The 57,671-nt window shown below is 72.8% G+C and carries 42 protein-coding genes and 1 pseudogene (2 of these 43 running past the window's edge); 23 read left to right on the top strand and 20 right to left on the bottom strand.

Annotated elements, in window-relative coordinates:
* The 4 genes from WMF44_RS18880 to WMF44_RS18865 all read right to left on the bottom strand — a co-directional run.
* A protein-coding gene (locus tag WMF44_RS18880) for a glycoside hydrolase family 31 protein (RefSeq protein WP_437300510.1) crosses the window boundary here: on the bottom strand, positions 1-1,382 show its 5' portion. It extends 1,027 nt beyond the left edge of the window; only the first 1,382 of its 2,409 coding nucleotides appear in the window; its start codon is at positions 1,380-1,382; the stop codon falls past the left edge of the window.
* Entirely contained in the window at positions 1,379-3,541 is a 2,163-nt protein-coding gene (locus WMF44_RS18875; RefSeq protein ID WP_437300509.1) for a peptide ABC transporter substrate-binding protein, read from the bottom strand. Before WMF44_RS18875 ends, WMF44_RS18880 begins: the two co-directional genes overlap by 4 nt.
* A 178-nt stretch (positions 3,542-3,719) precedes the next feature.
* Positions 3,720-4,736, bottom strand: coding sequence for a UDP-glucose 4-epimerase GalE (gene galE / locus WMF44_RS18870; protein WP_012236077.1), 1,017 nt, complete (start codon positions 4,734-4,736; stop codon positions 3,720-3,722).
* 118 nt (positions 4,737-4,854) lie between these two features.
* The gene (locus WMF44_RS18865) at positions 4,855-7,344 is read right to left on the bottom strand and encodes an ABC transporter substrate-binding protein (RefSeq protein WP_437300508.1); all 2,490 of its coding nucleotides are present in this window, start codon (positions 7,342-7,344) and stop codon (positions 4,855-4,857) included.
* 230 nt (positions 7,345-7,574) lie between these two features.
* Between WMF44_RS18865 and WMF44_RS18860 the strand changes: the two genes are divergently transcribed.
* From WMF44_RS18860 to WMF44_RS18850, 3 genes are all read left to right on the top strand, one after another.
* Positions 7,575-8,630, top strand: coding sequence for an ATP-binding protein (locus WMF44_RS18860; RefSeq protein ID WP_437300507.1), 1,056 nt, complete (start codon positions 7,575-7,577; stop codon positions 8,628-8,630).
* 185 nt (positions 8,631-8,815) lie between these two features.
* Positions 8,816-9,385, top strand: a complete 570-nt coding sequence (locus tag WMF44_RS18855) for a hypothetical protein (protein WP_437300506.1) — start codon at positions 8,816-8,818, stop codon at positions 9,383-9,385.
* Positions 9,382-13,818 carry a hypothetical protein gene (locus WMF44_RS18850; RefSeq protein WP_437300505.1) on the top strand — a complete coding sequence of 1,479 codons (4,437 nt, stop codon included), beginning with the start codon at positions 9,382-9,384 and terminating at the stop codon, positions 13,816-13,818. The genes WMF44_RS18855 and WMF44_RS18850 overlap by 4 nt, the downstream gene beginning before the upstream one ends.
* A 27-nt stretch (positions 13,819-13,845) precedes the next feature.
* On the opposite strand, the gene WMF44_RS18845 is transcribed toward WMF44_RS18850, so the two are convergent.
* Positions 13,846-14,877: an OmpA family protein gene (locus WMF44_RS18845; RefSeq protein WP_437300504.1), complete on the bottom strand. Its 1,032-nt coding sequence runs from the start codon at positions 14,875-14,877 to the stop codon at positions 13,846-13,848.
* A 228-nt stretch (positions 14,878-15,105) separates the two neighbouring features.
* Entirely contained in the window at positions 15,106-16,197 is a 1,092-nt protein-coding gene (locus WMF44_RS18840; protein WP_437300503.1) for an RNA polymerase sigma factor, read from the bottom strand.
* A 117-nt stretch (positions 16,198-16,314) separates the two neighbouring features.
* On the opposite strand from WMF44_RS18840, the gene WMF44_RS18835 reads away from it, so the two are divergent.
* From WMF44_RS18835 to WMF44_RS18820, 4 genes are all read left to right on the top strand, one after another.
* Positions 16,315-16,851 carry a L,D-transpeptidase family protein gene (locus WMF44_RS18835; protein ID WP_437300502.1) on the top strand — a complete coding sequence of 179 codons (537 nt, stop codon included), beginning with the start codon at positions 16,315-16,317 and terminating at the stop codon, positions 16,849-16,851.
* A 105-nt stretch (positions 16,852-16,956) separates the two neighbouring features.
* On the top strand, positions 16,957-17,382 hold the full coding sequence (locus WMF44_RS18830) for an EVE domain-containing protein (RefSeq protein WP_197539384.1): 426 nt from the start codon (positions 16,957-16,959) through the stop codon (positions 17,380-17,382).
* Positions 17,383-17,414: 32 nt separating this feature from the next.
* Complete coding sequence (locus WMF44_RS18825; protein WP_437300501.1) at positions 17,415-18,140, top strand: hypothetical protein; 726 nt, start codon at positions 17,415-17,417, stop codon at positions 18,138-18,140.
* An 854-nt stretch (positions 18,141-18,994) separates the two neighbouring features.
* Positions 18,995-21,484 (top strand): efflux RND transporter permease subunit, encoded by a 2,490-nt coding sequence (locus tag WMF44_RS18820; protein WP_437300500.1) that lies wholly within the window; start codon positions 18,995-18,997, stop codon positions 21,482-21,484.
* A gap of 70 nt (positions 21,485-21,554) precedes the next feature.
* Here the strand turns inward: WMF44_RS18820 and WMF44_RS18815 are convergent, their stop codons facing one another.
* A complete protein-coding gene (locus tag WMF44_RS18815; protein WP_437300499.1) occupies positions 21,555-22,028 on the bottom strand; it encodes an SRPBCC family protein in 474 nt (157 codons plus the stop codon).
* Positions 22,029-22,697: 669 nt separating this feature from the next.
* A complete protein-coding gene (locus tag WMF44_RS18810; protein WP_437300498.1) occupies positions 22,698-23,174 on the bottom strand; it encodes an SRPBCC family protein in 477 nt (158 codons plus the stop codon).
* 452 nt (positions 23,175-23,626) lie between these two features.
* Between WMF44_RS18810 and WMF44_RS18805 the strand changes: the two genes are divergently transcribed.
* Together WMF44_RS18805 and WMF44_RS18800 are read left to right on the top strand one after the other, a co-directional pair.
* Positions 23,627-24,904, top strand: a complete 1,278-nt coding sequence (locus WMF44_RS18805; RefSeq protein WP_437300497.1) for an AAA family ATPase — start codon at positions 23,627-23,629, stop codon at positions 24,902-24,904.
* Positions 24,901-25,479, top strand: coding sequence for a hypothetical protein (locus WMF44_RS18800; RefSeq protein WP_437300496.1), 579 nt, complete (start codon positions 24,901-24,903; stop codon positions 25,477-25,479). The genes WMF44_RS18805 and WMF44_RS18800 overlap by 4 nt, the downstream gene beginning before the upstream one ends.
* Positions 25,480-25,600: 121 nt before the next feature.
* Here WMF44_RS18800 and WMF44_RS18795 read toward each other — a convergent pair whose 3' ends face one another.
* Both WMF44_RS18795 and WMF44_RS18790 read right to left on the bottom strand, forming a co-directional pair.
* Complete coding sequence (locus tag WMF44_RS18795; protein ID WP_437300495.1) at positions 25,601-26,632, bottom strand: hypothetical protein; 1,032 nt, start codon at positions 26,630-26,632, stop codon at positions 25,601-25,603.
* A 4-nt stretch (positions 26,633-26,636) separates the two neighbouring features.
* Positions 26,637-27,638, bottom strand: a complete 1,002-nt coding sequence (locus tag WMF44_RS18790) for a hypothetical protein (protein WP_437300494.1) — start codon at positions 27,636-27,638, stop codon at positions 26,637-26,639.
* A 376-nt stretch (positions 27,639-28,014) separates the two neighbouring features.
* On the opposite strand from WMF44_RS18790, the gene WMF44_RS18785 reads away from it, so the two are divergent.
* The 5 genes from WMF44_RS18785 to WMF44_RS18765 all read left to right on the top strand — a co-directional run bounded on the left by WMF44_RS18785 (position 28,015) and on the right by WMF44_RS18765 (position 31,602).
* Positions 28,015-28,332, top strand: coding sequence for a hypothetical protein (locus WMF44_RS18785; protein ID WP_437300493.1), 318 nt, complete (start codon positions 28,015-28,017; stop codon positions 28,330-28,332).
* A gap of 155 nt (positions 28,333-28,487) precedes the next feature.
* On the top strand, positions 28,488-29,345 hold the full coding sequence (gene bufB, locus WMF44_RS18780; RefSeq protein WP_437300492.1) for an MNIO family bufferin maturase: 858 nt from the start codon (positions 28,488-28,490) through the stop codon (positions 29,343-29,345).
* On the top strand, positions 29,329-30,234 hold the full coding sequence (locus tag WMF44_RS18775) for an HvfC/BufC family peptide modification chaperone (RefSeq protein WP_437300491.1): 906 nt from the start codon (positions 29,329-29,331) through the stop codon (positions 30,232-30,234). The genes bufB and WMF44_RS18775 overlap by 17 nt, the downstream gene beginning before the upstream one ends.
* A gap of 9 nt (positions 30,235-30,243) precedes the next feature.
* Positions 30,244-30,675: a secondary thiamine-phosphate synthase enzyme YjbQ gene (locus tag WMF44_RS18770; protein ID WP_437300490.1), complete on the top strand. Its 432-nt coding sequence runs from the start codon at positions 30,244-30,246 to the stop codon at positions 30,673-30,675.
* 177 nt (positions 30,676-30,852) lie between these two features.
* On the top strand, positions 30,853-31,602 hold the full coding sequence (locus WMF44_RS18765; RefSeq protein ID WP_437300489.1) for a lysophospholipid acyltransferase family protein: 750 nt from the start codon (positions 30,853-30,855) through the stop codon (positions 31,600-31,602).
* 23 nt (positions 31,603-31,625) lie between these two features.
* Here WMF44_RS18765 and WMF44_RS18760 read toward each other — a convergent pair whose 3' ends face one another.
* Complete coding sequence (locus WMF44_RS18760) at positions 31,626-32,477, bottom strand: SGNH/GDSL hydrolase family protein (RefSeq protein WP_437300488.1); 852 nt, start codon at positions 32,475-32,477, stop codon at positions 31,626-31,628.
* A gap of 119 nt (positions 32,478-32,596) precedes the next feature.
* On the opposite strand from WMF44_RS18760, the gene WMF44_RS18755 reads away from it, so the two are divergent.
* Both WMF44_RS18755 and dut read left to right on the top strand, forming a co-directional pair.
* Positions 32,597-33,976, top strand: coding sequence for a M50 family metallopeptidase (locus WMF44_RS18755; RefSeq protein WP_437300487.1), 1,380 nt, complete (start codon positions 32,597-32,599; stop codon positions 33,974-33,976).
* 18 nt (positions 33,977-33,994) lie between these two features.
* Positions 33,995-34,453 (top strand): dUTP diphosphatase, encoded by a 459-nt coding sequence (gene dut / locus WMF44_RS18750; RefSeq protein ID WP_437300486.1) that lies wholly within the window; start codon positions 33,995-33,997, stop codon positions 34,451-34,453.
* Between the two features lie 815 nt (positions 34,454-35,268).
* On the opposite strand, the pseudogene WMF44_RS18745 reads toward dut, so the two are convergent.
* A pseudogene (locus tag WMF44_RS18745) lies at positions 35,269-36,150 on the bottom strand (serine/threonine-protein kinase); the annotation flags it as partial.
* 233 nt (positions 36,151-36,383) lie between these two features.
* On the opposite strand from WMF44_RS18745, the gene WMF44_RS18740 reads away from it, so the two are divergent.
* Entirely contained in the window at positions 36,384-39,125 is a 2,742-nt protein-coding gene (locus tag WMF44_RS18740; protein WP_437300485.1) for a phosphoenolpyruvate carboxylase, read from the top strand.
* Between the two features lie 161 nt (positions 39,126-39,286).
* Positions 39,287-40,486 (top strand): 6-phosphofructokinase, encoded by a 1,200-nt coding sequence (locus WMF44_RS18735; RefSeq protein ID WP_437300484.1) that lies wholly within the window; start codon positions 39,287-39,289, stop codon positions 40,484-40,486.
* A 91-nt stretch (positions 40,487-40,577) separates the two neighbouring features.
* On the opposite strand, the gene WMF44_RS18730 is transcribed toward WMF44_RS18735, so the two are convergent.
* The 3 genes from WMF44_RS18730 to WMF44_RS18720 form a co-directional block, all read right to left on the bottom strand.
* Entirely contained in the window at positions 40,578-41,456 is an 879-nt protein-coding gene (locus tag WMF44_RS18730; RefSeq protein ID WP_437300483.1) for an NmrA family NAD(P)-binding protein, read from the bottom strand.
* 127 nt (positions 41,457-41,583) lie between these two features.
* Positions 41,584-42,591 carry an anion permease gene (locus WMF44_RS18725; protein WP_437300482.1) on the bottom strand — a complete coding sequence of 336 codons (1,008 nt, stop codon included), beginning with the start codon at positions 42,589-42,591 and terminating at the stop codon, positions 41,584-41,586.
* A complete protein-coding gene (locus tag WMF44_RS18720; protein ID WP_437300481.1) occupies positions 42,588-43,205 on the bottom strand; it encodes a DUF47 domain-containing protein in 618 nt (205 codons plus the stop codon). Before WMF44_RS18720 ends, WMF44_RS18725 begins: the two co-directional genes overlap by 4 nt.
* A 123-nt stretch (positions 43,206-43,328) precedes the next feature.
* On the opposite strand from WMF44_RS18720, the gene WMF44_RS18715 reads away from it, so the two are divergent.
* Positions 43,329-45,122: an ATP-binding protein gene (locus tag WMF44_RS18715; protein ID WP_437300480.1), complete on the top strand. Its 1,794-nt coding sequence runs from the start codon at positions 43,329-43,331 to the stop codon at positions 45,120-45,122.
* Between the two features lie 42 nt (positions 45,123-45,164).
* On the opposite strand, the gene WMF44_RS18710 is transcribed toward WMF44_RS18715, so the two are convergent.
* Both WMF44_RS18710 and WMF44_RS18705 read right to left on the bottom strand, forming a co-directional pair.
* On the bottom strand, positions 45,165-45,647 hold the full coding sequence (locus tag WMF44_RS18710; protein WP_437300479.1) for a hypothetical protein: 483 nt from the start codon (positions 45,645-45,647) through the stop codon (positions 45,165-45,167).
* A gap of 149 nt (positions 45,648-45,796) precedes the next feature.
* A complete protein-coding gene (locus WMF44_RS18705) occupies positions 45,797-46,315 on the bottom strand; it encodes a peptidylprolyl isomerase (protein WP_437300478.1) in 519 nt (172 codons plus the stop codon).
* Positions 46,316-46,550: 235 nt separating this feature from the next.
* Between WMF44_RS18705 and WMF44_RS18700 the strand changes: the two genes are divergently transcribed.
* Positions 46,551-47,201, top strand: coding sequence for a hypothetical protein (locus WMF44_RS18700; RefSeq protein ID WP_437300477.1), 651 nt, complete (start codon positions 46,551-46,553; stop codon positions 47,199-47,201).
* A gap of 312 nt (positions 47,202-47,513) precedes the next feature.
* On the opposite strand, the gene WMF44_RS18695 is transcribed toward WMF44_RS18700, so the two are convergent.
* Positions 47,514-49,427 carry an OmpA family protein gene (locus WMF44_RS18695; protein ID WP_437300476.1) on the bottom strand — a complete coding sequence of 638 codons (1,914 nt, stop codon included), beginning with the start codon at positions 49,425-49,427 and terminating at the stop codon, positions 47,514-47,516.
* Complete coding sequence (traA, locus tag WMF44_RS18690; RefSeq protein ID WP_437300475.1) at positions 49,424-51,556, bottom strand: outer membrane exchange protein TraA family protein; 2,133 nt, start codon at positions 51,554-51,556, stop codon at positions 49,424-49,426. Before traA ends, WMF44_RS18695 begins: the two co-directional genes overlap by 4 nt.
* 439 nt (positions 51,557-51,995) lie before the next feature.
* Between traA and WMF44_RS18685 the strand changes: the two genes are divergently transcribed.
* The 3 genes from WMF44_RS18685 (at position 51,996) to WMF44_RS18675 (ending at position 54,931) form a co-directional block, all read left to right on the top strand.
* Positions 51,996-52,814 carry an SDR family NAD(P)-dependent oxidoreductase gene (locus WMF44_RS18685; RefSeq protein WP_437300474.1) on the top strand — a complete coding sequence of 273 codons (819 nt, stop codon included), beginning with the start codon at positions 51,996-51,998 and terminating at the stop codon, positions 52,812-52,814.
* Between the two features lie 440 nt (positions 52,815-53,254).
* On the top strand, positions 53,255-54,586 hold the full coding sequence (locus tag WMF44_RS18680) for an SBBP repeat-containing protein (RefSeq protein ID WP_437300473.1): 1,332 nt from the start codon (positions 53,255-53,257) through the stop codon (positions 54,584-54,586).
* A 216-nt stretch (positions 54,587-54,802) separates the two neighbouring features.
* Positions 54,803-54,931 carry a hypothetical protein gene (locus WMF44_RS18675; protein WP_044965146.1) on the top strand — a complete coding sequence of 43 codons (129 nt, stop codon included), beginning with the start codon at positions 54,803-54,805 and terminating at the stop codon, positions 54,929-54,931.
* A gap of 18 nt (positions 54,932-54,949) precedes the next feature.
* Here WMF44_RS18675 and WMF44_RS18670 read toward each other — a convergent pair whose 3' ends face one another.
* Positions 54,950-57,671, bottom strand: the 3' portion of a protein-coding gene (locus WMF44_RS18670) for a DNA topoisomerase 3 (protein ID WP_437300472.1). 1,631 nt of this gene lie beyond the right edge of the window; 2,722 of the gene's 4,353 nt are visible here — the last part of the coding sequence; its start codon lies beyond the right edge, outside the window — the gene reads right to left on this strand; its stop codon occupies positions 54,950-54,952.

The following is a 57,671-nucleotide window of genomic DNA, read 5'->3' as shown; positions in this document are numbered from 1 at the left end:
TCGTGGGCGGCCCGCGACATGCCGAGTCCGTAGACGTTGTGGACCTCGAGGTGGCGCCGGGCGCCGTGGCGCGCGTCGTCGGGGAGCGTGCTGCCCTCGATGGCGCCGAGGCCCGCGGTGCGCCCGCCGCTCGGCGCCGGCAGGCCCCTGTCGGGGCGGACGGAGAAGCACGCCGGCTCGTTCATGTCGTTCCAGATGCCGGCGATGCCCGCGTCGACGAACGGCTTTTGCAGATCACCCCACCAGCGCTGCACCTCCTCGCGCGTGAGATCGGGAAAGACCGCCGGGTCGGGCCAAACCTCTCCCACGAGGGGGCCGCCGCGAGGCAGCCGGACGAGGTAGTCTCGCGCTCTCGCCTCGTCGTAGACGGCATACCCCTCGTCGGCCTTGATCCCCGGATCGACGATCGTCACCAGCCTGACGCCCTCGGCCGCGAGCTCGCGCGCGAGCCGCGCCGGGTCGGGGAAGCGCGAGCGGTCCCAGGTCCAGACCCGATAAGCATCCATGTAATCGATATCGAGGTGGACAACGTCGAGCGGGAGGCCGCGCGATCGGTAGCCGCGGACGACGCCGCGCACGTCGTCCTCGGTCTCGTAGCCCCAGCGCGACTGGTGCGCCCCGAGGCTCCAGAGGGGCGGCATCGCCGGGCGCCCGGTGAGCGCGGCGTAGCGCCGGAGGACGTCGGCCGGGTGCGGGCCGGCCAGGAGGTAGACGTCGAGCTCGGGGCCCCGCGACTCCCATTCGATGCGGTTCGGGTCGTTCAGGGCGATATCGACCTCCGAGCGCCACGGCTCGTCGAGGAAGAGGCCCCAGGCCACCCCGCCGCGGAGGGCGATGAAGAAAGGGATCGAGGCGTAGAGCGGGTCGGACTCCACGTGCGGCGGGAAAGCGTCGGTGTTCCAGAAGGTGAACCGCAGGCCGCGCTTGTCGAGCGGGCCGACCTTCTCGCCGAACCCGAGGTAGGCCTCGCCCGGCGGCGCCGCGAGCGAGAGCCGGGAGCGGAGCTCGTCCACGGGGAACGCCGGCCGGACCTGCCCCGAGAAGGCCTCGCTGCGCGCGAGGGGGCGGCCTTCTGCGTCGCTGAAGATCCATGTGCCCGCGGCGAGCGAGATCTCGAGAGAGGCGCCCTCGGCGCTCACGTGGAGCGTGTCCCCCTCGCGGCGCGCCGAGAGCGGCAGCGCGCCGTCTGCCACCACGGCGAAGGAGCGTTTGGGGGGCAGATCGGGGTGCGTGAAGCTGGTCACCGCGGACGAGGGGGCGTGGCGCACGCGCAGCGCGCCGGGGCCTGGACAGCGGATCTCGACCGCGGCGCGGGCGCCCCAGAGGAGCACGTGCGTCGCGCCGATCGAGGCGTCGGTGAGCAGGCCGTGCGCGCCCGTCATGGCCCCCCGAGCCGCCCCGGCGGCGGCAGCTCCAGCACGGGCGGCGGCTCTCCGGCCGGCCCCTCCTTCTGCTTCTGCCAGTCCGGGTCGATCCAGAGCCATTTGATGAGCTGCGTGTTCCGCGCGTTGGGGATGAACCCCCTCACCCACGGCTTCACCAGGGTGGGCTTCTCCTCGAAGTAGAGCGGTATCCTGCTCATTCCGTCGAGCGCCCGCCGCTCGGCCGCGCGGAAGCGCCGGATGCTGTCCCTGGGATCGGCCGTCGCGGCGGCCTCGCCGACCGCCTTGTCGAACTCCGCGTCTGCCCAGCCGGTCCGGTTCTGGGGGCTCTGCGACAGGAACGTCCCGAGCCACGTCTGCGGATGGTTGTAGTCGGCCAGCCAGCCCAGCCGGATCACCTGGAAGTTGCCGTCGCGGAGATCCTTGAGCATCACCCGCCACTCCTCGCTCCGCAGCGTCGCGGAGACCCCGAGGTGGCGCTTCCACATGTCCTGGATGGCCACGGCGACCTGCGCGTGCCCCTCCCCCGTGTTGTAGAGGATCTCGAGCGGCGGAAACCCCTTCGCCCGCAGCTCGTCTCCCTCGCGGGCGACCTCGTACCCGGCCTCGGCGAGCAGCGCGCGGGCGCGCGCCGGGTCGTGGCCGACCTCGGGGCTCGAGAACGGATCCACGCCGCGCGCCCTGTCCTCCGCCGCCTGCTCGGCGTAGCCGGATCCGGTGATGTCGGGCACGTAGTGGGTCGCCGGCTTCCCGACCCGCGTGATCTTCTCGACGAGCTCCCGCTTGTCGATCGCGAGGTTCAGCGCCCACCGGACGCGCGGATCGTCGACCGGCGGCTTCCTCGTGTTGAGCTCGTAATACACCGTGGAGAGGAACTCGCTGCGCCGGAGATCCTTCTTCCCGGACAGCCAGCTGCGGTGGTCGTACGGGAGCTCGCAGTTGTCTCCCAGGTAGTCGATGTCCCCCGCCTTGTAGAGCTGCAGGGTGGCGTTGTACTGGGCGATCTCCATCCAGACGATCCGGTGGATCCTGAGCGCGTCATGGCCCCAGTACGCCGGGTTCCGGTTCATCGTGATCTCGTACCGGAACTTCCACTCATCGAGCCGATACGGCCCGTTGACCACCATGTTCTCGGGGCGAAACCAGAGCTCCGGCTCGCCGCGCGCCTCGAACGGCTCGACGACGTCGCGGCGCACCGGGAACAGGGTGACGAAGCTCGTGAGATCGGTGAAGTACGGCGCCGGCTGCTCGAGCTCGACGTCGAGGGTCAGGTCGTCGCGGGCCCGCACGCCCACGGCGGTGTCGTCCTCCGCGAGCGACGACGTGGCGACGAACCCGGTCGCCCCTCCGGCGCCGGAAGGCAGGGAAGGCAGCGCGGCGCGAGCGCCCGTGGCCGCGGCGGGGTCGTACGTCGGGAGGCTCGCGTGGGGCGCGACAAGCGCGTACGCGGCGGCCTCCGCGGGCGCGAGCAGGCAGCCCGGGAGGAAGCCGCGGCCGGCTGGCCCCTCGATCTCGAACCAGCGGTCGGCCGCGCCATTGCAGGCGACCGGCGGCCCGGCCGCGAGGAGCGCGACCTCGGCGCCCCGCCACCCGCCGCCCGGGGTGGCGTCGCGCGGCGCGGGCGGCGGGGTCGCGCCGGCCGCGTCGAACGAGAGCCGCTCGCCGGCGCCTGTCGCCTCGTCGGGCTCGGCGTACGTCACCGAGGTCACCCCGGTGGGCGGCGCCGGCAGGGGCGCCACCGCCGACGTCACCCGGGCGGGCGACTGGCCGAGCACGACGACGAACGCCCCCTTGGGCAGATCGAGCGCGGGCGGCGCGTCGGGACGAGGCGCGCGGCGCAGCGTCGCGCCCTCGCGCAGCGCCTTGAGCTTGCCCAGGTTGAAGAGCTCGCCGTTCTTGAGGACGTGCAGGTTCGTCGCGGCGAGCGAGGCCGTCGACGGGCGCAGCACGCGCTTCCACGCGTACTCGAAGTCGTGCGCCGTGACCGGCTTGCCGTCGGACCAGCGCGCCTCCGGCCGCAGGTGGAACCGGAAGAACCGGTTGTCGTCGCTCCGCTCCCAGCGCGCCGCGACCCCCTGCGCCGCGTGGAGATCGCCGGGCGCGTAGCTGGTCAGCCCCTCGAACAGCTGGTGGAGCAGCGTGATGCTCACGGAGTCCACGGCCTTGCCTGGATCGAGGTACTCCGGCTCGTCGCCGTTGTTGACGTAGAACGTCGTGACGTCCTTGCCGACGCGCGACGTCGTCCCGACGTAGCCCTCGGTCTCGCCCGCGCAGGCCGCGAGCGGGCACGAGAGGGCCGCGAGCAGGAGCGCCCTACCGCGCCTCGGATCCGCGGCCCTAATCGGCGAACCCCTTCGGGTTCTGCTCTTGCCAGCGCCAGCTGTCGCGGCACATGGTCTCGAGATCGCGCTCCGCGCGCCAGCCGAGCAGCTCGATCGCGCGCGCGGGATCCGCGTACACCGAGGCGACGTCCCCGGGGCGGCGCGGCACGATCTCGTGGGCGACGCGCCTCCCGCTGACCTTCTCGAACGCGGCCACCATCTCCAGCACCGAGTGTCCCCGCCCGGTGCCGAGGTTCACGGTGAAGCTGTCGCCGACGGTGAAGATGCGGTTCAGCGCGGCGAGGTGCCCGAGCGCGAGGTCGACCACGTGGATGTAGTCGCGCACGCCGGTGCCGTCCGGCGTCGGCCAGTCGCCCCCGAACACCCGGAGCTTGTCGCGCCGCCCCACGAGGACCTGCGTGATGAACGGCGTCAGGTTGTTCGGGATCCCGTTCGGATCCTCCCCGATGAGCCCGCTCTCGTGGGCGCCCACGGGGTTGAAGTAGCGCAGCGACCCGAGCGACCAGCCCCCGGTGGCCGCCACGTCGCGCAGGATCTGCTCCACCATGAACTTGGACTGCCCGTAGGGGTTGGTCGGCCCGAGCCGGCTCCCCTCGTCGAGCGGCACGCGCTCGGGATCGCCGTACACGGTGGCGGACGAGCTGAACACGAGCTTCCGCGCGCCCCGCGCGTCGAGCGCCTTGAGCAGGCACACGGTCCCCGCGACGTTGTTCTCGTAGTACGAGAGCGGCTTCTCGACCGACTCGCCGACGGCCTTCAGCCCCGCGAAGTGGATGGTCGCGTCGATCGGGTGCTCGGCGAGCAGCCGATCCAGGAGCGCCGCGTCGCGGATGTCGCCCTGGATGAACGTCACCTGCTTCCCGGCGATCCGCTCCACCCGCTCCACCGCCGCCTTGCGGCTGTTGCAGAGGTTGTCGAGGATCACCACCCGGTAGCCCGCGTGGAGGAGCTCCACGCAGGTGTGCGAGCCGATGTAGCCCGCGCCTCCGGTGACCAGGATCGTCTTGCTCATGTCGTTCTCCCGAGAGGGTCTATGCCGCGCTCTCGTCGATGAGGCCACGCCGCAGGCCGGCGCGTCAACGGGGACCTCACGGCGCGGCCGGACGGCCCAGCGGTGCCGTCAAGGCGCGTCAGGGCGCGTCGAGCCGCCCCGGCGCCGGGAACTCGAGCTCCGGAAACGCGGTCTCGTTCGACGGGTTGTTGCGCCAGCTCGGGTCGTTCCACAGCCACTTGACGAGCTGCACGCCGCGCGAGTTGCCCTTGAACCCCTTGACCCACGGCTTCACCAGCGTCGACTTCGTGTAGAAGTAGAGCGGCAGCTTGGGCATGCGGTCGAGGGCCCGCTTCTCCGCCTTGCGGAACGCCCGGATGCTCTCCTTCGGATCGGCCGTCGCCGCGGCGGCGCGCATCAGATCGTCGAACTCCTGGTCGGCCCATCCCGTCCGGTTCTGCGGGCTGTACGAGAGCAGCGTGCCGAGCCACGTCGCCGGGTGGTTGTACTCGCCGATCCAGCCGAACCGCACGACCTGGTAGTGCCCGTCGCGCACGTTCTTGAGCATCACCTTCCACTCCTCGTTCCGCAGCGTGACCGAGACGCCGAGGTGGCGCTTCCACATGTCCTGGACCGCGACCGCGATCTGCTTGTGGCCCTCGCTCGTGTTGTAGAGGAGCTCGAGCGCCGGGAAGTTCTTCGCCCGGTACCCGTCGCCCTCCTGGACGACCTCGTACCCTGCCTCGGCGAGCATCGCGCGGGCGCGCTCCGGGTTGAACAAGACCTCCGGCGACGAGAACGGATCGACCCCGAGCTTCCTGTCCTCGGCGACCGCCTCGTCGTAGCCCGATCCGGTGTAGTCCGGGACGTAGTGCGTGGCCGGCATCTGCCCCGCCCGCGTGACCTTCTCGACGAGCTGCCGCTTGTCGACCGCGAGGTTGAGCGCCCAGCGGACGCGGGCGTCGTCGACCGGCGGCTTCTTCGTGTTGAACTCGAACCAGTAGATGGAGAGGTACGGGTACCGCTGGAAATCCCGCTTGGTCGACAGCCAGTCCATGTGCTCGGCGGGGAGCGAGGTGTTGTCGCCCAGGTAGTCGAGATCCCCCGCCTTGTAGATGTTCATCGTGGCGTTGTAGAGCTCGACCTCCAGCCACACGACGCGGTGGATCTTCAGCTTGTCGCGGTTCCAGTACATCGGATTCCGCTTCATCGTGATCTCGTAACGGAACTTCCACTCATCGAGCGTGTAAGGGCCGTTGACAACGATGTTCTCGGGGCGGAACCAGAGCTCGGGCTCGCCGCGCTTCTCGAACGCCTCGATCACGTCCTTGCGCACGGGGAAGAGCGTCACGTAGCTCGTGAGATCGGTGAAGTAGGGCGTGGGCTGCTCCAGCTGCACGTCGAGCGTATGGTCGTCGCTCGCCCGGACGCCGACGGCGCCGTCGTCCTCCACGAGGAGCGCGTCGGGCACGAAGCCCACGGGGGGCTCGCCCTGCGCGGCGCCGCCGGAGGGCGGCGCCGCGGCGTCGTACGTGGGGAGGCTCGTGTGCGGCGTGACGACGGCGTACGCCTCCGACCGGGGCGCGGCGCCCGCGCTCTCCTTGCCCGGGTTGCCGGCGTTGCCCGCGGGGGGGACGAGCGCGCAGCCCGGGAGGAAGCCGCGCGCGCCGCCCCGCTCGATCTCGAACCACCGGTCGGCGGCGCCGTTGCATGTGCACGGCGGGCCCACGCGGACGATGTCGACGACGGCGCCCTGCCAGCCGCCGCCGGGCGCCGAGCCGAGCGGCGCCGCGCCGCTCCCTGCCGCGCCGCTCCCTGCCGCGCCGCCTCCTGCCGCGCCGCCTCCTGCCGCGCCGCCTCCTGCCGCGCCGCCTCCTGCCGCGCCGAACGAGAGCCGATCGCTCGCGCCGCCCTTCGCGTCGCCCTTCGCGAACGTCACGGCGGCGGAGCCCTCCGGCAGCGCAGCGAGGGGCGCGATCGCGGTGTCCACCTGGATCGGCGAGCGCGCCAGCACCACGACGAACGCCCCCTTGGGCAGATCGAGCGCGGATGGCGCGTCGGGCCGGGGGGCCGCGCGGAGCGGCGCGGCCTCGCGCAGCGCCTTGAGCTTGCCGAGGCTGAAAAGCTCGCCGTTCTTGAGGACGTAGAGGTTCGTCGCGGCGAGCGAGGCCGTGGAGGGGCGCAGCACCCGCTTCCACGCGTACTCGAAGTCGTGCGCCGTGACCGGCTTGCCGTCGGACCAGCGCGCCTCCGGCCGCAGGTGGAACCGGAAGAGCCGGTTGTCGTCGCTCTGCTCCCAGTGGGTCGCGACCCCCTGCACCGGGCGGAGGTCGCCGGCGCCGTAGGTCGTCAGCCCCTCGAACATCTGCTGCACGAGCGTGGAGCTCGCCGAGTCGTTGGATTTTCCTGGATCCAGGTACTCGGGCTCGCTGCCATTATTGATGTAGATCGTCTCCGTGTCCTTGCCGACGCGCGCGGTCGTCCCGGCATACCCGCCTTCGCCCTCGCTGCACGCCGAGAGCGCGAGGATCGCGAGCCCGAGCGCCGCGGAGGCGCCGCGCGCCCCGCAACCGGCGCTCCCGCCGCCCCCCGCGCCGCCGGCACCTCGTCGCTCCGAAGCCCGTCGCATATCGCGCGCGTAGCACGGCGCTCCGGGGGCAGGAAGACCATGGCTGCTTGGCGCGAGCGCGCGTGCGGGCACGGGCACAAAACGCCGATCCTCCCCCGGTGAAGCGGAGCAAGGGCGCCATAGCAGTCGGCGATGGATCGGCGGTGGCGCACAGCCGTTCGCCCGCGAGAGCCGCCTAGCGGCCCGGTGCCGTGGTTGCGGCCACACCATCGCTCGGGTAGAGGGCACGCGTGATCAGCGCAGTCCATGTCGAGCGGCTTCGCGGCATCCGTACGGGACGGCTCTCCGGGCTCACGCCGCTCACCGTGCTCGTCGGACCGAGCGGCGCCGGCAAGAGCACGATACTTGACGCGCTCCTCATCGCCGCAGGCGGCGCCCCGGGCGAGGCCATAGGGCGCGTGGTGCGCCGCCGGGCCGAGCTGCCTCAAGGCGGGCCCTGGCTCTTCGAGCGGCGCCAACCCGACGCGCGGATCGTGCTCGAGAGTGACGACGCTGGCCCCCGGACGTGCGAGCTGAGCTGGTCATCGACCCCCTCCGAAGATCTCGTGCGAAGGCTGCCCGAGCACGAACGGGAGCGGCATCCCATCGAGATCGGCTGTGACGTGACGTCTTCGCTCGGCGACTTTCGCTCGCGCACCGTGATCTCCGTCGGCAACGAGTACCGCTTCGATCTGGGCAGGGCCGATGCCCACTCCGATGTGCGCCAGTTCCGCGACGCGCGCGTCGTACGGCTGGTGGAGCCCGCGGCCGGCGCGAACCACGCAGCGCTCCACCGCGTGTTCTCCGACGCAGCGGAGCAGGGGAGGCTCGACGTTGTCATCGAGATCGTGCGAGAAGCGCTCGACGGCGTCGTCGATCTCCGCGTGCTGACGGTCGAGGACGCGCCCGTGGACCAGCCGATTCTTCATCTCGACTACGCCACGCACAGCGTCCCCGTCGCCGGCGCAGGCTCTGGCATCTACGCGTTGGTGCGCCTCGCCCTCGAGCTCGCTGCGCTGCCCGGCGGGCTCGTGCTCGTCGAGGAGCCGGAAATCCATCAGCACCCGGCGGGGATCCATCGAACGGCAAAGGTCTTGCACGCAGCGACGCGCCGGGACATTCAGGTCGTCGTCTCCACGCACAGCCTCGAGCTCATCGACTCGCTCGTCGCCACGGCGACCCAGGAAGATCTGGATCGTCTCTGTGTCGTGCGCGTCGTGCTCGATCGAGGCATGCTGCGCAGCTCGCGCTTCCCGGGACCGATGATCGCCACGGCGCGGCGAGAGCTCGACGAGGACCTGCGATGAGCCTCCCCGCGGAGTCCGTGCTTATCTGCGAGGGATACCACGATCGTGCCTTCCTGCGCGGTTGGCTCACATGGCTCGGGTGTGAAGGACTGCTCAACAAGCCCTATCGGGGCGGGAAGCCCTTGCGGGGAGCTGGCCAGTATGGCTTCAAGACACCGAGCGGAGGGTGGCTGAGGATCCTTCCCGTGGATGGCGATACGAAGGTCACCCTGGCGGCCGAGGAGCTGATCATCCAGAGCGCGACGACTCCTATCGGGCGCATCGTGCTCGTCTACGATGCCGACGATCCGCATCCGGCCCCGGGAGGAGGTGCACGGCAGAGCGACTTCGATGCGTGGGCGATCAAGCAGAAGGCGAGCCGGGTGCCCGACACGGAGGAGTTCGAGCTGACGGGAGGCATGATCGCGACCCGTCTCTCGATCGTCGTATGGGGCGCGCCCGATGCCGCCTCCGCGCTCCTGCCGTCGCAGCAGACGCTCGAGCGGCTCGTCTGCGCTGCGATCGCCGAGGCGTACCCGACGCGCGGCAAGGCGGTCTCTGCCTGGCTTGCGTCGCGACCCGAGCCCCCGTTCCAAGAGAAGCTCGGCAAGACCCACGCTGCGTCGCACATGGCGGGGTGGTTCTCTGACCGCGGCTACGAAGGTCTCTTCGATGCCGTGTGGGAGGATGCGGCGGTTCGCGAAGCGCTGCTCGCACGCCTCGGTGCGACCGGCTCTGCCCGCGTCGTCAACGAGCTGGTCGGCGCCCCGGGATGAGCGCTCGAGCGATCGGCCCGCGTCGACGCGATCAGCGCAGCGGCCGGGGGTCTCTTCCGGCGCCTGCTCTCCCGCTCTGCTCCGCGCTGCTCCTCGCGCTGCTCGCCGCCGGCTGCGGCGGCGCGGCCTCCCCGGGCGCCACGCCCCCGCAGACCGCCCAGTGCGATCCTGCGCACCTCGACGTGTGCGAGCGCGCCCTCGTCGCGGCGCTCGCCGACGGCCGGCCCCCACGCGAGCTCGCCCTCGGCTACGTCGCTGCCCGCGCCTCCCGCGACGCCGACGACCCCTGGGCGCTCGTGCTCCGCGACCTCGACCGGCACGGCGGGACCGGGCCGCGGGCCGCGGTCATCGTCGAGGCAGGCGCGGACGCCGCGGCGCGAGCGCCTGCGGCCGCGGCGGAGGCGAAGTGGATCCGCGCCGCGCCGCTGCCGCCCCCCGGGGTCCTGGCCGCCGACGCGCTGCTCCTCGCGATCGGCGAGGCCCTCGGGTACGAGCACCTCGTCCACGCGCGCGCCCGCCACGGCGCCGTCCAGCTCTTTCCGGCCGATCCGCTCGCGCCGTTCATGGCCGGCCTCGCGCCGATCGCGCGCGGCGACGCGTCGCTCTCGCGGGTCGCGGACGACATCGCGCTCGCCGCGCTCGTCCGCCGCGCCTTCGGCGCCGCCGGCCGCTTCCGCTACGTCGAGGCCGCGGCAGCGGCCGACGCCCTCGCGGCCGCGGTGAAGGGGCGCGACCCGAACGACGAGCCGGTCCTGCGCGGTCGCTACGCCCTGCAGCTGCTCGCGACCGCCGGGGTCGCGCTCGAGGAGGCCGAGGACGACGCTCCCCTCGCGCCCTCGGCCGCCCGGCTGGACCCGCCGCCCGCGCCGGGCGACACGCCTTACGGCGACCTCCTCCGCGTGCGCACGGCCCGGGACGGCCGCGCCGCGTGGCGCGCCCGCGGCGCGGCCGTGCTGCGGGCCGTCCCGGAAGACCGGCGCGGCGCGCTCGACGACCTGCTCGGCAAGGCCCCCGGCTGCGGCCGCGACGTAGCGCCCCCCATGGAAGGCCCGCGCGACCTCGTGTTCGCCGCGGCGCTCGCCGGCGCCCTCGCCCCGGGCGACCCTTCCGCTGCGCCCGCGAGCGCCGCGGCGACGCCGGGACGGCGCCTCCCGCTCGACGCGTGGCTGCCGCGCTACGAGGCGCTCGTCCGCGCCGTCGAGCAAACGAGCACCGCGTGGGCCCACGCGCCCGCCCTGCTCCACGAGCGCAGCCCCACGCCCGCCGCGAGCCAGGCAGGCAGCGCGGGCAGCGCCGTCCACCGCCGCGCCACCGAGCTCGGCCTCGCGCACCTCGCCGCGCTGCGCGCCCTCGCGGAGGCCGAGCCGCGCCGCTACCGCGCGCTCGCGCTGATCCCCCTCGCCTACAGCCCCGGGGTGCTCGCCGACGAGCCCCTCCGCGACGCCATCGTCGACCTCACGCAGATCGCCGTGCAGCGCCGCATGGCCGAGGCGCACGACCCGGAGGCCGTCCTCGGCGCGGCGCTCGCCGGCGTCTTCGCGGGCATGGCGTACCCGCCCGAGGTGCAGCCCCCGCACTTCCTCGCCCTGCAGGGCGCGCTCACCGCCAAGCTCCGCGGCGAGCTCACCGAGCAGGCCGGCTGGGGCGTCGCCGGCCTCTACGCCGCCGACGCGCTGTACCGGCTCGCCTCCGGCCAGGCGCCGGATCTCGCGTTCTCGTCCGCGCAGATCGAGCGCGCGCTCGCGCCCGCCCCGGCGCTGCCCCACCCCGGCCTCGCGGCGCTCGCCGCGAGCCTCTCCCGCTACGCCGCGCTCGGCGCCGCCGGCGCGCTGGATCCGCAGGCGGCCGGCGCAGCCAGGCTCCCCCCGGAGCGCCGGCAGGCGCGCGACGCGCTCCGGCGCGCCGTCGCGGGGCTCGCGGCGCGCGATGCCGAGGCCGGCGCCGCGGAGGCGCCCCCGCCCGAGCTCGTCGAGGACGTCGCCGCGCTGGCCGACGGCGTCCTCGCCGTCCTCCTCACCGAGCGTTCGCGCAAGCCGCCGCCGGCCGGGGCCGCCTGCGCCGCCGGGCGCGGGCCGAGCCCCGAGGCCCGCCGCGCCCTCGCGCGGCTCGGCGACGTCCGCCGGCGGATCCTGCTCGCGCCGCGGTACAGGCAGGGCGACGGCCCGTGGGCGCGCCGGGCGCGGCTCCTCGTGACGCTCCTCTCCGACGCCATCGATCTCCTCTCGGCGCCCCCGCGCGCCGCCGGCGCGACGGCGCGGGTCGCTCCGCCGCGCTTCACCCTCCCGGCCGCGGACGCCGAGGCCGCCGTCGCCGCGGGCCTCTCCGGCTGGGTCGACCAGGACCTCGCCGACGCGCTCACCGGCGGCTACGCGCTCGCCCGCGCGCTCCTCGAGTCGTCCACCGCGGAGCGCTTCGCCGCGCGGAGCGGCGCCCCGCTCGGCCGGGTGCTCCGCGGGCTCTCCGCGGCGTTCCGCGACGATCCGGCGCGGCGCGGCGGCGCCGGACGAGGCCCCGCCGGCGGCGCGCTGCTCGACGCGCTCGCGTCGCTCCCCGCCGCGCGCGACGGCGGCGGCGATCTCCGGGGCCTGTTCGTCGGCTACGCCCGCGCGTTCTCCGCCCTCGGGCTGCGCGACCAGGCCGACCTCGCGCTGCTCACCTCGCTCCTCGGCGCCGCCGTGCTGGGCGGGCCGCCGTCGCCGGACGCCATCGCGCTCGCGAACGAAAGCGGCAGCCGGGTCGCCTGGGCGCTCTCGTACCTCGGCGAGATCGCGAAGGCCCGGCGCGGCGTCGCCCCGGATCCGTCGGCGTACGCTGCCGCCATGAGCAAGGCGTCGGACGACGCCTGCCAGGCGGCAGACGCCGGCGACGTGCTCGCCCTCGTCGGCGCCGTGCGCGACTTCGCCGGCGGCCGGCGCGCCGAGGCGCGCGACGCCCTCGACCGCGTCCTCGCCGCCGCCGACGCCCGCGGCCTGCGCGTGCCGCGCATGACCTACCGCTACGAGGAGAAGACAGCGACCCGCGTCTTCTCGCTCAGCTTCGACGTCTCGTACGGCGCCGGGCTCCTCGAAGGGGCGAACGGCTTCCAGCTCGGCCTCGGCCTCCGCACCCGCGGCGAGCCCGAGGGCTCCCTCACCGCGGCGCTCGCGCCCGAGGGCTCGCCCCGGAGCGACGAGGACGCGGCGCGCGCCTACGTCAGCGCCGCGGCGCTCGCGGCCGCCTACCACTTCCTCGACGGCGACGCCGAGCGCGGCACCGCCGCGGCGCGCCGGGCGATCGCCGCGCTCTCGTTCGGCCTCCGGCTCGGGCGGCGGGCGCTGCGCCCGGACCAGCCGCTCGCCTGGGGCCGGGACGCCCGCGCGCTGCTCGCGATCGACGCCCAGCTCGCGGCCGAGGCCGGTCACCCCTTCCTCGCCGGCGACCTCTGGACGCTCGTCCGCGGCCTCCTGCCGCCGGACGCGGACGACGCCGCGGTCGCGGCGCTCCTCGATCCGCTCCCGGCCGGCCTCGCCGCGGTCCCGGAGCTCGACCCGCTCGTCGCGAGGACCGCGCGCTCGCTCTCCGTCGTCGCCAGGCCGCTCGCGTGCACCGAGGCCAGGGTCGAGCTCGGCGGCTACGAGGCGCCCGCCTGCGACGCCTACCCGCTCGCGCTCTCGCTGCGCATCGCCGACGTCCTCGGCAAGCTGCCGCACCTCCAGCGACGGGCGCGCGCGGGCAGCGCGGCCGCGTGCCCTGCCCTGCGCAGCCTCGACGGCTTCCTCACGGCGGCGGAGCGGGGGACGTACGACCCCGACGCGTTCACGGCCGCCGTGGAGGCGCTGCGCCAGAGCGGCCGGCTCTACGACGCCGGCGTGATGCTGGCGCGGCAGCGCCGCGAGGGGCACTGCGGCCCCGTCGTGCTCGCCGCCGCGCGCGCGCTCGGCCGCGCTCCCTCGCTCGGCCCAGCCCTGCGCGCGGATCTGCTCAGCGTCGCGGTTCGCTGCGCGGCCGCGGCGCTCGACGCGAGCGTCGTCGACGACCTGATGGCGCTCGACGGCGAGACGCGCGCCCTCCCCGATCTCGGCCGCAACCTGAAGGTCGTGCTCTTCGCGACGGAGCTCGCCGTGCGCGAGCAGCGCTGGGACGTCCTCTCGCGGCTCTCGAAGCAGCCCGACTTCGTCGGCCGCTTCCGGGGCGAGGACGCCGGCGCGGCGGCGACCGCGCGCCTCATCGAGGCCGCGGCGGCCGTGCTCTCTGGCGAGCCTGCGCCGCGCGACGCCCCCGGAGACGGCGCGCGCGACGCGGCGTGCGCCGGGCCTCTCGCCGGCGATCGCGCCGCGCTGTGCGCCGAGATCCAGCGCCTGCGCCCGGGCGCGCTGCCCGAGCCGCAGCGCCGGCAGGCCGCGCGCGAGGCGCTCACGCGCCTGCTCGCTGCCGCGCGCGGGCAGGCGCGCTAGCCTGCCCGCTCGCGCGGCGCCGAGCGCCTACTTCACGCTGGCGGGCTTCGTCTCGGCCGGCTTCGTGTCCGCGGGCTTCGCCGCGGCCGGCTTCGTGTCCGCCGCGGGCGCGGCGGGCGCGGCCGCGGGGGCAGGCGCGGCGGCGGCGGGCTGCGCTGCAGCCGGCGGCGCCGCGGCGGGCGCCGGTGCGGCAGGCGCGGCGGCAGGCTTCGCGTCCGCGGGCTTGGCGGCGGCCTTCGGGTCCACCGGCTTCGCGTCGGAGGCCTTCACGGCGCCCTTCGGCGCTGTCGCGGGCACGCCGGCCGGCTTGAGGCCCTTTTTGGCGACCGCGGCGCAGGCGAGCTCGACGCCGGTGTCCTTGCCGTCGAGCCGCATGATCTTGATCTCGACGCGGCGGTTCTTCTCCTTCGCCTCCTCGGTCTCACCCGGATCGGTCGCGCAGTGCGCCCCGTAGCCGGCGGCCCGCACGCGGTTCTTCTCGACCCCGAGCGCGGTGAGCGCCTTCACCACCCCGTCGGCGCGCTTCTTCGTGAGCGTCACGGTGGCGGCGTCGTTGCCGACCTTCTCGGAGTAGGCCGCGACCTCGACGAACTGGATCTGCGGATGGTCCTTGAGGATCTGCGCGATGTTCGCGAGGAGCCCCTGCGAGGCGGGCTCGAACTCGGGCTTGCCGGCGACGAAGGCGATCTTCTGGTTGAGCTTCACCTCGTTGCCCTCCAGGACGACCGGCGGGACGTCGGGACAACCGTCGTCGTCCTGGTAGCCGTTCTTGACCTCGGCCTCGGCCGGGCACTTGTCGGCGTCGGCCACGAGGCCGTCTCCGTCCGGGTCGGTCGACTTGCAGCCGTCCTTGGCGTCGGGCGGCAGGCCGTCCTCTTTCTCGGCCACGCACTTGTCGGTGCCATCGTCGAGCACCCCGTCCGCGTCCGCGTCAGGGGGCGGCGCGGGCGGCGCGGGCGGCGGCGGCGCGGGCGGCGGTGCCGGCGCCTTCGCGGTCTGCTGCTGGGGCTCGACCGCGCAGCCGGCGCTCGCCGCGAGCAGCGATACTGCGAATGCCATTCCAAGCCATCTCGTCGTTCGCATCTCCTGGGCTCCTCTCCTTGGCGTCGTTGATCGCGCCGAGCGCCAGCGTGTTTAGACGACTACGCCGGAAACTGCGAGATGGATTCGTACGGCGGCGCGCGCCGCTCGCCCTCGGCAGCGCGTCGGCCCCCCGCTCCGGAGGCGACGGCGAACCGTCGAGTTCGCCTCGATCTCGGCGCGTCGTTTGCCCCTTGGCGCGAGCAGCTAGAGTTTTCCCGACGGGAAATCCACCTCGTCGACCTTCGATTTCGGCGCTGCTTTCCTCGACTTGAGCATCTGCTCCTTGAGCATCTGTTCCTTGAGCATCTGCTCCGCGCGCACCGACGAGGTGGGCTTCTGTGCGGGCGGCGGCGCCACCTTCGGGCGGGGCTTCGGCGCGGGCCGAGAGTTGCTCTCGTCCTTCGTGTCGAGTTTCTCGTTGACCTTCTTGTCGAGCTTCTCGTCGACGGGCCCCGGCGCCTGGGTCTTCTCCGTCGGCGCGCGGAGCGCCTCGAGCGCGCGCTCGCGCGCCGCGGCGACCTCCGGCGCGTCGCGGCCCGCCGGGTCGAGCCGATCCGCCTCGTCGAGCTGGTCCAGGCACCGGCGGAAGGCCGCCTCGTCGCAGGCGCGCAGCGCCTCGGCCCGCAGCGACCGCGCGCGCTCCAGCGCGTCGAGCGGCGAGGGCGGCGCGATGGGCGGCGAAGGCCCGTCGGGCGGCGCGCTCGGCTGCGGCTCGGGCAGGGGCGCGATCAACGGCGCCTCGCTCGTCGACCGCAGGAGCCGGGCGACGACGATCGCGAGGATGGCCAGCGCCGCGACCGCGGCGAGCTCGGCCATCCATCGCTCCCGCATCCATCGCCGCATCCGCGACACGCGCTGCCGCACCCGGGCGGCGGGCACCTGCTCCTCGGCGGCGATGCTCTCGAGCTTCTCGCCTTCCCCTTCCCGGGCCATCCACGACAGCGTCTGCCGGGCGTCGTGGCTCGCGGAGGCCTGCTCTTCCGCCCAGCGCGCCAGCTCGCGCGCCTCGACGGGCGGCGGTCCGACCGGCAGGTCGGGCAGCTCCGTCGCGGCCTCCCGCGCCGAGCGCCGGTGGTGGTCGGCCACCTTGTGGCGCGCGATCCCGAGGAGCCAGCGCCGGAGCTCCGTCGGGTCGGCCGGGCGCCCCGGCGACGCGAGCGCGTCGCAGAGGACGGTCTGCACCACGTCGTCGACCTCGCGGCCCGGGACGCGCCGCCGCACGAAATCCTCGAGGGCACGGCGGAGCCCCGGCTCTGCCAGGGGGTTCGTCGCGGGGGTGCGGTCCTCGGTGGTCATCGACGTGCTCATCGACCGTGCATCGCGCCGCGGCCGCGGAGTGTGACGCGCCCGATCGAGAATACTGCAGGCCCCGTCCGGGCGTCACACTCTCCAGCCCGGCGCCGACGGTCGGGCATGCTCCTCAGGCCCCCTCTTCTCGTCGCCGCGGCGTTGCTCGCCGCTTCCCTCACCCACACGCTCCCCTCCCTGACCGCCGCCCGGGGCGTCGCCCCGCCGGTCACCGAGATCCGGATCGACAAGAGCGAGCACACGCTCGATCTCGTCGCGGGCGGCAAGATCGTCCGGTCCTACCGGGTCGCCCTCGGGCCGGGCGGGCCGGGGCCGAAGCGCTACGAGGGCGACAGGCGCACCCCCGTCGGCACGTACCGCGTCGCGGGCCGCATCAACGGCCTGTTCCATCGGTTCCTGATGGTCAGCTACCCGAACGAGGAAGATCGCGCGCGCTTCGCCGAGCTCAAGCGGCGCGGCGAGGTCCCGCCGGGCCGCGGCGTCGGGCACAGCATCGGCATCCACGGCGTCGGAAGCGCGCAGCTCGCTGGCGTGCACAAGGAGAGCGACTGGACGCTCGGCTGCATCGCCCTCGACGACGACGAGATTGACGAGATCGCGCGGCGGACGCCGGACGGCGCCAAGATCGTGATCACCGACTGAACGGGCGGTGCTAGGGTAGCCGGTCAGATCGACGGGCTGTCCGTCGAGGATGAGAGCGCGACGGCGAGGCCGGCGCCGCCCTCGCGCCTGCCCTGGAGATCGTGCATGTCTCGCCGTTACTGGCTGATGAAGAGCGAGCCACAGAAATATTCGTTCGCGCAGCTCGTGCGCGACGGCCAGACGATGTGGGACGGCGTCCGGAACTTCGAGGCCCGCAACAACATGCGGGCCATGAAGCAGGGGGATCTCGTGCTCTTCTATCACTCGAGCGAGGGCAAGGCGGTCGCGGGCGTTGCGCGCGTCAAGCGCGAGGCGTACCCGGATCCGACGGCCGACGCCGACGAGGACTGGAGCGTGGTGGACATCGAGCCGGTCGCGCCGCTCAAGGCGCAGGTGAGCCTCGACACGATCCGCGGCGACGAGTCGCTGGCCGAGATCTCGCTCTTGAAGCGGTCGCGGCTCAGCGTGGTGCCCGTCTCGAAGGAGCACTTCGATCGGGTGCTGAAGCTGGGCAAGACCAAGATCGCTTGACGCGGGGACCCGGGGAAACGACTAATCCCGTCGTGAACCTCCGCCCTGGAGCCCGACCCCTCGCCGTCTTCTTCCTCGGCAGCTTCCTCGCCAGCGCCGCGTGCGGCGGCCCGCCCACGCCGTCCCCGGTCGAGGGGGAGCCGATCTGCCCCGATTTCGAGATCGGCGCGACGCGCGCGCAGATGCGCGGGAGCCTTCGCTTCCCTGTCACGCTGACGGTGCGCGAGGGCAAGGAGCCGATCACCCGGACGACGCTCACCGGGCGCCGGTCCAAGGACGATCCGCCGAGCCGCATCCTGCTCTCCGACGAGGACGCCGAGTACGAGATCGAGTGGGCCCAGTGCGAGAACCAGCGCGCGCCGCGGACGCGCGTGGTGGCGCGCGAGTCGAAGGACGCCGCGGAGTACGAGTGCGGCAACGCGACCGTGTACAAGACCGACAAGCTCGTCACCCGGAAGGGCGACGCCGCGTCGCGCACGGTCCACTTCGCGGCGCCCCCGAAGTCGGAGTGCTGGGAGAGCGAGCTCCCGCCAGCGCCCCCGCCGCCCGCGCCCCCCGCGGCGCCCGACCAGCCGCCGCCGGACGCGGGCGCCGAGGCCGACGCGGGCGCCGCGCCGGTGGACGCGGGCGCCACGCCGGTGGACGCGGGCGCCACGCCGGTGGACGCCGGCGCGCCCCGCGATGGGGGCGCCAGCGGCGTTGCGAAGCCTCGCGGCACGGGGGCCGCGGACGCCGGCACGACCCCGCCAGGCCCCTAGCACCCCGATCAGCTTGGAAACCAGAGAGATGAGACGCCAAAAGACGCCAAAAGACGCAGAGAGGCGCCAAAAGACGCCAAGAAAACAATAAATTTGGCGTCTTTTGGCGCTTCTTGGCGTCTTTTGGCGTCTCAACTTCTCGCTGTTTGCGTGCGGCTTCAACCCGTTCGTCGCTCTAGGGCCTGTTCGTCTGCCTCATGAGGCGATCGGTCGGCGGGCCTGGCCGCCGGCGACACCCTAGCTGCCTTGGCCCGTGCGCGACGCGGCCAAGGCTTCTCAGGCCCCCTCCCGTCGCGCGAGGCCCCCGGGAGAGGCGTCGCAGGGGAGCGGGCTCGACACGGGAGGCACGCCGGGCGGCCATCCTTGAGGCAATGACGTCGAGAGCCGGCCACGCGCTCCCGGTAGTGCCGCCTTTTCGCGCCCGCGATGCGGGCGATCTCGTGACCGATCTGGCGGCGCACGAGATCGTCGTTGCGCATCCCGAACACCGCATCATGGTCAGCGGGGTCGTGGGAGCGCCCGCCGGCCCGGCGCGCCTCCGCGGCCGCCTGGACCTCGGCGGCGCGCCGTCGCCGCGCCGCACACGACCGCTTTTCTCCGGGGATCCGGTTCCCTAGAACGTGGTCCACCGGCGCTTCCACCGTCCTTCCAACGTCCCTCTCCGCCCCGGAGCCACACACCGTCTCATGTCCGCTCCCCCCATGCCATCGCCTCCGGCGCCCCGCCCGGTTCCTTCCCCTGATTCCCCTGGTTCACACGAAAGCTCCGGTGAAGCTCCCCGCGAGCCCTCTCCCCGCCTCGCGCCGCCCTCGTCGCGCGGCGGCGGGCTCGCGTCGCGCCTCGCCGAGCTGCAGGTGAAGCGGCCGGCGCTGCCGCTGCTCGCGACCGGGATCTTCACCGTCATCGCCCTCTTCCTGGCGACGCGGCTCCATGTGCTGACCGGGTTCGAGTCGCTGCTGCCGGCGTCGCGGCCCAGCGTGCAGGAGCTCGACCGGGTCGCCGCGAAGACGGCCGGCGTCTCCACGCTCTTCGTCGTGCTCCAGGGCGGCGAGGGCACGCCCACGGCCGCGCTCCAGCGGGCCGCGGACGCGCTCGTCCCGGAGATCGAGAAGATCGGCCCCCCGTGGGTCGGCAGCGTCGAGGACGGGGTGCACGAGGCCTACCGCTTCCTCTCGCCGCGCGCCGGGCTCTACGTCGACCGCGACAGGCTCACCAAGCTCAGGGACGACATCGAGGCGCGCTACGCCTACGAGGTCAACAAGGCGACGGGCGCGCTGCTCGACGACGACGAGCCGCCCCCCGAGGTGAGCGCCAGCTCGATCGAGCAGAGCCTCGGCCTCCAGGGGGTCGACACGGGGCGCTACCCCGACGGCTACTACCAGTCGAAGGACGGCAAGACCGTCGTCGTCGCCATCCGCTCGAAGGTGATGGCCAGCGATTTCGCCGCCGGCTCCGAGGCGATCCGGCGCGTGAGCGAGGTCGTCGAGCGCGTGCGCCCCGCCTCGTTCGAGCCGGGGATCACCTACGGCCTCGCCGGCGATCTCCAGACCGGCATCGCCGAGTACGCGGCGATCAACGAGGATCTGACCGACGTCGGCGTCTCGGGCGCGGCGCTCATCGCCGCCGTCGTGTTCCTCTACTACCTGCGCCTGCGCACGCTCGTCGCCATGCTGATCACGATCGGCATCGGCGTCGCCTGGACGTTCGGCGCCACCCAGCTCGCGCTCGGCCACCTCAACATGGCGACCGGGTTCCTCTTCTCGATCGTCGCCGGCAACGGGATCAACTTCGGGATCATCTACATGGCGCGCTACCTCGAGGCGCGCCGCGGCGGCGCGAGCCTGCTCGAGGGCGTGCGCGTCGCCCACCGCGAGACCTGGCTGCCCACGCTCACGGCCGGCTGCGCGGCCGCGGCCGCCTACGGCTCGCTGCTCGTCACCGAGTTCCGCGGCTTCCACGACTTCGGCCTCATCGGCAGCGCCGGCATGGTGCTCTGCTGGGTCGCCACGTTCGTCGCGCTGCCGAGCATCCTCGCGGTGATGGACCGGATCGTCCCCCTCGAGCAGGAGTCGCCGGGCCTCCTCGGCAGGCTGCGGCGGCGCGCCCAGGGCGGCATCGCGTTCGGCGCGCCGTTCGCGCGGCTCGCGTCGCGGAGCCCGGCCACGCTCACGCTCGCGGGCCTCGCCCTGGCCGCGGCCGGCCTCGTCGCCACGGTGAGCTACGTGCGCGCCGATCCGATGGAGTACAACCTCCAGAACCTCCGCAACGACGAGGGGTCCCGCGCGGCGCAGATCCGCCTGAGCTCGCTCGCGGAGGAGATCACCGGCTACGTCGGCACCGACGGCATGGCGATCCTCGTGGACCGGCCCGAGCAGGTCGAGCCGCTCCGCGCCGCGCTCTACGCGAGGCGCGACGCGGCGCCCGAGGGGGCGAAGCCGTTCAAGGAGATCTACGCGCTCCAGGATCTGGTCCCGCGGGATCAGGAGGCGAAGCTCCCGCTGCTCCAGGAGATCAAGGATCGCGTCCTCAGGGCGCGGAAGCGCGGCCTCGTGGGCGACGAGGACTGGCGCCGCATCCAGGCGGTCATCCCGCCGGACGATCTCGCGCCGTTCGGGATCGACGATCTGCCGGCGGGCGTGGCGCGCGCCTTCACCGAGACCGACGGCACGCGCGGGCGCATCGTGTACATCAGCCCGACCACGCCCGAGAGCGTGCACGACGCGCACTACCTCTTCCGGTGGGCGGACGCGTACCGCGAGACGCGGCTCCCTGACGGCAGCGTCGTGCGCGGCTCGGGGCGCGCGGTCATCTACGCGGACATGTGGGCGGCGGTCATCGACGACGTGCCGCCGGCGGTGCTCTTCTCGCTGGCCGCGACGGTCCTCGTCGTGCTCGTCGCCTTCCGCGGCGGCCGCCCGGCGTTCGCGGTGCTCGGCGCGCTGCTCGTCGGCGCCTCGTGGATGGCGGGGCTGCTCGTGCTGATGGACGTGAAGCTCAACTTCCTGAACTTCATCGCCTTGCCGCTGACGTTCGGCATCGGCGTCGACTACGCCGTGAACATCGTGCAGCGGTACGCGCGGGAGGGCGCCGGCGGCGCGCTGACCGCGGTGCGCGAGACGGGCGGCGCCGTGATCCTCTGCAGCCTCACGACGACGCTGGGCTACCTCGCCCTGGTCCGCTCGCAGAACTACGCGGTGCGGAGCCTGGGCGTCGCCGCGGTCATCGGCGAGCTCGCGTGCCTCTTCGCGGCCGTGCTGGTCTTGCCCGCGGCGCTCGTCTGGCGCGACCGGCGGCGCCCGAAGGGCGAGCAGGCCTTCCTCGCGGTCGGCCGCCCGACGACCTGAGGGCGGCGGGCGCGCTGCGCGCTCCTGCGGCCGCCGCGCTCACCGCGAGGCTCGGCGCGCGGCGGCCGGATCAGGCGGCGCCGCGGCGCTTCGCGAAGTACGCCTTGATCGCCGCGACCTCCCTCGCGGTGAGCGCGGCGATGGCCGGGACGACCTGCGCGGGATCGTGACCTGCCGCGACCCCGAACTCCCGTGGAAACTCGAGGAAGGTCTTGCCCGGCTCGGTCGTGACGCGCCGGAGCCGGTAGGTCCCGGTGTATCGTTCGATGCCGAAGATCTGCCCGTGGATCCGGTAGGTGACGGTGTGCTCGGTCTCGGAGCGCGCGACCACCTCTTCCAGCGATCTCTCCCCCGAGACGAGCGTGAACGCGAACCGCGAGGGCACCTTCTCCGCGGAGCCGCCCTCCACGTAGCCGTACTCCTTGACGTTGTCCCCGAAGACGACGGGGATGAGCTTCGTGATATCGCGGACCTCTTGCCAGACCTCCTCGATGGGGGCGTCCAGCACCGCCGAGTCGTAGACGTGATACCGCGCGTCGATCATGGCTCCCTCCTCCGATGCCGCAGGCGCGACACCGCCATGCGCTGCGGAGCGATGTTATCAGGGGATGTCGCCGCCGCCCGAGCGCGCCCTCGTCACGGCGGCGTGCGCTCGGGAAGGCGAGATCGCCGTCGTGAATGGACGGCCAGGGTGGTCGCGCGCCGGCACGCCCGAGCCCTGGCCGCCCGCAGCGAAGTCGATCCGTCCCGGCCCCGTCGCTCGCGCTCGCTCCAGCGCACGCGATCCGTTGCTTCCGCCCAGGCGCAGGCCCCTCGTCCGCGCTCGAACCGTTGAAGACCCCCGGCGGCGGGTCCCTCGCGCTCACTCGAACCGTTGAAGACCCCCGGCGGCGGGTCCCTCGCGCTCACTCGAACCGTTGAAGACCCCCGGCGGCGGGTCCCTCGCGCTCACTCGAACCGTTGAAGACCCCCGGCGGCGGGTCCCTCGCGCTCACTCGAACCGTTGAAGACCCCCGGCGGCGGGTCCCTCGCGCTCACTCGAACCGTTGAAGACCCCGGCGGCGGGCCTCTCCCAACGGTTGCGGTCCGTTGAAGACCCCCGGCGCAGGCCTCTCCAGCGGTTGCTATGGGACGCCGGCCCCCTGCTGCCATCCCTCGCGGAGCCGTGGGTGCTCCACCTCGGCCCTGTGCGCTCGGCCGAGGCCGCTGTGCATCACACGGGGCGGCGGCGCTGCGCGAAGTGCTCCTTGATGGCGACGACCTCCCTCGCGGTGAGGGCCGCGACCGACGGGACGACCTTCTCAGGCTCCTGGCCCGGCGCGACGCCGAACTCCCGGGGCCACTCGAGGAACGTCTTGCCCGGCTCGGTCGTGATGCGGCGAAGCCGGTACGTCGCGATGTACCCCTCGATGCCCAGGACCTGCCCGAGCAGCCGGTACGTGACGGAGTGCTCGGTCTCGGATCGCGCGACGACCTCCTCCACGGCCTTGTCTCCCGACGGGTGGAGCGTGAACTCGAAGCGCGACGGGATCTTCTCCGCCGAGCCGCCGTCCACGTAACGGTAGTCCCTGACACCGTCACCGAAGACGATCGGCAGGAGCGCGACGATATCGCGGAGCTCTCTCCATGCCTCCTCGATGGGCGCGTCGAGCACCGCTGAATCGTAGACGTGATATCGGGCTGCGAGCATCGATGGTCCTCCCGGCGGTGTCGCACGAGCGCGACGTCCTCCCGCGCAGCGGCCGATGCTACCAGATCGTCCCGCGCCGCCGCGACCGCGCGCCCGTCACGGCGGCGCGCGCACATCCGCGCAGCAGCGGTGCGCTGGGCCTCACGACGACGCTGGGCCGCCTTCCCCTCGTCCGCGCAGGGCTGTGCCGTGGAGCGTCGCTGGCTCCAGTGCCCCGGCGGCGCAGTTGAACGGCTCGTTCCCCCGCGGCACCGCACGGTCGGACGGAGCCCTGCGGGAGCGGCTTTTCTTGCCTTTTCCCGCGCGACCCAGCAGATCACGCGTTGCCATGGTCATGACGCAGCCGATGGAGCTCCTCTGCAAGAAGGTCTGGCACACCTTCCGCGCTCATCCGCTCGCGACCCCCATCGGCCACGGCCCGAACGAACCACGGGCGACCGAGAGGGGACGCGATGCTTGAGAGGCTGGAACTGCACGACACCGGACCGGCGCCCGCGATGGCGTTCGAGCTCGCGCCGCGGCTCAACCTCTTCGCGGGCGACAACGGGCTCGGCAAGACCTTCGTGCTGGATGTCAGCTGGTTCGCGCTGACCGGCACGTGGCCCGGCTATCCCGCGGCGCCGCGACGCGGCCCAGCGGTCAAGCCAGAGATCGTCCGGGAGACGCGTGACGGGGAGGTCGTGCATCGGGTCTCCTCGTCGTTCGACTTCGAGAAGCAAAACTGGCACACCGTCTATCCACCCGGGGCCTCCAGGCGCTCCGGCCTCGTCTTCTACGCCCGGGTCGACGGCAGCTTCTCCGTGTGGGACCCGCTTCGACCCGCGGGGCACCTGCAGTCCCCGCTCGGCGTGAAATCGACGGGACCCGTGCCGGGGTTTCACTTCACGCCCGGCCAGATCTGGAACGGGCTCACCGCGGACGACCACGACGGCTCGGTGCTCTGCAATGGCCTGATCCGCGACTGGGCCACATGGCAGCTCCAGCGTGGCAGCACGCTGGAGCTGCTGACACGTGTGCTGGAGGTCCTGTCGCCGAATCCTGGGGAGACCCTCCGGCCCGGAGCAAGCACGACCCGCGTCTCGCTGCATGACGTCCGCGACATCCCGACCCTTGACATGCCCTATGGCAGTGTCCCGGTGTTGCTCGCTTCCGCCGGGATGAAGCGGATCCTCTCGTTCGCCTACCTCCTGGTCTGGATGTGGCGCGAGCACGTCGAGGCGGCGAGGCTCCGGAACACCGCGCCGGAGCGGAGCTTGGTCGTGCTCGTCGACGAGGTGGAGGCTCACCTGCACCCGCAGTGGCAGCGCGTGATCCTGCCCGCGCTGCTCCGGGTGTCCCGCGAGCTCGAGGCGTCCATCGAGACGCAGCTCTTCATCACGACGCACGCGCCGCTGGTCCTCGCCTCCGCCGAGCCGCACTTCGACGAGGCGCGCGACGCGCTCTTCCTGTTCGATCTTGACGGGGCTGAGGTCACCGTGTCGAAGCCCGCATGGAAGGCGCGCGGGGACGCCTCCGCATGGCTCACGTCCGACGTGTTCGATCTGGCGCAGGCGCGGTCCGTCGAGGCAGAGAAGGCGATCCTCGACGCGATGGCCGCGATGCGGCGGCCGAATCTGCCGATTGAGGACGTGAAGCGGATCCACCAAGAGCTGCACGACGTGCTCAAGGACACCGATCCCTTCTGGGCGCGCTGGCTCGTCAGGGCGCGTCAGGCCGGGCTCACGCCGTGATCCACGTACCTCTCCAGCCGGAGCCGGCGCGCTTCGACGCGCTCGTCCGGCAGCCCGGCCTGCGCGCCCTCGCCGCGAACGCGGAGCACCTGCCCCCAACCTGGCGGGAGTGCCTGGACGATCTCCGCGACAGCTACCGCAGCATCTGCGCCTACCTGTGCGTGCTCGTTCCGCGAGGCACCCGCGCGCGCTCCGTCGATCACGTCGCGCCGAAGTCGAAGCGCCGCGAGCTCGCGTACGAGTGGAGCAACTACCGCTTCGTGTGCTCGCTCATGAACGCGCGCAAACGCGATTTCGACGACGTCCTCGATCCGATGGAGATCCCTGATGCGTGGTTCGTCCTGGAGCTGTCGTTCCTCCAGGTGCTCCCAGCGGAAGGCCTCGACGGCGAGGTGCGCGAGCGCGTCCAGGCAACCATCGAGCGACTGAAGCTCAACGACAGGGAGTGCATCGCCGCACGGGAGCTGTATTACGTGCCGTACCTGGAGGGGAGGCTGCCGCTGGAGCTGCTCCAGGAATGGAGCCCGTTCGTTGCCAGAGAGGTCGTCCGGCAGGGACTGGCCAGGCGGGAGTAAAGCGCGAGGCGCCACACGGGCTCGGCGCCTCTTCTCTCACCGGCGCCGGCTCCCCCTCCCTGGCTTGCCGGAGAGCGGCATCTTCGTCGCGCGTCCGGCAGCCCCCGGCTGCGCGCGCCCGTCACGGCGGCGCGCGCAGATCCGCGCAGCAGCGGACGCCTGTCGAGTAGTCGAAATACGTGAAGTCGTGCGACGCGACGCGCGCCATGCACCCCTCCCGGGTCGCGCGTGCGTAGAACCCGCCGACGAACGTCCCCTCCGGATCGTCGATCCACTCGTCCAGGTTGCCGACCATGTCGGCGATCGCGTCGTCCTCCCACGCGCTCGCGCACGTGGCGGTCTCGCCCGTCCGCCGCAAGAGCGGCGCCCCGGCGACGCGCACCAGGTTGAGCCGCGGGTCGCTGTGCCCGAGCGTCACGTCGCGGTGGAGCACGCCGGCCGGGTGGTGCTCGCGGAACACGTTGCACCGCCCGTCCGCGTAGGTCGGCCCGTACGGGAACTGCTCGTCCCGCTCGCCGCGGCACGCCGTCCGCCACTCGTCGAGCGAGCAGAGCCGCTTGCCCGCGTTCCGGCACGCGAGATCCGCCTGCGCGCCGGTCGTGTAGCCCTGCGGGAGCACGCCCCTGCGCGACACCGCGCGCGGCTCGAACTCGCGCTGCTTCTGCCAGCCAGGCAGGAGCGGCAGCTCCATGCGGCGCGCCTCGTCGTCCCCGAGCTGCAGCCGCATCTTCGACCACACACGCTCGACGGACGCGGCCGCCTGGCGCGACGGAGGATAGAACGCCGAGATCTCGAGCCCCGTCTCCTTGTCGAGCAGCACCGCCTCGTAGCGATCGACGCAGAACCGGCGCGCGACCCGCACCATCTCCGGCGGACAGCGCGGCTCCGCCGGCGGCGCGAGCGCCCTCGGCCCCGGAGGCGCCCCCACGAGCGGCGGCGCCACGTCCGGCGCCCCGGCCCCGGCGTCCTCCGCGCCGGTCCCCGCGTCCTCCGCGCTCGGCCCCGCGTCCGCCCCGCCGCGCTCCGGCTCCGAGCGGCAGCCCGCGAGCCCCGTCCACGCGAGCGCCGCGGCGCTGACGCAGGCGAGCGCCGCGGCCGCGAGGCGGCGGCCGGCGCAGGGCCGCGTGGAGCGCTCGGCGGATCGCGCCGGCATCGGGTCAGCGGATCGCGCCGGCATACGGGTCGATGGACGCCGGCTCGCGGCAGAAGAAGCGGCGGAGCACGAGGTAGTGATGGATCGGCAGCAGCCGCGTCTCCTCCTTCATTGACAGCCCCATCCGGCTGATCTCGGCGCCCTGGAACGGCGTCTTCGGATAGCAGCGGACGATCCCGGAGAGCGCCTCGTACTCGTCGAGCAGCCCGAGCACGTGCCCCACCTCGTGGGCGAGCACGGGCAGCGACCAGCCGGCCCGCATCGCGCTGAAGTACGGCGTCCTGCCGCACGTCGGCGAGAGCGGCACCGCGAGGTCGACCCGGAGCGCCCGCGCACGCGCCTCGTCCGCCAGCACGAAGTCGAAATCGTAACGCACCGGCAGCCCGAAGGCGCGCGCGTCGCGGTTCCAGTACCCCTCGGCCTCGTCCGACCAGCGCGCGAGCAGCGCGCGGATCGCGGCCGGCGTCGCCCTCGCCGTGAACACGCCGGACCCCGGGCAGGCGTCCGTCGATCCCGAGCGCGCGTACGGTGTCCCGCGGCACGCGATCGCACCCCCGAGCCGGGCGGAGAGCCCGCAGTCGGGCAGCTCGAGCCAGCCCGCGCCCTCCGGCGGGTCGACCGCGATCCGCACGTCGACCTCCCAGGCGCCGCCGCGCCGCCGCACGAGGTAGCTCATCGGGCCGAAGAAGAGGCCGTAGTGCGGCATCACCCCGGCGATCCGCCGCTCCCCCTCCGGCACGTCGCCGCGCGCCCCGGAGAAGACGCGGCGCGGAGCCGGCTGGCACAGGTACGCGTCCTTCGCGATCGCGTCGGCCAGGATGTCCCGGAACGTCGCCTCCCGCCCTTCGAGGACCACACCGCTCATCACCTCGAGCTCGGCGGCGATCGCATCGACAGGGAGCTCGCGCCCGGAGCCCGCATCACCCGCCGCGCCGCCCGGCGCGCCGGCCCCCGCGCGCGGAGCCCCGCCGCAGCCGGCCACCCCCAGCGAGAGCGCTGCGAGCACCGGGAGCGCCCCGCGACGCGGGTGGACGAGGACACGCCACGGCGCCGCCGCGCCGCGCCGGACGCTTTGTCTTGCGCCTGCCGTCCGAAGCGAGTTACGTCGTGCATGGAACGCTGCACGCTGGCCGCGCGCCCCAGCCGCAGAGGCTACGTCGCCGGACGCCGTGCACGCAGGGGGGGCTCGCGTGGGCGTGGAGGTCAACCCCGCTCACTTACGGGGAGTTGAATGAAGAATCAACGCGTCCGAAGTGAAACCGTGGAACCGGCCGGGCGTAGTGACGCGTAGCCGATGGGCTCGGCGCGGCCGAGAGGCCGGCGAGACCCGACGGGCTCCAGCGCGCGGGCGCGCCATGCTGGCGAGGCGCGCGGTGGGCTCGATGATCGCGACGAAGACGAGCGTGGAGGATCAGATGACGATCGACATGGGCAAGACGTTGGCGTTGACGGCGGTGTCGGGCATGGTGGCGGGCCTCGCGGGCTGCGCCTCGTCGCCTCCGCCCGCGCCCGAGACGGGCGCCGCCCCCGCGGCCGACGCGCCTCCGGCCGCGGCGCCGGAGAACGCCGCGAAGGCGTGCTGTGCCGGCAAGAACGAGTGCAAGGGCAAGGGCGGCTGCAAGAGCGACAGCCACGCGTGCGCCGGCCAGAACGAGTGCAAGGGCAAGGGCGGCTGCAAGCCGGCCGACTGCTCGTCGTAGCTCGGCGCGCCCGGCCCGGCGGAGTCCGGCGGATCCACGCGGATCCGCCAGCTTCGCTGGGCCGTCGGGCCATGCCACGCGGATCCGCCGGATCCGATGGATCGTGAGGCGCCGCGGCGCACCCCTCCACCCCTGAGCAAGGCTCGCGGTGAACCATGGTGAACCCCGAACGGATGCGGCTGGGACTCCCCGACCTCGGCGTCGGCGTCGGGCTGCGCATCCCGCACTACCGGCACATCTTCGAGCACCGGCCCCGGGTCGACTGGTTCGAGATCATCAGCGAGAACTTCATGGTCGACGGCGGCATGCCGATCGCCCACCTCGAGCGCGTCCTCTCGAGCTACCGCCTCGTCCAGCACGGCGTCTCGCTGTCGATCGGCAGCACGGATCCGCTCGATTTCGACTACCTGCGCCGGCTGAAGGCGCTGCTCGCCAGGGTGGGCTCGCCCTGGGTGAGCGATCACCTCTGCTGGACGGGCGCGCACGGGATCAACCTGCACGACCTGCTCCCCTTGCCGTACACCGAAGAGGCCGTGCGGCACGTCGCGGCGCGGGCGCGGGTGGTGCAAGACTTCCTCGAGGTCCGGCTCGCGCTCGAGAACGTGTCGAGCTACCTGACCTTCACGGCCAGCCGGATGAGCGAGTGGGAGTTCCTCTCCGCGATCGCGGAGGAGGCCGACTGCGGCATCCTGCTCGACGTCAACAACGTCTACGTCTCCTCGTACAACCACGGCTTCGATCCGGAGGCCTACATCGACGGCGTGCCGCACCACCGGATCGTGCAGTTCCACCTCGCCGGCCACACGCACCAGGGCGCGTACATCCTCGACACCCACAGCGATCACGTGGTCGACGCCGTGTGGGCGCTCTACCGGCGCGCCGTCGCCCGCGCCGGCGACGTCTCGACGCTCATCGAGTGGGACGACGACATCCCCTCGTTCGAGGTCCTCGCCGCCGAGGCGGAGAAGGCGCGGGCGATCCGGGAGGAGGTGGCGCGTGCGCGCGCCGCCTGACCCCGCGCCCCCGGCCGGCCTCGCCGCCCTGATGCGCCAGCTCACCCGCATGTTCACGGCGGGCGCGCCGCTCCCGGACGACGCCGAGCTCGCCGGCCTGTGCCGCGAGCACGTCGCCGGGAGCGAGCGGCTCGCGCCCGCCGAGCAGGCCGACATCTACCGGCGGCAGTTCTGGCTGCGGCACAGGGACGCGCTCCGCGAGGACTACCCCGCGCTGGCGCACGTCCTCGGCGACGACGGCTTCGACGCGTTCGCGAGGGCCTACCTCGCGGCGCACCCGCCCGCGAGCTTCACGCTGCGCGACCTCGGGCGAGACGTCGCCGATTTCGCGGGCGCGCACGACGGGTTCCCCCCCGCCCTGCGGGATCTCGCGCGCGACGTGGCGCGGTACGAGCACGCCCTCGTCGATCTGTTCGACGGCGCCTCGCCCCCTCCGCTCGATCCGGCGAAGGTGACGGGCATGCCGGCGGACGGCTGGTCCACCGCCAGGATCGTCCTTCACCCGCTGCTCGCGCTGGTGCGGCTCGACCACCCGGCGCACGTCCTCCGGAGCGAGCTCAAGCAGGGCCGGTCGCCCGCGCTGCCCGCGCCCCGCCCCGTCCGCCTCGCCGTGTTCCGCGGCGCGGATCTCACGATCCGCTTCGAAGAGCTCGAGCCGCCGGCGTTCGCGCTCCTCGAGGCGCTCGGGCGGGGCGTGCCGCTCGTCCCGGCGTGTGAGGAGGTGGCGGCCGGAGCCCACGGAGCGGAGGCGTGCGGCCGCCAGTCGCCGGGCGGCGGCGAGTTGGCGGGCGCGGCGCTGGCCGAGCGCGTCGGCGTGTGGTTCCAGCGCTGGACGAGCTGGGGGCTCATCGTCGACGTCGTGCCGGGCGCCCGCGCCGAAGGCGGCTAAGATGGCGCGGTGACCACCATCGTCCAGCGCACGCTCGAGATCCGCACGAACGGCCGGGGTTTCGTCGACATCACGCGCGAGGTCGCGCGCGTCGTCACCGGCGCGGGCGTCGACGTCGGGCTCTGCGCCGTGTTCCTGCAGCACACGTCCGCGAGCCTCATCCTCCAGGAAAACGCCGATCCGGCCGTCCTCCGCGACCTGGAGCGCTGGATGTCGCGCCTCGCCCCGGAGGGCCGCGAGTACGAGCACGACGACGAGGGCCCCGACGACATGCCGGGCCACCTCAGGAGCGCCATCACCCGCTCGAGTGAGGTGATCCCGATCTCCGGCGGCCGCCTCGCGCTCGGGACCTGGCAAGCCCTGTATGTCTGGGAGCACCGTAGTTCTCCCCACGCGCGCCGCGTGGTAGTGACCGTGACCGGCACCACAGCCGGGGGTTGAGTGGTATACTTTGCGGCGTTCGCGCAGCGGACGAGCGCTGGATGAGCGCTGCATCAGCACTGGATGAGCTCGGCGCCCTCGGGGGCCGCTTGCCCGCCGCGTACGGCAGGGCCTGCTCGGTCGCCAGCGCGCCACGCGATCCCCTCACCCTTCAGCGGAGCCAGCGGGAAGAGAGCGATGAGCCTTCAGACGACGTTCATGGGAATCTTCGACACTGCCCGGATCTGCTTTCCGACCGTGGTGGACGCGATGATCGGGCGTGTGACCCTCGAGCGCTGCGATGAGCGCCTGGACTGGTGGGCGCGCAAGGTGCTCGAGGACGCGGACGTGGATCTGGTGGTGCGCGGGCGCGAGCACGCCTCGGGCGCACGGCCGTTCGTCGTGATGTCGAACCACCAGAGCCTCTTCGACATCCCGGTGGTGTTCCGCGCGATCCCCGGGCGGCTGCGGATGATCGCCAAGAAGGAGCTGTTCAACGTGCCGATCTTCGGCCATGCGATGAAGGCGGCGGGGTTCATCCGGATCAACCGGAGCGACCACGTCCAGGCCAGCGCGAGCCTGCAGGTGGGCGCGTCCATGCTGCAGGACGGGACCCGGGTCTGGATCGCGCCGGAGGGGACGCGGAGCAAGACCGGCGCGCTCCTCCCGTTCAAGAGCGGCGGCTTCCGGATGGCGATCGAGACCAACACGCCCATCCTCCCGGTGGCGATCGACGGCACGCGGCACGTGCTCCGGGCCAAGGATTTCGTCGTGCAGGAGCACCACCGCGTGGTGGTCACGATCATGCCGCCGATCGATCCCGCGCCCTACGGCGCCGGGGGCCGCAACCGGCTCATGCGGGACGTGAGGGCGGCGATCGCAGGGGCGCTCGGCCACGATCCCGGGCTGGTCCACCGCGGCGCAGGCGTCGCGACGTCGGCGGCGTAGGGCGCCGGCCGGTCAGCTCGCGATCACTCCGCCCGCCGCTCCAACACCTGAGCGCCCGGCTGGGCCGCGCTCTCCGGGGCCTCCGCCCGGGAGCGGTGCTCCTCCGGCGGAGACGGCCGGAGCGCCCAGGGGCTGCGCGCCGGCGCCGCCTCGCCGGCCGGGAGGTGCTCCGCCGTGAGCCAGCTCCAGAAGGCCTCGGCCCAGCGCGCGCCCCCGACCTCGTTCGGGTGGATCTTGTCCTTCTGGCGCGGGAGGGGGCCCGGCACCAGCGCGTCGGAGTCGAAGAAGCGGCACGGCGCCGAGTTCGTCCGGATCACGTCGATGATGCCGGTGTCCTTGCGCCACAGCGGCGGCGACACCCACACGCACGGGCGACCGCCGATCGCCTTGACGATGCGGCGGATCGCGCCGGCGTGGGCCGGCGGGTTGACGTTCTCCACCTCGTTGGCGCCCAGGCTGATGATCACGAGGTCCGGCTGGTAGTTCGCGACAAGGAGCTCCATCCTGGAGGCCCACGTCACCGTGTACGAGCTGGTCTCCGCCTTCACCGCGTAGCGCACGCGGTGCGCCTGCATCCTCGGGCGGAGCGCCTGCGCGAAGCCCGCCACCGCGAACGAGTCGCCGACGTGGAGGACCGCCGTGTTGGGCGGAACCGCAAACTCGGGGGGCGCGGCGGCCGGCGGCGCGGCGGCGGCCTCGACCGGAGCGGAGGCCTCGGGCGGGCGGGCGGCGGCCGGCGCGGACGCCTCCGACGGCGGCGCGGGCGCCGGCACGGCCCCGGGGGATGGCGTGGGCGCCGGCGCGGCGCCGCACGCCATGCCCGCCGCGGCGACCCCGGCGAGCGCCCATGTCCTGACCCGGATCTCCCTGCCCATGCTCGCTCCCGGCGCCGCGCCCGCGCGGGCCGGCTCGCCCGCGCGGCGCGCACTCTACGGCCGGCCGCGTCCGCACGGCAATCATTGAGCGAACGGCCCGCACGGCTTATTACATGCGCATGAGCTTCCGTCTGTTTGGAGTCTCGGTCGACGTCCAGATCGGGTTCTGGCTCTCCGCCGCCCTGCTCGGGTACGCGTTCCTCGCCGGGCAGCAGTACCAGCTGTTCCTCGTCTGGATCCTCGTGGTCTTCCTGTCGGTCCTGATGCACGAGTTCGGCCACGCGCTCGCCATCAAGCGGTACCGGATCGAGCCGGAGATCACGCTCCACTTCATGGGCGGGACCACGACCTGGCGCTCGCTCCTGCCCCTCGGGCGGCTCCAGCACGTGCTGATCAGCCTGGCAGGCCCCTTCGCCGGCTTCGCCGTCGCCGGGCTCCTTCACCTCGTGCTCAGCTACGGCCCGGCGCTCTATGCCCTCCCGGACATGGTGCTGAGCGGGATGGAGCTGCTCATCAAGGTCAACCTGGTGTGGGGCCTCCTCAACCTGATCCCCGTGCTCCCGTTCGACGGCGGCCACGTGCTCGAGCACGCGCTCGGCCCGAAGCGGGCCCGGCTGACGGCGGCCATCTCGGGCGTCGCCGCCGTGCTCCTCGCCATCTTCTTCCTGAGGGCGGGGTTCTTCTTCTTCTCGTTCATCCTCGGCATGTCGGCGTTCCAGAGCCTGCAGCGGTTCCGCAGCGAGCCGGCGGCGCCGTCGCCCTCCATGAACCGCCGGCGAGCGGAGTTCCAGGAGGAGCCGATGCCGCCCGAGACGGCCGTCCTGCTCCAGCGGGCGCGTCGGGCCGTGGAGGACGAGCGGACGGGCGAGGCGATGGCGCTCTCGGCGGAGGTGCTCGCGCAGTCGCCGGCGCCGCCGAAGCGCGCGCTCCGGGAGGCGCACGAGCTCATCGGCTGGTCGCACCTGCTCCTCGGCGACGCGAAGCGCGCGGGGGAAGCGCTGGCTCAGGCGCGCAAGCAGGGCGAGCCCGACCCGGCGCTCGTCGGCGCGATTCACCTCGCGCTCGGGGAGCTGAAGCAGGCGCGGAAGGTGCTGGAGGCGGCCCGCGAGGCCGGCGACGACCGGAAGGAGGTCGCGGGCCCGCTGATCCGGGTGCTCGTGGAGCAGGGCGAGGCGGCGCGGGCCGCGGCCGTGGCGCTGGACATCGTGGAGCAGCTCTCGGAGGACGACGCGCGGAGGATGGCGGAGATCGCGTTCGAGCGCGGCGCGTTCGACTGGTCGGCGCGGCTCTACGAGGCGATCTTCCGCCGCGTGGGCCTCGGCGAGGACGCGTACGGCGCGGCGCGCGCGAGCGCCAAGGACGGGAACCTCGAGGGGGCGCTCGATCTGCTCCGGCGCGCGGTGGAGGCCGGGTTCTCGGATCGGGCGCGGGCGTGGTCGGACTCGGCGCTCGAGGCGCTCCGGGGCTCGGCGCTCGAGGCGGTGCTGCCGCGCCCGTGACCGGCTAGGCTCCGCCGCGTGCGCATCCAGGTGCCTTTCCTCCGCGTGGGGCCGATCGAGGTCCCTCCCCCCGCCTACCAGTCCGAGGGAGCCGTCGGGCTCGATCTCTGCGCGGCCATCGAGGCGCCGGTGACGCTCGCGCCCGGGGAGCGGAGGCTCGTGCCCACGGGCTACGCGGTCGCCCTCCCCGACGGCCACGAGGGGCAGGTGCGGCCGCGCTCGGGGCTCGCGCTGCACCACGGCGTCACCGTGCTGAACAGCCCCGGGACGATCGATCCGGACTACCGCGGGGAGATCAAGGTCGTCCTGATCAACCTCGGCGCAGCGCCGTTCACGGTGCACCGCGGCGATCGGATCGCCCAGCTCGTGATCTGCCCGGTCGCCCTCGCGGACGTGGTCCTGGTCCCCGCGCTCGCGCCGACGGCGCGCGGCGCGGGCGGCTACGGATCGACAGGCGTGCGGCGCGAGGAGCCCTGAAGCGACAAACGGGTTGAAACCCCAAGAAAGAGCAGAAATTTCACAGGGAGGCGGGGAGGCGGGGAGCGAGAGACGGCAAGAGGGAGCAATTCATTTTCTTCTTCCTCCCCGCCTCCCCGCCTCCCTGTGAAATTTCTCCGGGTTTCAACGTGATCGGTGTTCTAGCGGTCCGACGAGAACAGCCGGAACACCGCGATCCCGATGCCCAGGACCACGAGGCCCACCGCGACGTGGAAGAGCCCGATGGGGCCCACGCCGCCGACGGGGCCCACGCCGATGCGCTGGCCGCCAAAGAGCAGCGAGGCGGCCGCGAGATCGAGGAGGGTGATGACGACGCCCGCGCCGGCGAGCCGCACCGGCAACGCGAACATCGCCATGAGCTCCCCGGTGCTCAGGCTGGGGCGCGCGGGCGCGCGCTCCATCATCGGGGGCGGCATCCTCGACGGCGCATAGGACGGCCGCGCGAAGGGCGCGGGCGCGGGAGGAGACCAGTCGAGCGCGAGCGGCACGACCGGCTCGGTGGGGAGGCTGTGCGGCGGCAAGCGGCCGCCGCCGCGCTCCGGCAGGTGGAGCTCCCGGGCCGTCGCCTCCGCGAACGCCGCCGGCGCCGCGAGGGCGGTGCCCTGGAGGAGATCCTGCGACCGCGTCGAGCCCGGCGACGAGGGCGATGCGGGCAACACCGAGGAGCGGACGCGGGCGGCGGCCGGCGCCTGGCTCCGGCTGGGCACCGCGATCGGCGGAGCGCTCCGCGGCAGCCCGAGCGCCTGCTCGACCTCGTCCCAGAACGCCCCGATGTCCCGGAAGCGCTCGCGCGGATCCACGGCCAGCGCCCGACGGAAGGCGGCCTCCAGCGCGTCGGGCACGAAGATGCCCTCGCTCCTCGGCGTGGGGCGGCGCTTCTCGTCGAGCACCGTGCCCATCATCGCCACGTGATCCCCGCCGATGATCTCGCGGCCGGCGAGCGCCTCGACGACGGTCACGGCGAGCCCCCAGACGTCGGTCCAGGGGCCCGTCTTGCCGAAGCGCTTCGGCGCCCACTGCTCGGGCGCGCCGTAGGCGGGCGTGAACGCCGTCGAGAGGCCGCCCGACGTGGTGGCGGTCTGGCCGGCCATGACCGTCGCGGCGTCGCGGGCGCGGGCGATGCCGAAGTCGAGGATCTTGACGACCTCCGCGCCGTGGATCTGGGCGAGGAAGAGGTTCGCCGGCTTGAGATCGCGGTGCACCACGCACGTGGGGCCGCTCGGCCCGGGGAACAGGTGCGCCGCCTCGAGCGCGCGCGCGACCGGCGCGAGCAGCCGGATCACCTCCCCCGGCGCGAGCTGCGGCGCTCCGATCGCCGCGCGGGAGGCGATGTGGCTCGCGAGCGTGCGGCCCTCGAGCCACTCCAGCGCGATGAACGGCACGAAGGCGCCGGTCGCGGTCGAGATCACGTCGTGGTGCAGCGGCCTGACGACGGCAGGGATCGCGGCCGACAGGCGGAACAGCAGTTCCGCTTCTTCACGAAATTTTTCAAGAAACTGCACGCGCAGCTGCTCGGGCAGCGTCGCCGGGACCTTGAGGCACTTCAGCGCGACAGGCGCTCGAAAAGCCTCGTGGTACGCCCGATAGACGACGCCGAACCCACCCTCGGCGACGACCCGCTCTACCTTGAACGCCCCCTGGGTCGTGCCGACGATCCCGAACACATCATCGGCCATCCGCCAGAGGGTACACGAGCTCGACGAGGCTTCGAAAGGGCGCGGATGAACGGGCGATGCACGGACCGTGCTCGCACCACCGCCCACCCGCCAAGGCCCCCGAGGCGCGCCACCTGCCCCGACCCGAGGGGCGCCACCCGCCCCGGCGCCGCCACACCCCCGGCGCCACCGACCGTCCGCCCAGGCCACACTCGGTGGTCCGTTTTACGCCGCATCGCGCTAGGCTGGCGCCCATGCCGCCGCGCCGCCGCGAGGTCGATCGACCTCTTCGCAAAGAAGTTCGCCTGCTTGGACGCCTGCTCGGGGAAGTGTTGATCGAGCAGGAGGGAGAAGAGCTCTTCGCCATCGAGGAGCGCATCCGTACGCTCGCCATCCGCCGGCGGCGCGGCCCCAGCGACGGCCGCGCGCACGCGGCCGCGGAGCTCAGCAAGCTGCTCGCGGAGCTGCCCCACGACCGCCTCGAGCCCGTCATCCGCGCGTTCACCGTCTACTTCCGGCTCGTCAACCTCGCGGAGCAGCACCACCGCATCCGCCGCGCGCGCGCGTACGCGACGGATCCCGGCGCGCGGCCGCAGCGCGGGTCGATCGAGGCCGCGATGCACACGCTCAAGAAGGCCGGCGTGCCGGCGGAGCGCGTGCGCGCCGCGCTCAGGACGCTCGACGTGACGCTCACCCTCACCGCGCACCCGACGGAGGCCGCGCGGCGCACGGTGCTCGAGAAGCTCTACCGCATCGCGAAGAACCTCGAGGAGCGCGATCGCTGCCAGCTGACGCCCGACGAGGCGGCGCTCAAGCTCGCCGAGATCCGCGAGGAGATCACCGCGCTCTGGCAGACCGACGAGGTGCGCCGCGATCGCCCCACCGTCGGCGACGAGGTGAAGAACGTCGCCTGGTACATCGAGGAGATCCTCTGGGATCTGCTCCCCGATCTGCCCACCGTGATCGGGCGCGCGTTCGAGGCCGCCTACGGCGAGCCGCTCGACGCGGAGATCGCGCCGCTCCGGATCCACTCGTGGGTCGGCGCCGACATGGACGGCAACCCGCTCGTCGTGCCCGCCGTGCTCGAGGACGCGCTGTTCGCCTACCGCATCCGCGGGCTGCGCCGGCTCGTCCGGGCGGTGCGCGACCTCGGCGGCGCGCTGTCGCAGTCGGTCCGGCACGTCACGCCGCCGCCGTGGCTGCTCGCCTCGATCGAGGAGGACGCCGCCGCGATGCCCGAGGTGGCCGCGCACTTCGGCCCGCGCACCGAGGGCGAGCCGTGGCGCCGCAAGCTGCACTTCATCGAGGCGCGCCTCACCGCGACGCTCGAGCACGCGGAGCACGGCCGGGCGGAGGCGCGCGCGCGCTCCGGGCAGGGCCCCGCGCGCGAGGGGCGCGCCTTCGTGCGCCCGGAGGAGCCGACGCTCGCCGTCCCCTACCGCGAGCCCGCGGAGCTCGAGCGCGACCTCGCGGTCGTCGCCGACAGCCTGCGCGCCGCGCGCTGCGCGAGCTCGGGCGAGCGCCGGGCGCGGGCGCTGCTCTCGCAGGTGCGCGCGCTCGGGTTCGCGCTCGCGGAGCTCGAGATGCGCGCGCCGGCCGAGGACGCGCGCGCCGCGGCGGCCAGCGTCGCGGAGGGCCGCGTCGAGCCGGCGCAGATGACGCCCGAGGCGCGCCGCGTGTTCGAGGCGCTCCAGCGCATCGCCGCGGCGCAGCGCGACGGCGGCGAGGCGTCCTGCCGCACGCTCGTGCTGTCGATGACCCACAGCGAGGACGACGTCCTCGCCGCGCTCGCGAGCGCGAAGGCCGCCGGGCTGTGGGACGAGGCGCGGTCGTGCGCGCGGATCGACGTCGTGCCGCTGTTCGAGTCGCTCGCCGCGCTGAACGACAGCGCGAGGATCCTGCGCGCGCTGCTGGCGCACCCCGAGTACCGGCCGCACGTCCTCGCCCGCGGCGTGCAGGAGGTGATGATCGGCTACAGCGACTCCGGCAAGGAGGTCGGCCTGCTCGCGGCGAGCGCGGCGCTCCGGCGCGTGCAGGAGACGCTGCCGAAGATCGCCGCGGAGGCGGAGCTGCCGCTCCGCGTCTTCCACGGCCGCGGCGAGTCGGTGGCGCGCGGCGGCGGGCCGGCGCACCAGGCGCTGCTCGCCCTGCCGGCCGGCAGCGTCGGCGGCCGCTACAAGGCGACCGAGCAGGGAGAGGCGCTCGACCACAAGTACGCGCGCCCCGAGCTCGCGATGCGCACGCTGGAGATCATGCTGAGCGGCGTGCTCCTGCACACGCTGGGCGCGCAGCCGCGGCCGCCCGCCGCGTCCGAGCTGCGCTACGCCGCGGCGTTCGACGAGCTCGCCGAGACGGGCCGGCGCGCCTACCGCGCGCTCGTCTGGGACGAGCCCAGGTTCGTGGAGTTCTTCACGGCCGTGACCCCGATCGACGAGATCGCGCGCCTGCCGCTCGGCTCGCGCCCGAGCAAGCGCCGCGCGGGCGGCCTGGAGTCGCTGCGCGCGATCCCGTGGGTCTTCGCGTGGACGCAGAACCGGGCCATCCTCCCGGGGTGGTACGGCGTCGGCAGCGGCCTGGAGGCGATGGGCCAGCGCCCCGAGGGCGCGGAGCTGCTGAAGGAGATGATGGCGTCGTGGCCGTTCTTCCGGGCGGTCATCGACAACGTCGAGATGGTGCTCGCGAAGGCCGACATGACGATCTTCGCGGGCTACGCGGAGCTCGCGCCGGCCGCCGCGCGCAAGGCGGTCGCGCCGCGGATCATCGCGGAGTACAAGCGGACGCGGTCGTGGCTCAAGCGGCTCACGGGCAACCGGCGGCTGCTCGAGGGCAACCCGACGCTCCAGCGGTCCATCTCGCTGCGCAATCCTTACGTCGACCCCCTTTCATTCCTGCAAGTCGAGCTCCTGCGGGCGAGCCGCGGCGGGGACTCGGGGCGCGATCGCTCGCTCCTGCTCACGCTGAACGGCATCGCCGCCGGCATGCGCAACACGGGGTGAACGGCGCGCCCTCGGCGCCGCGCGGAGCGCCACGCGGCGCGGCGCGCTCGCTCGACGCCGCGCGGCGCTGTCGTCCAACGCCCGGCGTCGTCGAACAACGGTCGCGAACGTGTGACAATCGCTCAGCCAACCTCGTCGTCGCGTGGTAGAAGGCCGGCGCCATGACCAGCATCGTCGAGTTCGGACGTCCCGACACCCTCCCGGCATCGGACAAGCGCCTGCTGCTCGTCTTCGACGGCGGCAACGCCCCTGGCTACTCCTCGGTCGCCGTCGCGCTGACCGAGGAGGCGGCGCGGCGAGGCTACGAGGTGTGGGCCGCGACCGAGGGCTTCCGCTCCCTGACCGCGGACGCGCGCGCCCAGCCCCAGTTCGAGCGCCTCATCATGAGCCGCCGCCAGCGCTACGATCTGCTCGCGCAGGGCATCCCGGCGCGCTCGATGGGGCGGCGCGTGCTCGACGCGGGCAGCGATTTCCGCAGCGAGCGCTACTCCGGCTTCCTCGATCGCGAGAAGCGCAAGCAGGCCGCCGCGACCTTCAAGGCGCAGGGGTTCACGCACCTCATCTGCGTCGGCGGCAACGGCACGTTCGAGGGCATCAAGGCGTGGCTCGACGAGTTCGAGGTGCGCCCGCAGGCCGGCTTCGTGAACGTCTCCATCGACAACGATCTGGAGGGCGATCGCGCGATCGGCTTCCTGTCCGGCGTGGAGACGGGCGCGACCATCGCGCGCGGGCTCTACGAGGACGCTTATACGCACAAGCGCATCTACATCCTCGAGATGATGGGCAACCGCAGCGGGCGGCACGCGCTGCACTGCGCGGTGGCCGCCCGGGCGCACCTCATCGTGCTCCCCTTCTTCCGCTTCCCGCAGGACGTGCTGGGCGAGCTCGCCGACGGCCTCAAGCGCGCCGACTACGCGCTCGTTGTCGTGGCCGAGGGCTACGAGGCCGAGCGCCGCCGCAAGGAGCACCCCGGCATGTCGGCGAGCGAGTTCCTGAAGAAGCAGCTCGAGGGCGCGGGGCTCCGCGACTCGCCGGACAAGCGCGTGATCGCGGAGCCGTTCAGCCGGTACATCCGCGGCATCCGCCCCGCCTTCCTCGACGTCTCGGCCGCCTTCCTCAAGGGGTCGCTGCTGCTCGCGGCCTTCGACGAGGGGCGCACCGAGGTGATGCCGTACGTGCTCGCCGCGAACGACGTCGGCGTGCTCGACTTCGCCTCGATACGCCGCGAGGACGGCGTGGAGCGGGCGTTCCTGCCGCTGCTCGACCGGCTCGACCTGAACCGCTTCAAGACCTGGATCCTCGACCATTTCATCAGCCTCGGGGCGGCCCGACCGAGCCGCGCGCCGTCGCACGTCGGATGAGCGCCGCGCCCGCGCGGGCCGGGTGAGCCCGGCGCGCGGGGCAGGTGGACCGGTGGACCGCGCGCCGGATCGACGCGGCGCCCTCGCAGGCTCACGCGACCGCTCGGGTCAGCGCGCCCGCGAGGTGCTCGCGCGCCCAGTCCTCGAAGCGCCGCCACCCGACCTCCGGGTAGGCGGCGTGGAGCGCCCCGAGGTCCACGCCGTGGCCCCCGCGCGTGAGCCAGCGGAACATGGCCGCGAGGTCCTCGCTGCGCGCGCGCACCTCGGCGAGCGGCACCTCGGCGTAGCGGATCTCGCGGCCGGCCACGCGGGAAAGCGCCGAGACGGCCTCGGCGCCGGTGAGCTCGTCGGACGCGAGCTCGATCCGGCGCCCGAGGAAGTCGCGCCGGCGCTCGAGCACGAGCGCCGCGAACCGCCCCACGTCGTCGGCCGCGATCTGCTGCAGCGGGCAGGCTGCCGGGAGCGGGGCGGCGTACACGCCGCGCCGGAGGCCGAGGAGCGCAGCGGGCGTGATCAGGCTCTCCATCAGGCACACCGGGGCGAGGATCGTGCAGGGCACGCCGAGCGCGGTGATGTGCCGCTCGACGGTCGCCTTGCTCTCGAAATGGGGGACGCCCGTGCCCCGGTCGGCGCTCGCGACCGAGGTGTAGACGAGGTGCGCGCCGCCCGCGGCCCTCGCGCCCTCGGCGGCGGCGAGGCCGAGCCGCAGCTCCGCCTCGACGGCCGCGAGCCCGCCCTCGATCGGCGAGCCCATGGCGAAGACCGCGTCGACGCCGGCCGCCGCGCGCGCGATCGAGCGGGGCTCGTCGGCGCTGCCCTGGACGACCTCGACGCCGAGCTCGATGAGCCGCGCCGCGGTCGGATCGCCAGGCCTGGCGGAGAACGCCCGCACGCGGTGCCCGCGGGCGAGCAAGGCCCGCGCGACCGCCCCTCCCGGCGCCCCCGTCGCCCCCGTCACGAGCGCCCGCATGGTCGCGCTATGGAGATCGGCGGCGCGCTTCGGAAGTCCCAGGGCGGGCCGCGCGAGCGCCGCCGCCCGGCGCGCGAGCGAGGCGCCTGCTCGCCTGCGTGGCGTCACGCGGCGCTCGCCTGCGCGGTCAGGGCTGGCCGCTGATGACGCTCGCGATGGTGTAGGCGATCGCGGCGAGGGCGGCCGAGGCGGGGATCGTGAAGATCCAGGCCCAGACGATGCGCCCGGCGACGCCCCAGCGGACCGCCGAGAGGCGCCCGCTCGTGGCGCCGACGCCGACGATCGCGCCCGTGATCGTGTGGGTCGTGCTCACGGGGATGCCGAGCGCCGTGGCGCTGAACAGCGTCGCCGCGCCGGCCGTCTCGGCCGCGAAGCCGCCCACCGGCTTCAGCTTCGTGATCTTCATCCCCATGGTCTTCACGATGCGCCAGCCGCCGGAGAGCGTGCCGAGGCCCATCGCCGCGTGGCAGACGAGCACGACCCAGAGCATCGGCTCCGGGTCCTCGCCGCCCTCCTGGAGGCCCGCGGAGATGAGGAGGGCCGTGATGATGCCCATCGTCTTCTGGGCGTCGTTGCCGCCGTGCCCGAGCGAGTAGGCGGCGGCGGAGAGCAGCTGCAGCCGCCGGAACCGGGTGCTCACCTTCTTGGGCGTCCAGCCCCGCGCGAGCCACCGGATGGCGTGCATGAGCGAGAACCCGATGACCGCGCCGAGCAAGGGCGACACGAGGATGAACGCCGCCGTCTTGCCGAAGACCGTCGCGTCGAGCACCGACAGCCGCCCCGCGCTCTTCACCGCGGCCCCGGCGAACGCGCCCATGAGCGCGTGCGACGACGACGACGGCAGCCCCCACCACCACGTGAGCAGGTTCCAGATGATCGCGCCGAGCAGGCCGCCCAGGATGACGTTCGGCGTGATGAACCCCGGCTCGACGCCCTTCGCGATGTTCCGCGCCACCGTGGGCTCGAACAGCGCGAACGCGATGAAGTTGAAGGCGGCTGCCCAGAGCACCGCGGTGCGCGGCGACAGGACGCGCGTCGAGACGACCGTGGCGATCGAGTTCGCGGCGTCGTGAAAGCCGTTGATGTAATCAAACGCCAGCGCGATGATGAGGATGGCGAGGATGTAGGTCGTCATGCGTGCTCGAGCACGATGCCCTCGATGATGTTCGCGACGTCCTCGCAGCGGTCGGTCGCGTGCTCCAGGAGGTCATAGATGTCGCGCCACTTCATCACGAGGAGCGGGTCGTTCCCCTTCTTGAAGAGCGCCGCCAGCCCGTTGCGGTAGTGCGCGTCCGCCGCGTTCTCGATCTTGTTGATCTCGACGCAGAGCTCGAGGAGGTGCGGCTGTTTCTTCAGGTCCCTGAGCGACTGGATGGCGGAGCTCATGACGGTGCACGCGTCGACGACATCCTGGGCGAGCAGCCGCGCGTCCGGCAGGGCGCTTTTGATCTCGAAGAGCACGAGCCTCACGCTCGCCGCCTCGATGCAGTCGAGCACGTCGTCGAGGCGGGTGATGAGCGCGTGGATCTCCTCGCGATCGAGCGGCGTGATCCACGTCTGGTGGAGGGCGGCCAGACACTCGTGGGTGATCTTGTCGGCCTCGTCCTCGAGGTCGGAGATCCGCTGCACCAGGGTCGGGGCTTCGTCGAGCCGGTCGAGCATCTCCAGGAGGAGCTCGCTCGCTGCGACGCTCTTTCGCGCATGGTTCGCCAGCGCGTCAAAGAAGACTGCGTCACGGGTCAATCCCATGGGGCCGGGCGTTTACCCGTCTCCCCGCATCACGTCAACGAGTCGTCATGGAACGGACAAAACCAGGTAACCTAAGGATCTTCGCCCACGTCGCGCGCGGCGTGAGCCGGGCGCGCTGGTGACATGGGTATACGAAGCAAGCTCATCGCGTTCGCGGTGGGGATCGCGATCCTCGCGGCGCTCGTGTTCGACGGCTATGTCCTGAAGACGCTCGGGGCAGAGCTCTCGGCGCACACGGAGGACGACCTGGCGACGCGGACGGCGCTCGTCACCGAGGTCGCCGCGAGATCAGGAGACCTCGCGGCCGAGGCGCCCGCCCTCGCGACGGCGCTGTCGAAGATCGCAGGAGCGCGCGTCACGTTCATCGATCCGCGGGGCGCGGTGCGGGGCGACTCGTCGGTCGCGCCGGAGGGGCTCGGCCAGCTCGACACGCACGCGACGCGCGACGAGGTCGCCGACGCGCGGCACCAGGGCACGGGGCGCAGCGAGCGCGTGAGCAGGACGACGCGGATGCGGATGCTCTACGCCGCGCAGCGGCTCGATCGCCCGGACGGGCCGTGGGTGGTGCGGGTCGCCTTCGAGCCGGTCGCGATCGACCGCAGCCTGTCCGCCGCCCGCACGCGCGTGGTGGAGGGCACCGTCCTGGCCCTCGCGCTCGCCGTCGCCGCGGCGCTCGCCGGGGCGCGCGCCCTCTCCGGGCGGCTCGTCTACCTGACGGGCGTCGCGCGGGAGATGCGGGCCGACCTCGGCCGGCGCGCGCGCATGCAGGGGCACGACGAGATCGCCACGCTGGGCGGCGCGCTGGACGACCTCGCCGAGAGCCTGGAGGTGTCGCGGCGCGAGCTCGGGGGCGAGGGAGAGCGCTTCGGCGCGGTGCTCGAGTCGATGCGCGAGGGCGTGCTCGTCACGGACGAGAAGGGCGACATCACGCTGGTCAACCCGGCGCTCTCGCAGCTGCTCGGCATCCGCAGGGACCCGGTCGGCCGCCCGCCGCTCGAGGTGCTGCGCTCGTCGAGCCTGCACGAGCTGCTCGAGGAGGTCGCGCTCGCGCGCGCGGCGGCGACGCGCGAGATCGAGATCGCGCCCGCGGCGCCTGGCGCGGCCGGGCCTCCGGGGCGCAGGATCCTGCTCGTGAACGCCGCGCCGCTCGCGCTGCCGGCGCAGGGCCGCGGGGCGGCGGGGGTCGTCGCCGTCTTCTTCGACGTGACGGAGCTGCGGCGCATCGAGGGCCTGCAGCGCAACTTCATCGCCAACGCGTCGCACGAGCTGCGCACGCCGGTCGCGTCGATCCGGGCGAGCAGCGAGACGCTGCTCGGCGGGGCGCTCGACGACCCGGAGGCGGCGCGCGATTTCGTCGAGGTGATCGAGCGGAACGCGACCCGGCTGCACCGGCTCGTGGACGATCTGCTCGATCTGTCGCGCATCGAGGGCGGCGAGCGGCCGCTCTCGCCGGGCACGCTCGATCTCTCGGTGCAGGCCGAGGCGGCTGTGGCGCTCCTGCGCGGGCGCGCCATGGAGAGGGACACCGAGTTGAAGATCGACGTGGCGCCGGGCACGCTCGTCGCGGCGGATCCGCGCGCGCTGGACCAGATCTTGACCAACCTCGTCGACAACGCGATCCATCACACGCCGAACGGCTCGCACGTGGTGGTGCGCGCGCGGGCCGCGAACGGGCGCGTCGTCCTGGAGGTCGAGGACGACGGTCCGGGCATCCCTGCGGTGCACCAGGCCCGCGTCTTCGATCGGTTCTACCGGGTGGATCCGGGCCGCTCCCGCGCGTCGGGCGGCACCGGGCTCGGCCTGTCCATCGCGAAGCACCTCGTCGAGGCGATGAGCGGCGACATCACGGTGACGACCGGCGCGGCCGGCGGCGCGCTCTTCCGGATCACGCTGCCGACCGGCGCCCAGAAGAAGTAGGCTCGGCGGCGCTGGAGCCGGCCTCGCCGAGCGGGGCGGGAGCTACGGCGCGCAGGCGGTGCGGCAGGAGTCGAACGAGCTCTGGCACGCCGCCGGATCGGCGAGCGCGGGCAAGCCGCCGTCCGCGGGGAACTTCGGCGTCAGGCAGGTCTGGAGGATCGACTGGCACTTCGCGGCGCACTCCGCGAGCTTGGTCGAGAGCGCCCCCGCGTCGGCCGTGGTGGCGGCGCCCCCGTCCTTCGGCGCGCCCGCGTCCACCGGCGCGCCCGCGTCCGGCTTCGGGGTCGCCGGGGCGGCCGGGATCGGGGCGGCCGTCGTTGTCGCTGGAGGCGCGGCCGGGGTCGGCGTCGCGGCCGGCACCGTCCCGGTCGCCGCGGGCGGCGGCGCCGTCGCGGTCGCTGCTGTGACGGCGCCTGGCGCCGGGATGACCTCCTCCGGCTCGTCGCTGGATTTGCACGCCGCGAACAGCAGCGCCGGCGAGGCGATCATCACGGCGAAGGCGGCGAGGAGCTTGTGAGCGCGCATGGGGGCTTCATGCTGCGCCTCCGCCGGGAACGCAACCCTTGCGCGCGCGGCCCGCGAGGCGTGGTTGGCGATGCGTGGCCTGGCGAGGAGAGGCCGCGCGCGGGCAGGCAGAGAGGTCTCCGGCGGGAGGCTCGCTCTCGGCAGGAGGGCTATTCCGTCCTGAAGATCACGTGGAAGCCATAGCGGGTCTCCACGACGTCGCTGAGCTGCTGGACATCGAGCTCGAACGCCGCATCGGCGAAGGGCGGCAGGACGTCGGCGCGCTCCACGGTGCCGAGCGAACCGCCGCGCGACGCCGCGCCGGCCTCCTCGCTGTACTGCGCCACCGCCTCGCCGAAGTCGGCGCCGCCGCGGATCTTGTCGCGCGCCTCCATCGCGCGCAGGCACGCCTCCTCGCGTGTGCGCGTCGTGCCCTCGGCGCGATCGGCGCCGGCATGGCGGACGAGGATGTGCTTCACGCCGATCCGCGGCGGCTCGTCGGGGCGGGCCTGCCGCGGCGCGCTGGCCGCCGCGAGGCACGCCGCGGCGCTCGAGGCGCTCTGCTCGGCAGGGGCGGCGCTGTGCGGAGGGGCGTGCGGCGCCGCCTGAGGCGCGCTGCACGCGGCGGCGAGCGCCGCGCCGAGGAAGGTGAGGAAGCCGAGAGGAGCGGATCGCTCGATCGGGCGCATCGGCCGCGGAGCATATCCAGGCGTCCACGAGATCGGAACACTGGATGGGGCGGTGGATGGGACGGTGGCGATGTGACGACCCGGTGATGCGCACGGCGTCAGGAGCCGATCCACCCGCGAGCAACCTGCGAGAGGCGGCGTGGCGCCGGGCCGGCTGGCGTCCCTGGTGCGCGTCGGCTGCGTCCATGATGCACGGGGTTTGCATCGCGCGTCGCATCGCTGGTAAGAAGGCAGTATGCAGCGCCTCCTCCTCTCGGCGGCCCTGGGTGCCGCGCTGATCGCCGGTTGCAGCACTCCTTTCCGGGACAAACGCACGCCTTCGGGCGAGTTCTGCAGCGACATGCACGTCGTGCCGGCGGGCCAGCTGCCCGATCGCGAGTACCATCGCCTTCAGCCGATCGCGAGCGATCCGACGGCCCGCACGGAGGCGGAGCGCCTCGAGTCGCTCCGCAAGGCCGCGTGCGCCGTCGGCGGCGACGCGGTCATCGAGGCGGTCAACGAGGAGATCCGCACCGAGGACGGCCGCTATGCCAGCGTGGCGAGCGGGACGGCGGTGATCTGGGTCCGCCGCACCGACGGAGAGGCGAAGCCGTTGACGTTGCACCCGGCGACGCCGCCCGCCGACTCGGCGGCGCCTGCCGAGCCGGAGGCGCCGCCGGCGGACCAGCCAGCTGCTCCTCCGGCTGCGTCCGACGAGCCGTACGAGGACTCGCCCGCTCCCGCGGCCTCGGCCAAGCCAGGCAAGCCGGGGGCGAAGCCCGCGTCGCCCACCCCGCTGTCGTCGGCCAAGCCGGCCTCCTCTGCCCCGCCGTCGTCGCTCCCCCCGCCGTCGTCGGCCAAGCCCGCCACGTCATCGGCGCCCGCGAAGCCCGCGCCGAAGAAGTAAGCGCAGCAGACTACGTAGAAGACGTCAGCGTCGCGCGGCTCCTACCGCTGTGACGCTGACGTCCGTTTGTGTAACGCGCGCTCGACCGCCATCGAGCCCCCTTCCATCCACCCCCTCGGGCCGGGCCCCCCGGATCGACGCCTTCCTGGAACAACGATCAGGTTGAAACCCGGAGAATTTTCACAGGGAGGCGGGGAGGCGGGGAGGAAGAAAAAAAAATGATTTTTTCCCTCTTGCCGTCTCTCGCTCCCCGCCTCCCCGTCTCCCTGTGAAATTCCTGCTTTTTCTCGTGGTTTCAACCCGTTTGTCGCTCTAGCGAGTCCCCCCGCCTCCGGGAGCCGGCGGCTGGCTCGACGAGGACGGCGCCGGCGCCGGCGCCGGTGGCGGCGGCGCGGGCGCGGGCGCGGGGGTACCGGATCGCGGCAGCACGCCCGTGTTGCTCGGGAGGCCGCCCGCGTTGCCGCGGTTCGGCAGGGGTGCCGCGCCGCCGGGCGCCCCGCCCGCAGGCGGAAGCGAGGATCCGCCGCTCGGCAGCACGTTCGACTTGAGGACCCCCTGCCCCGGCAGCGTGCCCTGGCTGGGCAGCGTGCCCTGGGTCTTCTGCGGCAGCACCCCGCCGGACGGCAGGAGCTGCTCGCTCCCCTCGGGCGCGCCGGTGAGCGGCTTCGCCCCCGCGGCGCCGTAGCGCAGGATGCGGAAGACGACGCGCCGGTTCTTCGACGTCATGAACTGGCAGTCGGGCGACAGCTGATCGTCGGGCCCCTGGCAGCCTGTGTCGTCGTAGATCGGCTGCGTGTGCCCGTAGCCGACCGCCTGGAGCCGCGAGGCTTCGACGCCCTTCGCGATCAGGTACGCCATGACGCTCGCCACGCGGCGCTGGGACAGGGCCATGTTGTACAGATCGGTCGCGCGCACGTCGGTGTGGCCCTCGATCCGCACCTCGCGGATGTCGGGGTTGTCGATCAGCACCTGCGCGACCGCTTCGAGGGTCGAGTTCGAGTCCTCGAGGATGATGTCCTTGTCGGTCGCGAAGTGGACCTGCTCGGTGATCACGATCTCGTCGCCCCGGATGAAGGCGAGCGGACAGCCGTCCTTCCCGTGCGGACCGGCGGGCTTGTCGGGGCACTTGTCGTCGCGATCGAAGACGCCGTCGCCGTCGGTGTCCAGGTCCGGACAGCCGAAGTTCTCGGGGCTCCCGGGCACGTCGGGGCAGCGGTCCGCGGCGCCGATGAGGCCGTCGCGATCCGGATCGTCTTTGTCGCGCTGCTGCAGGCGGTTGATCTCCTCCTGCTCCTGCGAGGTCTTCGGCTGCCACGTGATGACGTTGAAGAAGCGGATCGAGGGCGCGCCGAAGCCGCACGCCGCGCCGAAGCTCCCGCCGAAGGTGATCGTGATGCCGTGCTTGGTCTGCCAGCGCAGCCCGAGGAGCGCCTCCGCGGGGATCTGCCCCGGGTCGTCGGGGTAGCTCGTGAGCGAGGGGTACCCGTACACCTCGCCGATGACCGACAGGCCCCAGCTCTGGACGACGTACTGCTCGGCCGCCACGCCGAACTGCGCCATGTCGCCGACGCGCACGCCCGCGAACTGGTTGTCGGGCCGCAGCCAGATGCCAGCGTTCGCGGCGAGGAGCAGCCCGAAGTTGAACCGATAGTCGCCGATGAGCGTCGCGCCGCCGCTCAGCGCGCCGTCGCTGGTGAACGCGTTCTGGTCGCCCGTGGGGAAGTTGAGGTTGCCCGCGATGGCCATCCCGAACCCCTCCTTGACCTGCTCCTTGCGGTTCAGGTACGGGAGCGAGATCTTCGTGGACAGGCGGAGATCGCCGACGGAGGAGCTCTTGACCGACCCCTCGGTGCCGAAGCGGCGGAGGTTGCCGCCCTCCTGGAAGAGGACGAGCGGCATGGCCATCGTCACGTCGAACACGTCGAAGAAGCCGATGCCCGCGAGCAAGGCGAGCTCGAGCCGCCCGGAGATGGCGTCGACGGCCTGCCTCGTGTCGTCGCCCGCGACGAGCAGCACGAGCGGGTCGGCCGCGATGTCGCTGTAGAGGCCGACGGTCGGCGAGAGGTTCCCGATGACCTCGGACTTCTGGACCATCACGAGATCGCGCGGGGCCGCTGCCGGGCGGAAGACCTGGGCATCGAAGCGCCCCTCCTCGGCGAGCGCGGGGCGCCCGGCGAGGAGCGCGGACAGCGCGAGGAGCGGGGCGAGGAGCGGACGAGTTCTCACGAGGCACCTCCGCTGCGCCGGCGGCGCTTTCGCTCGATCAGGGCCAGCGCCGCGAGGGCGACGAGCCCGGCGGCCCTCGGATCGGCGCCCTTCTGGCCGACGACCGAGACGCTGCAGATCTCGGCGAGCGTGCCGCCGCACGCGACGTTATCTGGCATCGGGCCGAGCGCGCACTCCTTGGCGTCCGCCTCGTCGGTCCAGCGGCAGTGCTCGTTCCCGAGGCAGTCGAGGTTCGTCTTGCAGGAGACGTCGCAGGTGTTCGTCGCGAGGTCGCACGTGTTGCCGCACGGGCACTGCGTGTCGGCGTAGCATTCGACGCACCTCTCGCCGTCGCAGAACGGGGTGTCCTCGCCGCAGGTCGCCATGCACCCCGGCGGGTCGCACTGATGCGTCTCGCGGTTGCAGGTCGTGCCGGCGCACTGCTCGTCCGACGTGCAGCGCACGCACGCCGCGAGCTGGGAGAACTGGCCGAAGCAGAACGGCGTATCGCCGCCGCAGCTGTCGCAGCGCGGCCCGCAGCGCCGGTCCTTGACGCATTCCTTGCACTCGCCGCTCAGGCAGTACTGGCCCTCGGCGCAATCCATGTCGTTGCGGCACGCGGCGCACGCCGTCCCGATGGGCCCGGGGAGGCAGAACGGCACGGGGGGCGACTGCGGATCGTTCGGGTCCTCGGGGTGCATGCAGTCGACGCAGCCCTCGCCGCAGCAGTTGGGCAGCGCGTTCGTCGGGAGCGGCCTGTCCATGCAGTGGCCCGTGGGCACGTGGCACACCTTGCCGTCGGGGCACTGCTCGTCGGTGAGGCACTCGACGCACATCGGGGTGCCGCCCGGCTCGACGGCGGCGCAGTCCATCTGCGTGCCGTTGATGCCGTTCGGACAGCAGTTGCACGAGTTGCCGGCGCACCGGTCGGAGGTGTCACACAGGACGCACGTGTGATCGACGCAGATCTTGTCGCGCGGGCAGTCCGGGTCCTCCTCGCACTCGTACTCTTCCTTGCACTCGTGCGTCTCGGGGTCGCAGACGAAGCCGTCGCGGCAGTCCTCGCTGGTGCGGCACTCGGCGCACTGCGTCCTGCCCTCCAGGTTGATGCAGAACAGCGTGTCGCCCGTGCAGGCCGAGCAGGATTCGCCGCAGAATCGTGCGGTGTCACACGGGGCGCAGAGGGCCGCCTCGTTGCAGTAGTAGCTTCCAGGACAGCCGTTGGTCCCGGCCTGGCCGGCGAACTGGCGATTGCACTGCTGGCACTGGTCGAGATCGGGGAACGACGGCGACCCGCTGAGCGTCTGGAAGAACTGCGCGGGTTGGAAGAGGGAAAAGTTAGCCGCCTTGAGGCTCTCGCTGCCTTCTACTCGCGCGCCGAGCTCGAAGTCCTCGAACTCGCCTACGAAGTAGGACATCTCGAGCGCCGCGTGCTCGGCGATCTCGACGTAGAGGATCTCGAGCGGGTACAGGCCTGGCTTCTCGAAGATGACGGTGTTCGTGAGGCGCCATGTCGGAAGGCCGAGCCGCGCCGGACGGACCATGACGGGCTTCACGCCGTTGAGCTTGTCCCAGAAGGTGAGGCTTATCGCATCGTCGGCGTAGAAGCCGATATGAACGGGTCGACCCACGAGCTCCTCGGGGACGAGCAAGAACCCGCGGAGCCTGGAGCCGAACGGCTGGCTGGTGCCGTGGCTGTTCCAGGGGAAGTCACACCCGCCCTCCTGGCACGTCGTCGACATCAGTCCGGTGAAGTCGCCGTAGCTCAGCGGGCCTTCTTCGATCGGGTCCTGGTCATCATCAAGGTCGCTGTTGTTGTTGCTGAGATCCAGGACGGTCCGAACGACGTATTCGTGATACTCTGCCGCGACATCGCCGATCTTGCTGGTGATGAACGCATTGACCTTGTCATTGTAGGCCAGGCGCTCGCCAGGGTCGTTAGGGTCGATGAGCGGAACGTAGAAATCCCTATCCACGTTGTCGGACAGGGCCGATGCGGCGCAGAGGCCGGTCCCCTCGACCTCCGGCAACGTGTCGATGGTGGGCTCATAGAGGGTGACCGGGCCGAATGGCTGCGATTGTGCGCGCGCCGGCGCCGGCAGCAGCCCGAGCAGGGCCGTGGCGACTAGAGCAGCTCGTCGAATGCGCATGGCTCGCTCGCGGGTCCTTTGCATCGCTCGCGGGTCCTCAGCACCCGAGCTCCGGAAGTACGAGCTCCAGGCTAGCCGCTCCGCGCCGTGATCTGCAAGAGGAAGGCTGCGAAAGCCCGCTCCGCATGTAGGCGACGGTCCTCTACCACCCCTACCGCCCGATGGTCCGATGCTGTCATGCGCGCGGGACGGCTGGCAAACCGCAGGGGCGATCGGCCGCACACGCCTGGAGCGGATGGCCTGGTGACGGGAGCGGCACGAGGTCGACACCGACGCGCGACCTTCGGCTCCCCAGAGCCGATGACGCGCCCGAGGCCCTCACGCGATTCTGCCGCGTTGCGGCAAGTTCGCACGGAAAGATTGCTGACCGGGGCCCCCGCAGATCAAGGGGCACGCCCCGCTCGCGATCCTGGACGAAGCGGCATAAAAGGCTCGCTCCATGACCACGACCTCGGGCCTCGGTATCGTCACAGGCGCCTCGTCCGGCATCGGCGCGGAGATCGCGCGGCAGCTCGCGGCGCGCGGGCAGCCGGTGCTCGCCATCGGCAGGCGGGCGTACCGTCTGGAGGAGCTCTCCGCAAGGGCGAGCGCCGCCGGGCACGCGCCCATCCACCCTCTGGAGCTCGATATCACCAGCGAGGGCGCTGCCCTCCGCGTGCGGGATCGGGCGCGCGAGCTGGGCGGCGCGGCCTGGCTCGTCAACAACGCGGGAACGACGCGGTTCGGGCCCCTTCTGGACGGCGATCCCGCGGCGCAGGCGATGCTGGTGCGGCTCAACTGCGAGAGCGTCGTCGCGCTCTGCGCGGCGGTCGTCCCCGACCTGGTGGCCCGCGGCGGAGGGCGCGTGCTCAACGTCGCGTCGCTCGCCGCGTTCCAGCCGACCCCGGGACATGCGGTGTACGGAGCCACCAAGGCGTTCGTGCTCTCGCTGTCCGAAAGCCTGGCCGTCGAGCTCGACGGGACCGGCGTCACGGTGACCGCCCTGTGCCCGGGGCCGGTGACCACCGAGATCTTCGACGCGGGCGCGCCCGGCGTGCCGCGCAGGAAGATGCCGTTCGAGCTCACCGCCGAGGACTGCGCGGCCTACGGCATCGCGGCAGCGGATCGAGGCGACGTGGTCGCCGTCCCGAGCGCGCTGAGCAAGGCGACGGCCCAGCTCTCCCGCTTCCTCCCTCGCGCGGCCATTCGCCGGCTCTCATCGCGGATCGGGCTCTCGGTCCTCGGCTACGGCGCCCCGACGCGAGGCGTTCGAGGCTAACGAGAGAGCGCGCGCCGCGCTGCGTGGCGCTCGATCCGGGGATGCGGCGCCGGCGGCTCTGTCGGTGTGATAGCCTCTGTTCCGGCGCCCGCGCGGCCGCGTCCGCAGGAGCGCTCGAGCGAGAAGAACGTCTCATGCAAGCACAAGCGGTTGTCCTTGGTTCCGTCGTCGGCCTGACCGTGTGCGCCAGCGGGTGCGCGGCGCTGCTCGGCCTCGATGCGTTCGTCGATCAGTCGACGGACAGCGCGGGCGCTGGAGGTGCGGGAGGCGCCGGCAGTGCTGGGGGCGCTGGGGACGACGGTGAGCCCACGGCCTGCACACCGGACACGTCGGAGGCGTGCTACGGGGGGCCACCGATCACCCGGAACAAAGGGGTGTGCCGGGGAGGGATGCGCACCTGTGACGCCGATGGGACCTGGGGCGCATGCGAGGGAGAGGTCGTGCCCGGGGTGGAGCGCTGCGACGCGGCGGACGACGAGAACTGCGACGGCCTGGAGTGCGTCGTCTGGACGACCGCCTACAAGCAGACGGGCGACATCTACCTGATGGACATCGCAGGTGATGCCGAAGGGAACGTGTTCGCCAGCGGCGCGTTCATAAACACCATCACGATCGGCGACGATACACTCTCTTCCTCCAGCACCACGGATGTGCTGCTCCTCAAGCTGAACCCGGCGGGAGAGCCCCTGTGGGCCAAGAACTTCGGCGACTACTTGACGGACGAGCCGGGCGCGCTCGTCGTCGACTCCAAGGGCAACCCGATCCTGGTTGGCACCAGCAGCCGCGGCATCGATTTCGGCGATGGCCAGCTTCCGGCGGGAACCTTTATCGCGAAGCTCGATGCATCGGGTAAACCAGTCTGGAGCAAGGGCCTTCCAGGTGGTGGAATCCACGCCGTCGCGATCGACGCAAACGATCGCATCATCGTCGCGGGGACGTTCGGTCAGCCGATCGAGCTGGGCGGCGGGCCGATCCAGCCCGGCGACGACTCGGACGTCTTCGTGGCCAAGCTCGACGGTGCCACAGGGCTCGTGACCGCGCCGGGCTGCTGGGCGCGCACGTTCGTTGGCGATAACGCGACCATGCGCATCATCGACATCGCGGTCGACCGCTCGAACAATATCTTCATCGCCGGGTCGACGCTCGAAACCGCTGATCTCGATCGGTTCACGATTGATAAAGGCAGCTTCGTCATGAAGACGACGCCGTCCGGAGCGCCGGACTGGCTCAGGAGGATATACGCGCTCGAGCCGCTCCAGGCAAGCGTAGATGTCATGGGCATCACCGTGGATCCCATGGGAAGGCCCGTGGTGGCTGGGTATCACAACGGCGATGTGAAGATAGGTTCATCGACGATAACGTCGATCGGCCAAGACGTCTTCGTGGTGCAGTTCGAGGCCAACGGTGCGGCGGGATGGGTACGTACCTTCGGTGGTGCAGAGGACCAGTGGGCCCGCGGCATCGCGATGGATCCCTTCGGCAACGCCGTCATCGTCGGGAGCGCCACGGGCCAGATCGACTTCGGCACCGGCCCGCTCGCGCTGGAGGATCGCTCCGGCTTCGTCGCCAAGATCGGCCCCGACGCGGAGCTCGTATGGAAACGCCTCTTGGGCAAGGACACCGTCGGTTACGCCGTCGCCGTCACGCCGGACGGCGAGACGCTCGTTGCGGGCTGGACGAGAGAAAGCGCCGCGGACTGGGGCGCGGGTCCCATCCCGGGCCTTGGAGACAACGACCGCCAACACCTCATCGTCGGCAAGCTCGGCCGATAGGGCCGCCGTCGCCCCGGCTGCCTGGCCTCAGCGTAGCGCCGGCGGCCCCGAGCCTCCGGCGTAGCGAAACGCCCCACTGTGACGCGGGCGCTGTCGTCCCCCCGACGCCTAGCGAGCGAGGTCCTCGCCCTCCAGCCCGAGAATCCGCCCCCCTCGAGGTGGCACCTCCGTTGCTTTGCTCACCGAGCACCCCGACACGGGGCCGGAGGTCATTCGATGAGCAAGATTCTGCGTGGGATCGCGGCGGGTTACGGCGCGAAGAAGCTCGGCGGCGGGTGCTTCAGCACCCTCCTCATCTTCGTCCTGCTCTGGTGGGCGCTCGGCCACTTCGGCATCTTCCGCTGAGCGCCGCCCGCGCGCCGCTCAGCGCGCTCGGCCCTTCTTCCGCTGCGCCTTGCGGGCGAAGAACGCCCTTCGCGCGTCCGAGGACTTCTCGCTCTGCCGCTTCTTCACCTTCGGCGGGAGCTTCGCGAGCGGCACATCGCCCACGACGTCGCTCGCGCCGCGCGGCCCGCCGACGAGGCCGCGCGACGTGAGCGACGCGCGCTGGTACGTGATGAGCTCGCCCGCCTTCTCGAACGAGTCCTCGCGCACGCAGACGAGGCCCGCCCGCACGAGCCCGCCGAGGAGGTGCTCGAAGTCGCGCCGCTCGAGCGACCCGTCGGCGAACGCCTCGCGGTAGAGCCGGCCCGTCGGCTGCTCGCTCTCGCGGAGCGCCGCCAGGATCTTCGCGATCGCCTGCGCCTCGCCGCGGCTCGGCGCCCGGAACTCCCGCGCGGCGCAGGCGGCCGGCGCGCAGACGTCGCAGAGGCCGCAGGGCTCGCCCGTGTCCTCCTGGTCGCCGAAATGGCGGACCAGGTGGAGCATGCGGCAGCCGTGGCCCTCGGTGAACCGCGCCATCTGCACGAGCTCGGCGAGCTTGTGGCGCCGCTGCGCCTCGTAGGGCCCGCGCCACCCCGGCTCGCCCAGGGCGATGCCCCCGTCCGGATCCACGCGCGCGCCGCCGTGGATCCAGAGCTTCTCGAGGGCCTTGTCCGCCACCTCGGGCTCGACGCCGAGATCGCCCAGGATCGCCTCCTTCGGGCGCGGCTCTTCCGACAGGACCTCTTCGATGCGCTGGAGCATCGCCGGATCAGGGTAGTCGCGCTCGTGGAAGAACTCGTGCATTCGCCGGTCGACATACGAGTGCATCAGCACGGCCCGCGAGGGGAGCCCGTCGCGGCCGGCCCGGCCGATCTCCTGGTAATACCCCTCGACGCTCCCGGGCAGCCCGGCGTGGACGACCGTGCGGACATCGGGCTTGTCGATGCCCATGCCGAAGGCGATCGTGGCGACGATGATCTCGGTGCTGCCGTCCAGAAAGGCCGCTTGGATCCGGTCGCGCACCGGGGCGGCGAGGCCCGCGTGGTACGCCTCGGCCGGGAGATCCTCCGAGAGGCCGGCGGCGAGCGCCTCGGCGTCCTTCCGCGTCCCGGCGTAGACGATGGCCGGCGTCCGGCCCTCCTTCCCGAGCAGCGCGCGCACCCGGGCGAGGCGCTCCCCCGGGCTGACCTCGAGGATCTCGATACCCAGGTTGCTCCGCCTGAAGCCGTGAATGAACCGCGCCGCGGACGCGAGGCCGAGCTGCTCGACGATATCGTCCTGCACGACCGGCGTGGCGGTGGCGGTCAGCGCGATGACCGGCGCCGGCCGGAGCGCCGGGAGGCGCTGACCGAGCATCCGGTAATCAGGGCGGAAGTCGTGGCCCCATTTCGAGATGCAATGGGCCTCGTCGACGGCGACGAGCACGGGCTTCCGGCGGGCGAGCAGCTCGGGGAACCCGGGCACGCGGAGCCGCTCGGGGGCGATGAAGAGGAAGTCGAGCGCGCCTTCGAGGTAATCGATGCAGGCCTTCCGCGACTCGGCCCGGCTCCGGCCGGAGTGGATCCGCTCGGCGGCGAAGCCACACGCCCGGAGCTTCGAGGCCTGATCCTCCATGAGCGCGATGAGCGGGCTCACGACGAGCGTCGTGCCGCCTCGGGCGATGCCGGGGAGCTGGTAACAGAGCGATTTGCCGGCGCCGGTGGGCATGACGAGCAGCACGTCGCTCCCCGCGGCCGCCGTCCGGCAGACGGCCTCCTGGTAGGGGCGGAACGCGCTGAAGCCGAAGCACTGGTGGAGCAGCTCGACGAGATCCTCCGGCCGGCGCGCTGGAGACGAGGCGACCGCCGACGAGGACGCCGTGCCCGCCCCACGCGCCGGAGAGGACCCGACGGCCGCCGCACGCGCGGGCGACGGCGCTACCGCCGCGGGTCGCGCGGGCGACGGCGCTACGGCCGCGGATCGCGCCGGTGGTGACGTCGCTGCCACAGGCCGCGCAGTCGACGGCGCTACCGCCACGCGTCGCGCCGTCGCCGCAGGTCGCGCTGGCGACGGCGCCGCCGCACGTGACCGCGCCCGAGCCGGCGGCGATGCTGCAGCCGCCGCCGCGACCGCCTGCAGCGTGCCAGGTGATGCGTCGTCAGGCCCGGCGCCCGCGCTGCTGCCCGGAGCGCGGCGACGCGTCGCCTCGCGGCCTCGACCGGTCCCCGGCGCGGCGGCCGCGGCCGCGGCGCGATCCCCCTTCGCGCGCGACCGCGCCTCGCCGCGCTCCTGAAACGGCGACGCCCCGGCCTCCGGGGAGAGCGCACCGTCCCCGGCCGCGCGCCGCCCCGCGCTCACCTCCGCCACCACCTGGCGCACGTACGACTCGATGCCCGCCATGAACGACGGCAGATCGCCCCCGCCCCGGGCCATGCGGGCGAGCTTCGCCTCCCAGGCGCCCGTCATCGCGGGGCTCTTCACGTCGGCGTGGACGACCTCGATCAGCCCGACGCCCTTGTCGGTCGCGTGCAGCAGCTTGCCCTTGCGCACGATGTACTCGCGCCGGAGGAGCGTCTCGATGATCGCGGCCCGCGTTGCCGGCGTGCCGAGGCCCGAGTCCTTCATCGCCGCGGAGAGCTCCTTCTCTTCGAGGCTGCTGCCCGCGGTCTCCATGGCGGTGAGCAGCGTGGCCTCGGTGAAGCGCGGCGGCGGACGCGTCTTCTTGGCCTGCGCCTCCGCGTCG

The sequence above is a fragment of the Sorangium sp. So ce426 genome (genome assembly GCF_051475585.1).
In the GTDB taxonomy this organism is placed as follows: Bacteria; Myxococcota_A; Polyangia; order Polyangiales; family Polyangiaceae; genus Sorangium; species Sorangium cellulosum_B.
Note: the sequence above shows the minus strand (reverse complement) of the source record. Positions and strands in the feature narration are given on the sequence as shown.

What these genes read in the sequence shown, in the direction of transcription:
- traA (WP_437300475.1), bottom strand. Translation starts at nt 51,556, where the DNA reads ATGCGCATTCGACGAGCTGCTCTAGTCGCCACGGCCCTGCTCGGGCTG.
- WMF44_RS18865 (WP_437300508.1), bottom strand. Translation starts at nt 7,344, where the DNA reads ATGCGACGGGCTTCGGAGCGACGAGGTGCCGGCGGCGCGGGGGGCGGC.
- WMF44_RS18725 (WP_437300482.1), bottom strand. Translation starts at nt 42,591, where the DNA reads ATGACGACCTACATCCTCGCCATCCTCATCATCGCGCTGGCGTTTGAT.
- WMF44_RS18845 (WP_437300504.1), bottom strand. Translation starts at nt 14,877, where the DNA reads ATGGCATTCGCAGTATCGCTGCTCGCGGCGAGCGCCGGCTGCGCGGTC.
- WMF44_RS18830 (WP_197539384.1), top strand. Translation starts at nt 16,957, where the DNA reads ATGTCTCGCCGTTACTGGCTGATGAAGAGCGAGCCACAGAAATATTCG.
- WMF44_RS18760 (WP_437300488.1), bottom strand. Translation starts at nt 32,477, where the DNA reads ATGGGCAGGGAGATCCGGGTCAGGACATGGGCGCTCGCCGGGGTCGCC.
- WMF44_RS18730 (WP_437300483.1), bottom strand. Translation starts at nt 41,456, where the DNA reads ATGCGGGCGCTCGTGACGGGGGCGACGGGGGCGCCGGGAGGGGCGGTC.
- WMF44_RS18685 (WP_437300474.1), top strand. Translation starts at nt 51,996, where the DNA reads ATGACCACGACCTCGGGCCTCGGTATCGTCACAGGCGCCTCGTCCGGC.
- bufB (WP_437300492.1), top strand. Translation starts at nt 28,488, where the DNA reads ATGGTGAACCCCGAACGGATGCGGCTGGGACTCCCCGACCTCGGCGTC.
- galE (WP_012236077.1), bottom strand. Translation starts at nt 4,736, where the DNA reads ATGAGCAAGACGATCCTGGTCACCGGAGGCGCGGGCTACATCGGCTCG.
- WMF44_RS18810 (WP_437300498.1), bottom strand. Translation starts at nt 23,174, where the DNA reads ATGCTCGCAGCCCGATATCACGTCTACGATTCAGCGGTGCTCGACGCG.
- WMF44_RS18785 (WP_437300493.1), top strand. Translation starts at nt 28,015, where the DNA reads ATGATCGCGACGAAGACGAGCGTGGAGGATCAGATGACGATCGACATG.
- WMF44_RS18740 (WP_437300485.1), top strand. Translation starts at nt 36,384, where the DNA reads ATGCCGCCGCGCCGCCGCGAGGTCGATCGACCTCTTCGCAAAGAAGTT.
- WMF44_RS18715 (WP_437300480.1), top strand. Translation starts at nt 43,329, where the DNA reads ATGGGTATACGAAGCAAGCTCATCGCGTTCGCGGTGGGGATCGCGATC.
- WMF44_RS18675 (WP_044965146.1), top strand. Translation starts at nt 54,803, where the DNA reads ATGAGCAAGATTCTGCGTGGGATCGCGGCGGGTTACGGCGCGAAGAAG.
- WMF44_RS18720 (WP_437300481.1), bottom strand. Translation starts at nt 43,205, where the DNA reads ATGGGATTGACCCGTGACGCAGTCTTCTTTGACGCGCTGGCGAACCAT.
- WMF44_RS18840 (WP_437300503.1), bottom strand. Translation starts at nt 16,197, where the DNA reads ATGACCACCGAGGACCGCACCCCCGCGACGAACCCCCTGGCAGAGCCG.
- WMF44_RS18815 (WP_437300499.1), bottom strand. Translation starts at nt 22,028, where the DNA reads ATGATCGACGCGCGGTATCACGTCTACGACTCGGCGGTGCTGGACGCC.
- WMF44_RS18710 (WP_437300479.1), bottom strand. Translation starts at nt 45,647, where the DNA reads ATGCGCGCTCACAAGCTCCTCGCCGCCTTCGCCGTGATGATCGCCTCG.
- WMF44_RS18805 (WP_437300497.1), top strand. Translation starts at nt 23,627, where the DNA reads ATGCTTGAGAGGCTGGAACTGCACGACACCGGACCGGCGCCCGCGATG.
- WMF44_RS18765 (WP_437300489.1), top strand. Translation starts at nt 30,853, where the DNA reads ATGAGCCTTCAGACGACGTTCATGGGAATCTTCGACACTGCCCGGATC.
- WMF44_RS18755 (WP_437300487.1), top strand. Translation starts at nt 32,597, where the DNA reads ATGAGCTTCCGTCTGTTTGGAGTCTCGGTCGACGTCCAGATCGGGTTC.
- WMF44_RS18705 (WP_437300478.1), bottom strand. Translation starts at nt 46,315, where the DNA reads ATGCGCCCGATCGAGCGATCCGCTCCTCTCGGCTTCCTCACCTTCCTC.
- WMF44_RS18850 (WP_437300505.1), top strand. Translation starts at nt 9,382, where the DNA reads ATGAGCGCTCGAGCGATCGGCCCGCGTCGACGCGATCAGCGCAGCGGC.
- WMF44_RS18835 (WP_437300502.1), top strand. Translation starts at nt 16,315, where the DNA reads ATGCTCCTCAGGCCCCCTCTTCTCGTCGCCGCGGCGTTGCTCGCCGCT.
- WMF44_RS18735 (WP_437300484.1), top strand. Translation starts at nt 39,287, where the DNA reads ATGACCAGCATCGTCGAGTTCGGACGTCCCGACACCCTCCCGGCATCG.
- WMF44_RS18795 (WP_437300495.1), bottom strand. Translation starts at nt 26,632, where the DNA reads ATGCCGGCGCGATCCGCCGAGCGCTCCACGCGGCCCTGCGCCGGCCGC.
- WMF44_RS18700 (WP_437300477.1), top strand. Translation starts at nt 46,551, where the DNA reads ATGCAGCGCCTCCTCCTCTCGGCGGCCCTGGGTGCCGCGCTGATCGCC.